52 protein-coding genes and 2 tRNA genes (1 of these 54 running past the window's edge) are annotated in these 57671 nt (G+C 50.1%); 38 read left to right on the forward strand and 16 right to left on the reverse strand.

Features of this window, described 5'->3' with window-relative positions; translation table 11 throughout:
* Positions 1–118: 118 nt before the first annotated feature.
* The 3 genes from AC4GL5_RS01355 to ihfB form a co-directional block, all read right to left on the reverse strand.
* On the reverse strand, positions 119–1297 hold the full coding sequence (locus tag AC4GL5_RS01355) for a tetratricopeptide repeat protein (protein ID WP_490380990.1): 1179 nt from the start codon (positions 1295–1297) through the stop codon (positions 119–121).
* Positions 1290–1601, reverse strand: a complete 312-nt coding sequence (locus tag AC4GL5_RS01360) for a lipopolysaccharide assembly protein LapA domain-containing protein (RefSeq protein ID WP_490380991.1) — start codon at positions 1599–1601, stop codon at positions 1290–1292. Before AC4GL5_RS01360 ends, AC4GL5_RS01355 begins: the two co-directional genes overlap by 8 nt.
* Positions 1602–1720: 119 nt before the next feature.
* Positions 1721–2017, reverse strand: coding sequence for an integration host factor subunit beta (gene ihfB / locus AC4GL5_RS01365; protein WP_490380992.1), 297 nt, complete (start codon positions 2015–2017; stop codon positions 1721–1723).
* Positions 2018–2281: 264 nt separating this feature from the next.
* On the opposite strand from ihfB, the gene AC4GL5_RS01370 reads away from it, so the two are divergent.
* Both AC4GL5_RS01370 and AC4GL5_RS01375 read left to right on the forward strand, forming a co-directional pair.
* Entirely contained in the window at positions 2282–2560 is a 279-nt protein-coding gene (locus AC4GL5_RS01370; protein WP_490380993.1) for an FAD assembly factor SdhE, read from the forward strand.
* Positions 2520–2960, forward strand: coding sequence for a protein YgfX (locus AC4GL5_RS01375; protein ID WP_490380994.1), 441 nt, complete (start codon positions 2520–2522; stop codon positions 2958–2960). Before AC4GL5_RS01370 ends, AC4GL5_RS01375 begins: the two co-directional genes overlap by 41 nt.
* A 56-nt stretch (positions 2961–3016) precedes the next feature.
* Here the strand turns inward: AC4GL5_RS01375 and nadB are convergent, their stop codons facing one another.
* Positions 3017–4618: an L-aspartate oxidase gene (gene nadB, locus AC4GL5_RS01380; RefSeq protein WP_490380995.1), complete on the reverse strand. Its 1602-nt coding sequence runs from the start codon at positions 4616–4618 to the stop codon at positions 3017–3019.
* 429 nt (positions 4619–5047) lie between these two features.
* Between nadB and rpoE the strand changes: the two genes are divergently transcribed.
* The 12 genes from rpoE (at position 5048) to acpS (ending at position 16084) form a co-directional block, all read left to right on the forward strand.
* A complete protein-coding gene (gene rpoE, locus AC4GL5_RS01385) occupies positions 5048–5638 on the forward strand; it encodes an RNA polymerase sigma factor RpoE (RefSeq protein WP_086480615.1) in 591 nt (196 codons plus the stop codon).
* A 43-nt stretch (positions 5639–5681) separates the two neighbouring features.
* Positions 5682–6323, forward strand: a complete 642-nt coding sequence (locus AC4GL5_RS01390) for a sigma-E factor negative regulatory protein (RefSeq protein WP_490380996.1) — start codon at positions 5682–5684, stop codon at positions 6321–6323.
* Positions 6324–6389: 66 nt separating this feature from the next.
* Complete coding sequence (locus AC4GL5_RS01395; RefSeq protein WP_490380997.1) at positions 6390–7304, forward strand: MucB/RseB C-terminal domain-containing protein; 915 nt, start codon at positions 6390–6392, stop codon at positions 7302–7304.
* 97 nt (positions 7305–7401) lie between these two features.
* Positions 7402–7866 carry a SoxR reducing system RseC family protein gene (locus tag AC4GL5_RS01400; RefSeq protein ID WP_490380998.1) on the forward strand — a complete coding sequence of 155 codons (465 nt, stop codon included), beginning with the start codon at positions 7402–7404 and terminating at the stop codon, positions 7864–7866.
* 183 nt (positions 7867–8049) lie between these two features.
* Positions 8050–9435, forward strand: coding sequence for a DegQ family serine endoprotease (locus tag AC4GL5_RS01405; RefSeq protein WP_490380999.1), 1386 nt, complete (start codon positions 8050–8052; stop codon positions 9433–9435).
* A gap of 302 nt (positions 9436–9737) precedes the next feature.
* Positions 9738–11537 (forward strand): translation elongation factor 4, encoded by a 1800-nt coding sequence (lepA, locus tag AC4GL5_RS01410; protein ID WP_490381000.1) that lies wholly within the window; start codon positions 9738–9740, stop codon positions 11535–11537.
* Between the two features lies 1 nt (position 11538).
* Positions 11539–12354, forward strand: a complete 816-nt coding sequence (gene lepB, locus AC4GL5_RS01415) for a signal peptidase I (protein ID WP_490381001.1) — start codon at positions 11539–11541, stop codon at positions 12352–12354.
* 65 nt (positions 12355–12419) lie between these two features.
* On the forward strand, positions 12420–13130 hold the full coding sequence (gene rnc / locus AC4GL5_RS01420) for a ribonuclease III (RefSeq protein ID WP_490381002.1): 711 nt from the start codon (positions 12420–12422) through the stop codon (positions 13128–13130).
* A gap of 8 nt (positions 13131–13138) precedes the next feature.
* The gene (gene era / locus AC4GL5_RS01425) at positions 13139–14047 is read left to right on the forward strand and encodes a GTPase Era (protein ID WP_490381003.1); all 909 of its coding nucleotides are present in this window, start codon (positions 13139–13141) and stop codon (positions 14045–14047) included.
* A gap of 48 nt (positions 14048–14095) precedes the next feature.
* On the forward strand, positions 14096–14842 hold the full coding sequence (gene recO, locus AC4GL5_RS01430) for a DNA repair protein RecO (protein ID WP_490381004.1): 747 nt from the start codon (positions 14096–14098) through the stop codon (positions 14840–14842).
* Between the two features lie 101 nt (positions 14843–14943).
* Positions 14944–15696: a pyridoxine 5'-phosphate synthase gene (gene pdxJ, locus AC4GL5_RS01435; protein ID WP_490381005.1), complete on the forward strand. Its 753-nt coding sequence runs from the start codon at positions 14944–14946 to the stop codon at positions 15694–15696.
* 10 nt (positions 15697–15706) lie between these two features.
* Entirely contained in the window at positions 15707–16084 is a 378-nt protein-coding gene (gene acpS / locus AC4GL5_RS01440; protein WP_490381006.1) for a holo-ACP synthase, read from the forward strand.
* A gap of 57 nt (positions 16085–16141) precedes the next feature.
* Here the strand turns inward: acpS and AC4GL5_RS01445 are convergent, their stop codons facing one another.
* A complete protein-coding gene (locus AC4GL5_RS01445; protein ID WP_490381007.1) occupies positions 16142–19099 on the reverse strand; it encodes a response regulator in 2958 nt (985 codons plus the stop codon).
* 345 nt (positions 19100–19444) lie between these two features.
* Between AC4GL5_RS01445 and cysM the strand changes: the two genes are divergently transcribed.
* The 4 genes from cysM (at position 19445) to mazG (ending at position 25632) form a co-directional block, all read left to right on the forward strand.
* Positions 19445–20389: a cysteine synthase CysM gene (gene cysM / locus AC4GL5_RS01450; protein WP_490381008.1), complete on the forward strand. Its 945-nt coding sequence runs from the start codon at positions 19445–19447 to the stop codon at positions 20387–20389.
* Positions 20390–20695: 306 nt separating this feature from the next.
* Positions 20696–22039 (forward strand): 23S rRNA (uracil(1939)-C(5))-methyltransferase RlmD, encoded by a 1344-nt coding sequence (gene rlmD, locus AC4GL5_RS01455; RefSeq protein ID WP_490381009.1) that lies wholly within the window; start codon positions 20696–20698, stop codon positions 22037–22039.
* A gap of 262 nt (positions 22040–22301) precedes the next feature.
* The gene (relA, locus tag AC4GL5_RS01460; protein ID WP_490381125.1) at positions 22302–24584 is read left to right on the forward strand and encodes a GTP diphosphokinase; all 2283 of its coding nucleotides are present in this window, start codon (positions 22302–22304) and stop codon (positions 24582–24584) included.
* A 133-nt stretch (positions 24585–24717) separates the two neighbouring features.
* Positions 24718–25632 carry a nucleoside triphosphate pyrophosphohydrolase gene (gene mazG / locus AC4GL5_RS01465; RefSeq protein WP_490381010.1) on the forward strand — a complete coding sequence of 305 codons (915 nt, stop codon included), beginning with the start codon at positions 24718–24720 and terminating at the stop codon, positions 25630–25632.
* 222 nt (positions 25633–25854) lie between these two features.
* Here mazG and AC4GL5_RS01470 read toward each other — a convergent pair whose 3' ends face one another.
* Positions 25855–26193, reverse strand: a complete 339-nt coding sequence (locus AC4GL5_RS01470) for a type 1 pili tip component (RefSeq protein ID WP_490381011.1) — start codon at positions 26191–26193, stop codon at positions 25855–25857.
* A 393-nt stretch (positions 26194–26586) separates the two neighbouring features.
* On the opposite strand from AC4GL5_RS01470, the gene ppc reads away from it, so the two are divergent.
* Positions 26587–29226 (forward strand): phosphoenolpyruvate carboxylase, encoded by a 2640-nt coding sequence (ppc, locus tag AC4GL5_RS01475; protein WP_490381012.1) that lies wholly within the window; start codon positions 26587–26589, stop codon positions 29224–29226.
* A 71-nt stretch (positions 29227–29297) separates the two neighbouring features.
* Entirely contained in the window at positions 29298–29972 is a 675-nt protein-coding gene (locus AC4GL5_RS01480; protein ID WP_490381013.1) for an HD domain-containing protein, read from the forward strand.
* Here the strand turns inward: AC4GL5_RS01480 and AC4GL5_RS01485 are convergent.
* Positions 29957–30880 (reverse strand): ketopantoate reductase family protein, encoded by a 924-nt coding sequence (locus AC4GL5_RS01485; RefSeq protein WP_490381014.1) that lies wholly within the window; start codon positions 30878–30880, stop codon positions 29957–29959. The genes AC4GL5_RS01480 and AC4GL5_RS01485 overlap by 16 nt on opposite strands.
* Before the next feature lie 72 nt (positions 30881–30952).
* On the opposite strand from AC4GL5_RS01485, the gene AC4GL5_RS01490 reads away from it, so the two are divergent.
* The 3 genes from AC4GL5_RS01490 (at position 30953) to AC4GL5_RS01500 (ending at position 32493) form a co-directional block, all read left to right on the forward strand.
* Entirely contained in the window at positions 30953–31435 is a 483-nt protein-coding gene (locus tag AC4GL5_RS01490) for a YajQ family cyclic di-GMP-binding protein (RefSeq protein ID WP_490381015.1), read from the forward strand.
* A 224-nt stretch (positions 31436–31659) separates the two neighbouring features.
* A complete protein-coding gene (locus AC4GL5_RS01495) occupies positions 31660–31947 on the forward strand; it encodes a sll1863 family stress response protein (protein ID WP_490381016.1) in 288 nt (95 codons plus the stop codon).
* 72 nt (positions 31948–32019) lie between these two features.
* The gene (locus tag AC4GL5_RS01500; RefSeq protein WP_490381017.1) at positions 32020–32493 is read left to right on the forward strand and encodes a sll1863 family stress response protein; all 474 of its coding nucleotides are present in this window, start codon (positions 32020–32022) and stop codon (positions 32491–32493) included.
* A gap of 87 nt (positions 32494–32580) precedes the next feature.
* On the opposite strand, the gene AC4GL5_RS01505 is transcribed toward AC4GL5_RS01500, so the two are convergent.
* Positions 32581–33474 carry a LysR family transcriptional regulator gene (locus AC4GL5_RS01505; RefSeq protein WP_490381018.1) on the reverse strand — a complete coding sequence of 298 codons (894 nt, stop codon included), beginning with the start codon at positions 33472–33474 and terminating at the stop codon, positions 32581–32583.
* 125 nt (positions 33475–33599) lie between these two features.
* On the opposite strand from AC4GL5_RS01505, the gene AC4GL5_RS01510 reads away from it, so the two are divergent.
* From AC4GL5_RS01510 to AC4GL5_RS01525, 4 genes are all read left to right on the forward strand, one after another.
* Positions 33600–34781 (forward strand): FAD-dependent monooxygenase, encoded by a 1182-nt coding sequence (locus tag AC4GL5_RS01510; protein ID WP_490381019.1) that lies wholly within the window; start codon positions 33600–33602, stop codon positions 34779–34781.
* A gap of 106 nt (positions 34782–34887) precedes the next feature.
* Positions 34888–35409, forward strand: a complete 522-nt coding sequence (locus AC4GL5_RS01515; RefSeq protein ID WP_490381020.1) for a P-loop nucleotide/nucleoside kinase family protein — start codon at positions 34888–34890, stop codon at positions 35407–35409.
* Entirely contained in the window at positions 35406–35810 is a 405-nt protein-coding gene (locus AC4GL5_RS01520; RefSeq protein ID WP_490381021.1) for a DUF1801 domain-containing protein, read from the forward strand. Before AC4GL5_RS01515 ends, AC4GL5_RS01520 begins: the two co-directional genes overlap by 4 nt.
* Positions 35811–35847: 37 nt before the next feature.
* Complete coding sequence (locus AC4GL5_RS01525) at positions 35848–36165, forward strand: antibiotic biosynthesis monooxygenase family protein (protein ID WP_490381022.1); 318 nt, start codon at positions 35848–35850, stop codon at positions 36163–36165.
* 85 nt (positions 36166–36250) lie between these two features.
* On the opposite strand, the gene AC4GL5_RS01530 is transcribed toward AC4GL5_RS01525, so the two are convergent.
* The 5 genes from AC4GL5_RS01530 to AC4GL5_RS01550 form a co-directional block, all read right to left on the reverse strand.
* Positions 36251–36997, reverse strand: a complete 747-nt coding sequence (locus tag AC4GL5_RS01530) for an amino acid ABC transporter ATP-binding protein (RefSeq protein ID WP_490381023.1) — start codon at positions 36995–36997, stop codon at positions 36251–36253.
* A gap of 11 nt (positions 36998–37008) precedes the next feature.
* Positions 37009–37680 (reverse strand): amino acid ABC transporter permease, encoded by a 672-nt coding sequence (locus AC4GL5_RS01535; protein ID WP_490381024.1) that lies wholly within the window; start codon positions 37678–37680, stop codon positions 37009–37011.
* Between the two features lie 114 nt (positions 37681–37794).
* Positions 37795–38553 carry a transporter substrate-binding domain-containing protein gene (locus AC4GL5_RS01540; RefSeq protein ID WP_490381025.1) on the reverse strand — a complete coding sequence of 253 codons (759 nt, stop codon included), beginning with the start codon at positions 38551–38553 and terminating at the stop codon, positions 37795–37797.
* A gap of 378 nt (positions 38554–38931) precedes the next feature.
* Positions 38932–39402, reverse strand: a complete 471-nt coding sequence (locus tag AC4GL5_RS01545) for a transcriptional repressor (protein ID WP_490381026.1) — start codon at positions 39400–39402, stop codon at positions 38932–38934.
* Positions 39399–40829, reverse strand: a complete 1431-nt coding sequence (locus tag AC4GL5_RS01550; RefSeq protein ID WP_490381027.1) for an AmpG family muropeptide MFS transporter — start codon at positions 40827–40829, stop codon at positions 39399–39401. The genes AC4GL5_RS01545 and AC4GL5_RS01550 overlap by 4 nt, the downstream gene beginning before the upstream one ends.
* 215 nt (positions 40830–41044) lie before the next feature.
* On the opposite strand from AC4GL5_RS01550, the gene AC4GL5_RS01555 reads away from it, so the two are divergent.
* The 4 genes from AC4GL5_RS01555 to AC4GL5_RS01570 all read left to right on the forward strand — a co-directional run bounded on the left by AC4GL5_RS01555 (position 41045) and on the right by AC4GL5_RS01570 (position 43847).
* Complete coding sequence (locus AC4GL5_RS01555) at positions 41045–41851, forward strand: carbon-nitrogen hydrolase family protein (protein WP_490381028.1); 807 nt, start codon at positions 41045–41047, stop codon at positions 41849–41851.
* Between the two features lie 168 nt (positions 41852–42019).
* Positions 42020–43504, forward strand: coding sequence for a glutamate--tRNA ligase (gene gltX / locus AC4GL5_RS01560; protein WP_490381029.1), 1485 nt, complete (start codon positions 42020–42022; stop codon positions 43502–43504).
* Between the two features lie 141 nt (positions 43505–43645).
* Positions 43646–43721 (forward strand) — tRNA-Ala (locus tag AC4GL5_RS01565).
* A gap of 50 nt (positions 43722–43771) precedes the next feature.
* Positions 43772–43847: transfer RNA gene (locus AC4GL5_RS01570), tRNA-Glu, on the forward strand.
* A 161-nt stretch (positions 43848–44008) separates the two neighbouring features.
* Here AC4GL5_RS01570 and AC4GL5_RS01575 read toward each other — a convergent pair.
* From AC4GL5_RS01575 to gltA, 3 genes are all read right to left on the reverse strand, one after another.
* A complete protein-coding gene (locus AC4GL5_RS01575; RefSeq protein ID WP_490381030.1) occupies positions 44009–45946 on the reverse strand; it encodes an HD domain-containing phosphohydrolase in 1938 nt (645 codons plus the stop codon).
* Between the two features lie 118 nt (positions 45947–46064).
* Positions 46065–46940, reverse strand: a complete 876-nt coding sequence (locus tag AC4GL5_RS01580) for an NAD(P)-dependent oxidoreductase (protein WP_490381031.1) — start codon at positions 46938–46940, stop codon at positions 46065–46067.
* Positions 46941–47036: 96 nt separating this feature from the next.
* Positions 47037–48323, reverse strand: coding sequence for a citrate synthase (gene gltA, locus AC4GL5_RS01585; protein ID WP_490381032.1), 1287 nt, complete (start codon positions 48321–48323; stop codon positions 47037–47039).
* Between the two features lie 369 nt (positions 48324–48692).
* Here gltA and sdhC point away from each other — a divergent pair, with 369 nt between their 5' ends.
* From sdhC to lpdA, 7 genes are all read left to right on the forward strand, one after another.
* Entirely contained in the window at positions 48693–49070 is a 378-nt protein-coding gene (gene sdhC, locus AC4GL5_RS01590; protein ID WP_490381033.1) for a succinate dehydrogenase, cytochrome b556 subunit, read from the forward strand.
* Positions 49064–49411 (forward strand): succinate dehydrogenase, hydrophobic membrane anchor protein, encoded by a 348-nt coding sequence (gene sdhD / locus AC4GL5_RS01595; RefSeq protein WP_077242786.1) that lies wholly within the window; start codon positions 49064–49066, stop codon positions 49409–49411. Before sdhC ends, sdhD begins: the two co-directional genes overlap by 7 nt.
* Before the next feature lie 3 nt (positions 49412–49414).
* A complete protein-coding gene (gene sdhA / locus AC4GL5_RS01600) occupies positions 49415–51190 on the forward strand; it encodes a succinate dehydrogenase flavoprotein subunit (protein WP_490381034.1) in 1776 nt (591 codons plus the stop codon).
* A gap of 21 nt (positions 51191–51211) precedes the next feature.
* Positions 51212–51913: a succinate dehydrogenase iron-sulfur subunit gene (locus AC4GL5_RS01605; RefSeq protein ID WP_490381126.1), complete on the forward strand. Its 702-nt coding sequence runs from the start codon at positions 51212–51214 to the stop codon at positions 51911–51913.
* A gap of 236 nt (positions 51914–52149) precedes the next feature.
* Positions 52150–54993: a 2-oxoglutarate dehydrogenase E1 component gene (locus tag AC4GL5_RS01610; RefSeq protein WP_490381035.1), complete on the forward strand. Its 2844-nt coding sequence runs from the start codon at positions 52150–52152 to the stop codon at positions 54991–54993.
* A gap of 86 nt (positions 54994–55079) precedes the next feature.
* Complete coding sequence (odhB, locus tag AC4GL5_RS01615) at positions 55080–56300, forward strand: 2-oxoglutarate dehydrogenase complex dihydrolipoyllysine-residue succinyltransferase (protein ID WP_490381036.1); 1221 nt, start codon at positions 55080–55082, stop codon at positions 56298–56300.
* Between the two features lie 42 nt (positions 56301–56342).
* Positions 56343–57671, forward strand: the 5' portion of a protein-coding gene (gene lpdA, locus AC4GL5_RS01620; protein ID WP_490381037.1) for a dihydrolipoyl dehydrogenase. The gene runs 111 nt beyond the window's last position; the window shows 1329 of its 1440 coding nt (coding positions 1–1329); it begins with the start codon at positions 56343–56345; its stop codon lies off the right edge, out of view.

The raw sequence follows: 57671 nt of genomic DNA on the forward strand, positions 1-57671 counted from the left end.
GTTGCTATTATAAAAAGTCCCCGCACGATGGCGAGGACTTTGTCAGCAGTCTGAAGCGCACCTTTGGGTGCGCTTTTTTGTATTTGAGTGTGGTGCATTTCACAGACTGAATAATCGATCAGAGGATATCGTCTGGGCGGACACTCCCCCAGCTTCTGCACTTGGGGCACTGCCAGAGTGGGCTATGCTGGCTTTTGAAGCCGCAGCTGACGCATCGTGATTGATGCTGCTTGCTTTCAAAGCGAGCCAGCTGCTGTTCCAGTTGATGCAATCTTGGTTTTAGTGGAACGCTGTTTTTCTGCTCCAGTATGAGGTTGACCTGAAGGGCTGCAACGAAGGGCGATGAGCTTTTCTGTCGTGCAGAATAGGCTTCAAGGTACTCTAACGCTGAGTGACTGTCATAACGTTGCTGGATCAGTTCTGTCTTTAGGCTAAGTGCTGTTTGTGACGGGAATTGCTCCAGGGCTTCATCCAGAATGGGGCTCAGATCTTTATCGGTCATAATCTGTCGCAGTTCAGGAAGAATCAGAGAGTAATAGCGCTTGTCCTGTTCGGGAATGCGTAGCAGAAGCGAGCGGCCTTTACGGATATTATTGCTTTTGAGTTCCATACTGGCTGTTGACCAGTTTGCCCGGATGCAGTTGGGGTCGTTGTAAAGTGCTTGCTTCAGATATTTTCTGGCTTGCGTGGTTTCTTGCCGGTTAAGCAGGGTTTCTGCCAGTTCACAATAATAGTGAGCAATCGCTTTTCGTTGTTCGGGGAGGTCCCTCAACAGACGGTTATTGCTGATCTCGATGGCTTTCTGCCACTCTTTTTCTTGTTCATAAATACGCAGTAGAAGTTTCAGTACCTGTAGGCGAACTTCATCAGATTGGGCTTCAGTGATTTCAAGCAGAAGGCGCTCAGCGCGGTCAAAGAGCCCTGCGGCAAAAAAATCCCGTGCCAGCTCCAGTTGAACCTGTTGCGTAAGGGATTTGCTGAGGGTTGGACGAGCAAAAAGGTTCTGATGCAGACGAATGGCCTTTTCTGTTTCGCCCTTGCTACGAAACAGGTTGCCCATGGCGATATGCGTATCAACAGTCTCGGGATTGATTTCGAGAACCCGCATAAAAGTTTCGATTGCCTGATCCTGTTGATCGTTTAACAGATAGGTTAGTCCGGTGAAGTAGTCTTTATTCAGGCTGTTTTCTGACAGGGAAGCCGTGGCCCCTCGGTTTTTATTTTTGGCTTTGTAACCAAGAAAAAAACCGATTGCTATCGCTGTAACCAGTGTTACCAGCAACAGCACTTCATTCATTCTGTGTATCCTTAAGGCCGGAAATGCGCAGAGTATCCAGTTCTTTTTGAGCAACCTTAAGAGCTTTCTCACTACGCATCTGCGCTGTTTTCAGACGGACAAAGGTAGAGAGTGACAATAGCCAGCCAGTGATGAGTCCAATAACAAGGCTTCCCAGTATGAGAAGAGAGATGCTGATTTCCGGCAAACGCAGAATAAGCAGATCAATCGCGTAGGGTGTTGTATTTCGGGAAGAAAAAAGCACGCCGGTGATCAGAAGTATTAAGACCACAGCAAAGAGAATACCGCTTTTGAGCCAACGCATCTTAACTCCTGTTATCCGGTTGGGTATGGCTGGATTATGCCAGCATTCGACAGGAATCTCATTAGTGAAACAGAACAGATGTAAAGAACATGGCTTTAAGCTTCGTCGTGTTTCGGGGGCTAGCTACGAAGTCTTTTTGCCTCATCAACCTGTTCACGCAGCTCTTTGCCCGGTTTAAAGTGGGGGACAAATTTACCTGTTAGATCAACGGCTTCGCCCGTTTTGGGATTACGGCCAGTGCGTGGTTCACGGTAGTGCAGCGAGAAGCTGCCAAAGCCCCGAATTTCAACCCGGCCACCTGTAGCAAGAGTATCTGTTATCTGTTCCAGAAGAATCCGCACAGCAGATTCGACTTCCTTAGCTGATAACTCCGGCTGTTTTAATGTGATCTGTTCAATTAGCTCTGATTTCGTCATTGTCTGTTTCCTGCATTTTGGATCGTTATTCTTCTGGAGCATTGTTATTCAGATAAGCGACATTATTATCGGCCACTTATGGAAAAATAAAATAGGGATAATCCTGTATTAAACAAAAGGTTAGTGAAAAATCAATGGGTAAAAGCAGTTTTTTGCTTTTGATCATTGCTCAACGCTATCTGGGGTATGCAGAACAAGCGCGGTATACTGGCGATAATTGCCCTGTTTGCTAAATGGGCTGTCTGATAAGTTTTAGGTGTGACAATGAGTATCGAAGAAGAAGTGAAGCGTTTGCAGTGGCAGAGTCGGCGTGGCATGTGGGAGTTGGATCTTATGCTGGTGCCTTTCGTGCGGGATTGTTTTCGGGATTTGGACGAAGCGGATCGCACGCGCTATGAAAAGCTATTGGAGTGCGAGGATCAGGATCTGTTTGTCTGGCTGATGCAGCGTGATCTTCCGGAAGAATCTGAACATCGTCTGATTTTGCAGAAGATTATCGCTTATGCTGAACACGGCGACCTGTCTAACTTTAAGAGCCTCTAAAGGGCTGCGTGGCTGGCTGATTGCGAGCCACGCCCTTCCTCTGATTTTACTTTGCCTTCATCGCCCTGAGCCTTTGAGCTTTCTTTTTACAATCCCGGCTGTACTACTCTGGTGGCAATCCTCACGAGCCTTGGGCTTATTCAATCGGCCCAACGATATCGTGATAATCTGTTCCGATAGTGAAACATGGCTGTTGACGTTACGTTCCGGTGAACGTTATCCGATGGATTTGTATTATGCTTCCGGTTTTTACAGTTTTTGGCAGTTTCTGATTTTTAAGGATGAGAAAGGCCGGCTATATCGCTTGTTCGTTGCCCGGGATAGCATGGACCGTGAGAGTTTTCGACGACTAAGGGTTTTACTTCGATTCAGAAAGAAAAATGCCGGCTTCAGGTTCTGAAGGCGGCATTTTTTGTTCAGCGAGGCGCCGTCATGGGATGAGGTGGAATAGCGTTGTTACCACTGGTCTGGCGTCAGGAAGGTATTGCGGGGTTCTGTGCTGAGCTTGGGATAATCCAGTGTGTAATGCAGGCCGCGACTCTCTTTTCGCATCAGCGCCGAGCGGATAATCAGATCGGCGACTACTGAAAGGTTACGTAGCTCGATCAGATCTCCGGAGATCTTGTAGTTGGAATAGTACTCAGAGATCTCGTTGTTCAGCATATCGATTCGGTGCTTGGCACGCTGTAGGCGCTTATTGGTCCGCACGATGCCTACGTAATCCCACATAAAGCGGCGTAGCTCATCCCAATTGTGAGCAATAACCACATCTTCATCCGAGTCTGTTACCTGGCTCTCATCCCAGTCGGGGACATAAGGTGGTTCAGGCACGCTATTCAGTTTGCTGAGAATATCCTGTGCCGCTGATTCGGCATAAACCAGACATTCGAGCAGCGAGTTGCTGGCCATGCGGTTGGCGCCATGAAGACCTGTGAAGCTTGCCTCGCCAATGGCGTAAAGATTAGGTGTATCTGTGCGGCCTTTGGTGTCCACAACGATACCGCCACAGGTGTAATGTGCTGCGGGAACAACAGGGATCGGGTCTTTGGTGATATCGATACCGTATTCCAGGCAGCGTTCATATACCGTCGGGAAGTGGCCCTTAATAAAGTCTGCGGGTTTATGGCTGATATCCAGATAGACACAGTCACTGCCCAGTCGCTTCATTTCATGGTCGATCGCTCGGGCGACTACATCCCTTGGGGCCAGTTCCTGACGCTCATCAAAGTGATGCATAAAGCGTTTGCCATCGGGCAGCAGGAGATGAGCCCCCTCACCGCGAAGTGCTTCGGTAATCAGAAAAGACTTCGCCTGAGGGTGGTAAAGACAGGTGGGATGGAACTGATTGAATTCCATATTGGCAACACGACAACCCGCACGCCAGGCCATAGCGATACCATCACCGGAAGAACCGTCCGGATTGCTGGTATAGAGATAAACCTTGCTGGCACCGCCGGTTGCCAGAATCACAAAGCGGGCTTTGAAGACATCCACGTGCTCGGTTTGACAGTTGAGTACATAGGCTCCAACGCAGCCATGCCCCTCGGCATCCAGTTTACGTCGGGTGATCAGGTCCACTGCCATACGGTTGGTATAAATCTGAATGCTCTTGTTTCGCAGTGCCTGAGCAATCAGAGTATCGGAAACCGCAAGGCCGGTAGCATCAGCAGCGTGAATGATTCGGCGATGGCTGTGCCCGCCCTCGCGAGTCAGGTGATAAGGCTGGTCGCTGTCGCTTTCATCGTTGGGGGTAAAGGGAACGCCCTGGCTGATCAGCCAGTCGATACTCTTTTTACTGTTTTCAACCGTAAAGCGAACGGCTTCTTCATCACACAGGTCAGCCCCTGCAATCAGGGTGTCCTGTACATGAGATTCCACACTGTCGTCAGTATCCAGTACCGCAGCGATACCGCCCTGTGCCCACCGGGTTGAGCCGTCATCCAGAGTACCTTTGCTCAGCACGGCCACAGAGCAGTGATCTGCCAGTTGTAAGGCTAAAGACAAACCGGCAGCACCGCTACCGACGATAAGAACATCATGCTGAAAAACCTGGCTCATCAAACTTGTTTCCGATGCACAAAAAAATGAATATTCCTGCAGTGACACGGTGAACCTTTGAACAGGGCGCGGGTCATAATGGCAAGATAACTTGGGCAACTGATGTTAGAGAAATTTCAGTCATCAGACAAACTTACGTTTGGTTTCATTACATTGGAAATCGTCGTTGGTCACGTTGGCTGGGAGATGAAGGTTCCCTGAGAATCTCTGGTTTTTCTTGTGTGCTGTTTATTTCTGGGGCTGATTGCTCTTCGGTTCAGCCGATGATGGAATTACGATAAACAGGAATACCGGCACAGACTAAAGCCTGTTGACGTAGCATAATAATTATCCGATACAACAGGTCATAATGAGTCATAGTGTTCAGAAAGAAACACCTTATTTTGCTTTGCGTACACGATTACTCCTTGTGCGCATTGAGGTTGAGAGATGACGAAGGAAACGGATCAGCAGCTGGTAGCGCGGGTTCAGGCGGGTGATAAGCGGGCATTTGATCTGCTGGTGCGTAAGTATCAGCACAAAATTGCTGCTTTGGTCAGCCGTTATATTAAGGATTCTCATGAAGTGCTGGATGTTACTCAGGAGGCTTTTATTAAAGCGTACCGAGCGATAGGCAACTTCCGTTCAGAGAGTGCTTTTTATACCTGGCTTTACCGTATTGCTATCAATACTGCAAAGAATTATCTGGTATCCCGCGGCCGAAGGCCTCCCGGAACTGATATCGATTATGACGATGCTGAAGTGCTCAATAACGACGGTCGTCTGAACGATAACGCTTCACCGGACAAACGTCTGGAACGGGATGAGCTGGAAGCGACGGTTTACAAAGCGATAAACAACTTACCTGATGAGTTGCGTACCGCTATTACGCTACGGGAAATGGATGGCATGAGCTATGAAGATATTGCTCAGGTTATGCAGTGCCCGGTGGGGACAGTCCGTTCACGTATTTTCCGTGCCCGTGAGGCAGTGGATCGTGAAATTAAGCGACTGTTTGAGCCTGAGCTGGCGGCTCAGTAATTTTCACCCTGTTCTGCAGGGTAAGTAAGAACCGAGGTTAGCTATGAGTGATAATATTCACCAGTCGCTTTCACATCTGATGGACAACGAAGCTGATGAGCTGGAGTTGCGCCGTATTCTAAAAGCCTGCGATGAAACTGATGGCGAACAACTGGCAGATACCTGGCATCGGTATCATCTGGTACGCAGTGTGCTGCACAAAGAGTTTGAGCAGGAACAGTTGGTTGATATTGCCGACCGTATCTCTGTTGCTCTTGAAGCTGAGCCGGAACCGGCCCGACGCAGGAAGCTGTTTGATAACTGGCGCGAACGGGCATCGAAAATGTCCGATACTTGGATGGCTAAGGGCGCGATTGCTGCATCCGTTGCCGCTGCAGTTGTCCTGCTGATGCCGAATCCGCAGCAGGATCTGCCGATTGCCCAACAGGTAGCAACGCAATCTTCTGCGTATCAGCAAACATTACCCGCACGGGGTTTGCAGCAGAGTCCAATTGGAGTACAGCGTGTCAGTGCTGGCGCTGAGTCGGCTCAGGTCCCCTACCGTTTGGTTGATAATCAGAAGCTACGTCAGGAACGCCTGATTCGTGGATATCTGATGCAGCACTCGGAATATGTGGCCACCAATGGTACTCACGGCATGATGCCGATTGTCCGCGTATCGGGTTATCAGGCTGCGGGTCAATAAGCGTTCAGAACCGGAGTGGAAGTGCTACAGCATAACCTGTTATCCGGTTCAGACAGGTAGTGATTCATGATCAGAAAATTTATACCTACAATAAGCCTTCTGGGCGTACTGTTGGTGTCTCAGGCGGCTAAAGCAGCCGAAACGGCAGATCAGTGGTTGCAGCGTTTTACTGATGCTATGCATAACTATGAATACAGTGGTGTGCTTGTTTATTCCAGAGAAGGTCAGTTGGATGCGGTTGAGCTCAGTCATGATGTTAATGAGCAGGGTGAGCAATCACGGCTCAGTTATCTGGATGGCTTGCCACGGGAGTTTCTTCAGCAGGGAGGGCGTATAACGCGCAAGATCTCCGGTGAAGTCGTAGCCAGTGAGCGTATTCAGGGACGCAACCCATTTGGGCGTTTTTCAGGCGCTCTTGAGCGGGTTAAAGAGCATTACCAGTTGCAGTTGAAAGGTCAGGGGCGTGTCGTTGGTCGTCCTGCAGTGATTGTTGAAATTGTTCCCAGGGATAATCAGCGCTTGGGGTATCGACTGTGGCTTGATAAAGAATCGGCTCTTCTGCTGAAATCTGTGACGCTGGACCCTTTGGCTCGTGAGCTTGAAACGTTTCAGTTCACCTCATTTTCCTTCACGGCTAAAGCAGAACAATCTGCTGCCGGGGCTTCGGAAGAGTCGCCTCTGAAGAGTTCGCAGGACGTACTACCTTGGCTACCGGATGGCTTTGAACTCTTTATGCAAAAGCAGGCTGTTGTGGTTTCTGATAACCATCTGGCCAATATGTACTCCTGGTCTGACGGAGTCAGCACTTTCTCTGTCTTTGTTGAACCGTTGCGGGCCGATTCTCTGAAAGAGGGGCATCACCAGTACGGTGCTACTGTGGTTGTGGTGCGTAGCATCCATGAACAGAACCAGGGACGCATGATTACGGTTGTTGGAGAGATTCCTCTGCATACTGCTCAGAAGATCGCCGCAGCCTTCTGATTTTGCTGAATCTCAGTGATGGATTCAGTGGTTTGTTGCCAGGGATGGGTCGTTTAAGCTTGGGCTATTACGGATAACCCATTGAAAAGGTTCAGCCATGCTGGAAGAGCAAGCAGTTGTTGTTGAAGTCGCACCCGGAGAAGTTTGGGTTGAAACCTGCCGCCAGAGTGCTTGTCAAAGTTGTTCTGCCAAAAGTAGTTGTGGCCACTCTCTATTGAGCAAAATAAGTAGCGGCAAAACTCAGCGACTACAGGTGAATACTGACAAAGTGCTTCAGGTTGGTGATCAGGTTGTTCTGGGGCTTGATGAAGGTGCTTTTCTCCGCGGGTCCGCCCTGCTTTATCTGTTGCCTCTTGTGGCATTGATGATTGGAGCGTTGGCGGGTGAAGCTGTGTTTGGTCAGGATTCTCTGATGAGTTTCGTTTTGGCTGCAGCAGGGCTTCTGGCAGGTTTTGGATATGTGCGCTGGTACAGCTGGCGTCACAGGCAGGATGCCCAGTATCAGCCAGTGGTACTGCGTAAGTTGTCCCAAACTGGCGATATTCCCTTGATGAATCAATAGATACACCTTACTTAGAAAACAAAAGCATAGGCATTAGCCTTGTTAGCGTTTTTCCCTGTCTTAATTATCTGTTGGCTGTGTATGTGGATAGTTGAGGTGTTCAGGTCGGAATCTATGTTGATTTCCGTCGCGGACGAGCCAATATTATCCTCATATTCAGACACTTCTGTTCAGGAGAGTTTGATGAAAAATATAGGCAAAGTTCTTGTGTCCCTGACCTGGATGCTGGGCTGGTTGCTTTTTGCCAGTAAAGTACAGGCATACAATCTTCCGGATTTCACTGATCTTGTAGAAGATGCCGCTCCGGCGGTGGTGAATATAAGTACGATCAAAACCCGTTCCGACAACCATCCACCAATTGCTGGTATGGATCAGGAGGATCTGCCGGAGATTTTTCGTCATTTCTTTGGCCGTCGCGGTAACCCCCAGGAACAGCCTCAACAGTCACTGGGTTCCGGTTTTATTATTTCCGATGATGGTTATATTCTGACCAACAATCATGTCGTTGAAGGCGCAGATCAGATTGTTGTCCGGCTGTCAGACCGTCGTGAGATGGAGGCGACGGTGGTTGGTCTGGATAAGCGAACGGATCTGGCGCTTCTTAAAATTGATGGATCTTCATTACCCGTGGTTGAATTGGGCGATTCCTCGACACTGAAGGCCGGTGAGTGGGTGCTGGCCATTGGCTCTCCGTTTGGTTTTGATCACTCCGTAACGGCAGGTATTGTCAGTGCAGTGAACCGCTCTCTGCCGAACGAAAACTATGTGCCTTTCATCCAAACTGACGTCGCGATCAATCCAGGTAATTCTGGTGGCCCGCTGTTCAACCTGGAGGGTGAGGTAATCGGTATTAACTCTCAGATCTATACCCGATCCGGCGGCTTTATGGGACTGTCTTTTGCCATTCCTATTGATGTCGCTATGAATGTAGCCGACCAGTTGAAAGAAAAAGGGCGTGTTGCCCGGGGTTGGTTAGGTGTTGTTATTCAGGAAGTGAATCGTGATCTGGCTGAGTCCTTTGGCCTAAGAAAGCCGATGGGGGCGCTGGTAGTTCAGGTTGCGCCAGATGGTCCGGCAGGCAAGGGGGGGATTCAGGAGGGGGATATCATCCTGGAATTTGAAGGGCAGTCAATTCATCGTTCCGGAGAGTTACCACCACTGGTTGGTCAGGTCCGTCCCGGTGATAAAGCCAAAGTTCAGGTACTGCGCGATGGTTCACGTAAGTTGCTGAATATTACAATTGAGGAGCTGCCGGATCAGCGGGGGCAGCGTCGTACGCAGCAGGAGCAGCCAGCAGACCGTTTGGGTCTGAAGGTTGCAGAGCTGAATTCTGAGATGAAGCAGCGCTGGGGTGTTGATGAAGGTGTGGTGATTATGGATATTGAACCGGGTAGTGCCTCTCGCTCCGGTTTCCGCGAAGGCGATGTCATCACTATGATGGGGAATCGTCAAATCAATAATCTGAAGGATTACCGCAAAGCTGTTGAGCTATTGAAAAAAGGGCAGTCTGTACCTGTGCGCGTTGTTCGTCGCGGAGAGCCCGCTTTTGTTCCTCTTAAGGTTGAATAAGCCTTAGTTCACAATCTTTGGGCAGTCGGGAGATGCTGGTTTCCCGACTGCTTACGTTATGTGATCGTTTCAGGCTTTAATCCCTTTTTTTATGCCGACTCATTTCAGAAATCTGAACGGTCACACCTCTCTGGGCATGGCGTATGCAAAGGGAATCATGTAGACTTCGGTGCTAATTTTTCCGGGGCTTTTTACATTTTTCGGGATTGATGGTCATACCTGTTCAGGCCAACCCCAAGCCCCGACTGAATAGAACCATTCATATTCGTCAGCAGATGACCTTTCTTTGGTGAAAATATACTGTGAGTCGCTTAAGTCACATCCGTAACTTCTCTATTATTGCCCATATCGATCATGGCAAATCCACTCTGGCAGACCGCTTTATTCAGACCTGTGAAGGCCTGACCGAGCGTGAAATGGCTGCTCAGGTTCTGGACTCCATGGATATTGAGCGTGAGCGCGGTATTACTATTAAGGCGCAAAGTGTAACTCTTAACTACACCGCCAAAGACGGTAATACCTACCAGCTGAACTTCATTGATACTCCCGGACACGTGGATTTTTCCTACGAAGTTTCCCGTTCTCTGGCGGCCTGTGAAGGTGCTCTGCTGGTCGTAGATGCGGCACAGGGTGTTGAAGCCCAATCGGTTGCTAACTGCTATACCGCTATCGAACAGGATCTGGAAGTGGTTCCCGTTCTGAACAAAATGGATCTGCCTCAAGCGGAACCTGACCGGGTTGCGCAGGAGATTGAAGATATTATCGGTATTGATGCGACTGAGGCGGTACGTTGCAGTGCCAAGTCCGGTCTGGGTATTGATGATGTTCTGGAAGATCTGGTTGCCCGTATTCCACCGCCGGAAGGTGATCCGGATGGCGATTTGCAGGCACTGATTATCGATTCCTGGTTTGATAACTACCTTGGCGTAGTTTCCCTGATCCGTGTGGTTGAAGGTACGGTTCGCAAGGGCGATAAGATCATCATGAAATCCACCGGTAAAGCCTGGGGCGTTGATGCCGTGGGTATCTTCACGCCGAAGCGTACACCAACCGGTATTCTGAAAGCCGGTGAAGTGGGCTATCTGGTTGCCGGTATTAAAGATATTCACGGTGCGCCGGTCGGTGACACAATCACATCAGCGAAAACCCCTGATGTGGCGATGCTGCCGGGTTTCCAGAAAGTAAAACCTCAGGTTTATGCGGGCCTGTTCCCGGTAAGCTCTGATGATTACGAAGATTTCCGTGATGCACTGGAGAAGCTGACGCTCAACGATGCTTCCTTGTTCTACGAACCGGAAAACAGTGAAGCGTTAGGTTTTGGTTTCCGTTGTGGCTTCCTGGGTATGCTGCACATGGAGATTATCCAGGAGCGTCTGGAGCGTGAATACGACCTGGATCTGATCACTACGGCACCCACGGTAATTTTTGAAGTCCTGTTAAAAAATGGTGACGTGATTCATGTCGACAGTCCGGCTAAACTGCCTGATCCGGCCGGCATTGAAGAGATGCGTGAGCCGATCGCCCGCGTGAATATTCTGGTTCCTCAGGATATGCTGGGTGGCGTGATTTCTCTTTGTGTTGAGAAGCGCGGTGTGCAGATCGATATGCAGTTTATGGGTAAACAGGTTCAGCTGGCGTACGATGTTCCGATGAATGAAGTGGTTCTGGACTTCTTTGATCGCCTGAAATCTGTCAGCCGCGGTTTCGCTTCTCTGGATTACAGTTTTGATCGTTTTCAGGCTGCTGATCTGGCGCGTCTGGATATCCTGATTAATGGTGACAAAGTCGACGCGTTGGCCTGTATTGTCCATAAAGAACATATCCGCAGTCGCGGCATCGCCCTGACTGAGAAGATGAAAGAGATTATTCCGCGTCAGATGTTTGACGTTGCGATTCAGGCTGCAATGGGTAACCAGGTAGTTGCCCGACAGACGGTAAAAGCACTGCGCAAGAACGTAACCGCCAAATGTTATGGTGGTGATGTAAGTCGTAAGAAAAAGCTTCTGCAGAAGCAGAAAGAAGGTAAAAAACGGATGAAGCAGGTGGGTCGTGTGGAAATTCCGCAGGATGCCTTCCTGGCCGTTCTCAAAGTGGATAAGTAATATGGATTTTGATTTTGCATTAGTGCTGGTGATTGCGGTAGCCGTAACGGGTGTCGGCTATGCTGCTGACGTTTTCTTCTTTGCTAAGAAGCGGAAACGAGCCGTCAGTGCTTTTCTGAATCAGCCTCAGCGCTCCGCTATGGATGCAGAGGTGATTAACCAGCTGGAAACAGAACCCCTGTGGGCTGAGTACTCCCGCTCATTTTTTCCGGTACTGTTTCTGGTATTGGTCGTCCGCTCTTTTGTGGTTGAGCCGTTTCAGATCCCCAGCGGATCAATGCTGCCAACACTGAAAATCGGTGACTTTATTCTGGTGAATAAGTTCGCTTACGGTCTGCGCCTGCCGGTGAGCAATGACCGGATTGTAGAGGTCGATGATCCTGAACGTGGCGATGTGATGGTCTTCCGCTATCCTGAGGATGACAAGGTGAATTACATCAAACGGGTTATTGGCCTGCCCGGTGATCGCCTGCGCTACGAGAACAAGGTGCTCTACATCAACGGTGAGCCTGCTACTCAACAGTTTGTTGCAGCGCTGCCTGCCGGAAACCCGAACCGGAAACTGCTGCGTGAATCTCTGGGTGACATCGAGCATGAGATCTACAACAGTCTCCAGCCGGGCCAGAATATGCGTGAAGTGGTTGTACCGGAAGGTAAGTACTTTGTGATGGGGGATAACCGTGATCACAGTAACGACAGCCGCTACTGGGGCTTCGTCCCGGAAGATCATATTGTCGGTAAAGCCTTTGCAGTATGGATGCACTGGGAAGGTTGGTCCAGTATGCCCAGCTTCTCCGATGTTCGGGTAATACAGTAAACATTTAACGACCGGCCAACTGGGCCGGTTTGCCTTTTCTGATGACGGAAAAAGAACGAGTTAGAGTGAAAGCAAATCTGAACGAACTCAGTAAAAAACTGGGCTATACCTTTACCGATATTAACCAGCTCAAGCTGGCGCTTACTCACCGCAGCTTTGGTGGCAGTAACAACGAGCGTCTGGAGTTTCTGGGTGATTCTATCGTTAACTTTGTCATCGCTGAAGCCTTATATCACCGCTTCACAGAGGCCCGGGAAGGGCAGCTGAGTCGCCTGCGTGCGCGTCTGGTGAAAGGTCTGACGCTGGCTGAAGTTGCCCGCGAATTTGACTTGGGTGATTACCTGCAACTGGGCTCCGGTGAGCTGAAAAGCGGTGGTTATCGTCGTGATTCGATTCTGGCTGATGCGATGGAAGCCGTGATTGGCGCAATTTATATTGATGCCGGTATGGATGTGGTCCGTGAACGTATTCTCGACTGGTACAAAGAACGGCTGACCAAACTGAATCTGAACGATACTCAGAAAGACCCTAAGACGTTGTTGCAGGAGTTCCTGCAGTCCCGTCAACAGAGTCTTCCTAAGTATGATGTGATTTCTGTTGAGGGTGAGGCACATGACCAGACGTTTACCGTTGAATGTCATGTTGTACTGCTCAGTGACAAGACCATTGGTATCGGTAGCAGTCGTCGTAATGCGGAACAACAGGCGGCTAAAAACGCGCTGACCGCACTGGAATCCAAAAAGCAGTCTGCCAAAAAGTCGGATAGCAAGAAGTGAGTGCACCCATGAGTGATCAGACCAGCCGTTGTGGCTTTGTAGCCATTGTTGGCCGTCCTAATGTGGGCAAGTCTACCCTGATGAACCATATTCTCGGCCAGAAGCTGAGTATTACCTCCCGTCGTCCTCAGACCACACGCCATCAGGTTGTGGGTATCAAAACCGAGGATGATGTTCAGGTGGTTTATGTGGATACACCGGGGATGCACAAGCTGGAGAAAGATCGTAACAAAGCGATCAACCGCTATATGAATCAGGCGGCCAGCAGCGCACTGAAAGATGTGGATCTGGTTATTTTTATCATCGACCGCATGCGCTGGACCGACGAAGATGATGTGGTACTGCAAAAGCTTGAAGGACTGAAGTGCCCTGTGATTCTGGCGATCAACAAAATGGATCGTCTGGAAGAAAAAGAAGCTCTGCTGCCTTACATCGAAGAAGTTGCCCAGAAGCGTGACTTTGATGCCATTATTCCGATCTCTGCTCAGCACGGCCATAATCTGGAACAGCTGCAGGAGCAGGTGCGGAGCTATATGCCGGAGTCGTTCCATTATTATCCGGAAGATCAGGTAACCGACCGTACCGAGCGTTTCCTTGCCTCTGAACTGGTGCGTGAAAAGATCATGCGTCAGCTGGGTGATGAGCTGCCTTATCAGGCGACGGTCGAGATCGAAGAGTTCAGCGAAGATGACGGCATTCTGTTTATTGGTGCGTTGATTCTGGTGGAGCGTGCCGGTCAGAAACGCATCATCATCGGTGAAAAAGGCTCCCGTATTAAGCAGATTGGTCAGGAAGCCCGTATCGATATGGAGCGTGCTTTCGGTGGCAAAGTGATGCTTAACCTGTGGGTTAAAGTGAAAGGCGGTTGGTCTGATGACGAACGTGCCCTGAAAAGTCTGGGATATTCTGATCTCTGATCCACGACTTTATCCCGGATCTCATCCCTTCCTGATGGAATAACACCTGTGGCTGCCAGTGTTCATTGCCAACCGGCATACGTTCTTCACAGTCGTCCCTACAAGGAGTCCAGTGCGCTGGTCTCTTTATTGACGTTAGATTATGGACGTATTGATGGCGTAGCCCGGGGTGTTCGTCAGAAAAAAAGCCGCAACCGGGCTTTGCTGCAGCCTCTGCAACCACTGCAGCTATCCTGGCGCGGCGATGCGAGTCTGAAAACCCTGTTTGATATTGAACCCTGTGGCCAGCTTCCCCTGTTAGGTGGCCGATCTCTGAGCTGTGTGCTGTACGCTAATGAACTGCTTAACCGTCTTTTATTGCCTCAGGAGGCGGTGCCGGAATTGTTTCGTGAATACGCGTTACTGATCGCCCAGTTACAGCAGGCGGATCAGCTTGAGCCCTCTCTGCGCTGCTTTGAATGGCAGTTACTGGAAACGCTGGGTTATCCACTGATCTTCGCGGATCATAAAGGTGGTGATTTGCAGGCAGATCAGCACTATAGCTATCACTGGGAGTTCGGATTTCATCCGGTTAAGAACGGTTTCCATCCGGCCCAGAATGGTTTTCTGGGGGCGCAACTTTTAGCGCTGAAAGAGCAGGACTGGTCCACTCCCGAGGTCCTGAAAGCCGCCAAAAAACTGAGTCGTATCGCACTCCAGCCGCTATTGGGTGATAAGCCATTGCTGTCACGACAGTTATTCCAGGCCGGTATCTCTAAGCCAGCGAATGCCGGTCAGCGTCAGACCAATCTTTAGTTTTCCCCGTAGGTATAGAACATTCAGTGTCAGCCCTGATAGGCTACACCAAAACTTATTCTGTTATCTCCCTGCTGTGTCAGGTCGTTTGAGGAGTCATCATGGTTAGTGTTTCAGCATCTGTTCCGCGTTTACAACTGGGCGTTAACATCGACCACATTGCTACCCTGCGTCAGGCGCGCGGAACCCGTTATCCCGATCCGGTTCAGGCGGCTATTTTGTCAGAAGAAGCGGGTGCAGATGGTATCACCGTTCACCTGCGGGAAGACCGTCGTCATATTCAGGAGCGTGATGTTCGCCTGATCAAAGAGGTGATGCAGACCCGCATGAACCTTGAGATGGCGGTGACTGACGAGATGATCGCTTTTGCGGAAGAGATCCGTCCGGAGCATATCTGCCTGGTGCCGGAAAAGCGTGAAGAGCTGACCACCGAAGGCGGTTTGGATGTCGTTGGTCAGTTTGATCGCGTCGCCGATGCCTGCAAACGCCTGGCGGCAGTTGGGTGTGAAGTCTCTCTGTTTATCGATGCCGATCCGGCCCAGATAGAAGCGGCAGCCACTATTGCGCCTGTGATTGAGCTGCACACAGGGAGCTATGCTGATGCTGAAACGGCTGAAGAGCAGGCCGCAGAGCTGGATGTGATCAAACAAGGCGTAAAACTGGGTCTTAAACAGGGGCTGATTGTGAATGCCGGTCATGGCTTGCACTATCACAATGTTGAGCCGATTGCCGGTATTCCGGGCATCTATGAGCTGAACATCGGCCATGCCATTATCGCCCGCGCCATGTTTGTTGGCCTGAAAGAAGCGGTTGCCGAGATGAAACGCATCATGCTGGCAGCTCAGCCTAAATAAGGTTGTCGCAATGATTTTGGGAATCGGTACTGATCTGGCCGTGATTGAGCGTGTTGAAAAGGCGATCGACCGTCATGGGGAGCGTTTTGCAAAGCGTATTCTGACGGATGTCGAGTTAGCACGTTATCGTGATCACCCTCAGCCGGCAGCTTATCTGGCGAAGCGTTTTGCGGCGAAAGAAGCTACCGCTAAGGCGCTGGGGACGGGTATCGGCCCGATCAGTTGGCAGGATATGCAGGTGGGACGTACCGAAGCCGGTGCACCTGTGATGCAACTATTAGGCGCTGCAGCTGCTAAAGTGGCTCACCATAATGAGGTGGTCTGCCATCTGTCGATTACCGATGATGGTGGCCTGGCTCAGGCCTTTGTGGTGCTGGAAGCCCGCTGATTTAAGCCGTCTGCTGGTCAGTGTTATTCCTGCCCGATGCCTGTTCAGAAGCCAGTCTTATGACTGGCTTTTTCGTAGTATCTCCTGCTCTTTCTGCCAGGATTCCAGTCTGCCAAGTTCTTTGTAGAGTGTTTTCAGCGTTTCCTGCGCTGCTGTCATCTGGCGCATTTTCAGCTGAGTTTCCAGCGTTTCTGTTGTTAATGCCAGTCTCGGCACGCCACAATAACGTGTTGCTCCGTGCAGGTGGTGTACCGCGTTAATCATCTCTTCAATATCTTCGCCCCGGAAAGCGCTGTCCAAACGGTCACGTGTTGCTGGAATATCCTGCAGCAGCATCGATAGCATCTCTTCTGCCAGAGCCGGTTTGCCTCCGGCAAGGCGGATGCCCATCTCTATATCCACCACACTTTCCATGCTTTCCTCCAGCAGATGTTCATCTTCCGGCAGTGGCGGCTCGGCATCCGCTGGCATTACGCTTGGAGAGAAGCCGGTCCAATGCTGGATCAGCCCTGCCAGCTTCTCTTCGTCGATCGGTTTGGTCAGCAGGTCATTCAGCCCGGCTTCCATAAAGTTCTCTTTCTCTTCCGGAAGCGCATGGGCCGTGAGGGCGATAATGCCCAGATCCTCATAGTAAGGCGAGAGGTTTCGGATTCGGCGGGTGGTTTCCATGCCATCCATATCCGGCATCTGAATATCCATCAGAACCAGATCCGGTTTCTTTCTCAGAACCTCTTCAATTGCTTTTTTACCGCTATTGGCCTGAGTAACATTAAGACCAAATTCTTTCAGAAGTGTTGAAGCCAGCAGCAGATTAGAGGCATTGTCATCAACTACCAGAATTGTCGGGGCGGAGGCCATGTTGCTCTGCAGGTTGAAATCACCCTGATGGTTCATGGCTGGGGTGGCCGGATGAGTTGTCGCTGACCTGTCTGTTATTAACCGGGAATCCTGAGTCCGGTCTGAAACGAGCGATGCTGACTTACCGGCGAAGGCCAGATGACTTGGGTGTGACGTTAGCTGGGTTTGCTGCAGATTAAGCACGGTTTCAATGGCAGACTTCAGATCATCATGGCTGATCGGTTTTGCTTCTACATGGCTGACACCGGCGCTCATGTAGCGGGTGATAAGATCGGCGTCGTTACTGCCCAATAACACCAGAACAGGGATCTGCTCCGCTAGTTTATGGGTTAGTGCCAGGGTTGCCCTGTCATTAGCTTCCTGATGATTAAAGGCCAGAACAGCAATCTGGCTACCGGGTTGCTGTACATTAATGCCATTAAGACTGTTATGACTGGTTACCTGCAGGCCGAACTGAGTCAACTGATGGTTGAGTGCGTTCTGGTTCAGGGGATGGCTTTCCACCAGCAGAGTTTTCAGCCCATCAAAGCAGGCTTCCGGCTCAAGGTCATAGGTGTTGCTCTGAACGGGTGTTCGAATGGTAAACCAGAAGGTTGCTCCTTCGCCCAGGTCACTTTCAAGACCAATCTCACCGCCCATCAGTTCAACCAGCCGTTTACAGATCACCAGTCCCAGACCGGTTCCACCATGCTGACGATTCTGGCTGGAGTCCGCCTGAGTAAAGGGGGTGAACAGGGCCGGCTGTTTTTCCTTTGCAATACCAACACCGTTATCAGTGATCTTGAAGCAGATGACCAGCTCATTGTTTGCTTCCAGTTCGGTCATTACGCGAATGACAACATCACCGCTGTCGGTGAATTTCACGGCATTACCCAGAAGGTTGATCAGTACCTGTTTGATACGAAGGGGGTCGCTGACTAGGGTAGCGGGTACATCGTCATAGACCAGTGCCACCATCTCCAGCTGTTTACGCTGTGCTTCAGGGGCCAGTAGGGCGATCGTTTCATCCACAATCTCCCTGGGATTAAAGGGGATCGATTTGATCTCCATTTTCTGAGCTTCGATTTTAGAGAAGTCCAGAATGTCGTTGATAATTGACAGTAAGCTCTCAGATGCATTGCGGATACTGTTCAGATGAGCGCTTTGATGTGGGGTGAGTGGCGTGCGACGCAACAGGTTGCAGAATCCGACAATGCCATTCATCGGCGTGCGGATTTCGTGACTCATATTGGCGAGAAATTCAGACTTGATCCGGTTGGCCTCTTCGGCACGTTTACGGGCCAGATCCAGTTCAATACTCTGGGTTTCCATGGTAATCATGGTTTCTTCCAGCTCGGAGGTGGTCTGCTCAATGTTATCGTTCAGTTCCTGGCGTTTCTGCTTAATACTGTTGGTCAGTTGGTTAATATCATCGGCTAACCGATGATATTCCGGGCAACCCAAATGTCGGGCTTCAACCGTATAATTTCCGGCGCTCACCTGTCGGATAACATCACGGGCTTCCTGAATCGGAGCCAGAAACTGGCGGCTGATTCTCAGTGCTATAAAGAGGGTCGCAATTAACAGAATCAGTACCACCACCCAGTTCAGGATCACATCGTAGATAATGCTCAGGCGGGTTTGGCTCAGATGAACTTCAAGTTCCAGCCAACCAACGATAGCGTTCGTTTTGATCTCCATGTGCACAAACTGAGGGGCGAACAGATCTTGGGTGTTTTTATTCTGGGCAGCTTCTGTTGCCCGGTTTTTAGGAGGAAAGGGGGATAGCAGCGGCTGAATAACGCGAAGTGTGCTGTCGGAATATCGGATCAGAGGCTGAGGCTGCAGACGGTGACTGGCATTACTGACCGGATACATACTGGGGCCACCGTGAAAGATATTTTCCCGGTCTTTATTGTGTACTGAAACAGCACGGATTTCCGGTTCCTGAGACAGGGCGTCCATAATCCGGCGAACCTGCTCCCTGTCATTACGCTCCAGGGCATAAGCCAGCGGGGTACCCAGCTGACGACTTAACGACTCGGCTTTTTCCATCAGGTTTTTCTCAACCAGAGCGTAGTAGTTCAGAAAAAGGTGAGTACTTAAAACCAGTGCCGTAATAATTGCCGGAAAGGTTGCGATAAAGAGAATTTTGTTACGTAAAGGCCAGTTTTTCATCATGAATCCAGATTGATACCCGCTGCGCTTATGCTGCCGTGCCAGAAAAAACACTTTTACCATAATACCGATAAGGCTGCAGTTATAAGCAAATAGCAAAGCATTATTTTGAAAACAGTAGCGCTTGCCTCATATAAGCTGTTTCCGGCGATTGAGAACTTAGTGCCCGCTCTGTCGGGAAAAGTGGTTTAAAAATCAAACCGTCACAGGTATAAAAGGCGCAGTTGAAACAGTCGCTTTTTAACGGGTCGTTTATGGGCTGAGACAGAAAATAATTCCCTATATAAAGTAAGGGGTTAAAGCAGTAGAGCGACCGGCTTTAAAAGCCTAACTTAGAGAGATTCTATGTCTTCCGAACAAAAATCCACGGAACAGATTGCTGATACAAAGGCTCAGTTTAACGATTTTCCGACCATTGAAGCCTTTGTTGGCCAAACCCCTCTGGTGCGGTTACAGCGTCTTGTTCCGGATAACGGATCAGTGGTTCTCGCCAAATTGGAAGGCAATAACCCGGCCGGCTCGGTTAAAGACCGACCTGCGCTCAGTATGATTAATCTTGCTGAAGCCCGTGGTGATATTAAGCCTGGCGATACTCTGATCGAAGCGACCAGTGGTAATACCGGTATTGCCCTTGCGATGGCGGCAGCTATTAAAGGCTACACCATGGTTCTGATTATGCCGGACAATATGAGCGAGGAGCGAAAAGCTTCTATGGCTGCCTACGGGGCTCAGTTGATCACGGTCAGTAAAGAAGAAGGTATGGAAGCGGCTCGTGATCTGGCGCTGCAGATGCAGAAAGAGGGCAAGGGGATTGTACTGAACCAGTTCGGTAATATGGACAATCCTGAGGCACATTATCGCAGTACCGGCCCCGAGATCTGGGAGCAAACCTTCGGTAAGGTGACTCACTTTGTCAGCTCCATGGGCACCACCGGCACCATTATGGGGGTTTCCCGCTATCTGAAAGAGCAGAACCCGGATGTGCAGATTGTTGGTCTTCAGCCCAGCGAAGGAGCCAGCATTCCTGGTATTCGTCGCTGGCCGAAAGAGTACCTGCCGACCATTTTTGAAGCCGAGCGTGTGGATCAGGTTATCGATATAGATCAGGCATCGGCGGAGAGCACGATGAAAGCACTGGCTAAAGAGGAAGGTATCTTTGCAGGCGTTTCTTCCGGTGGAGCTATTGCGGGAGCGCTTCGTATTGCTGAGCAGAATCCGGGAGCCGTTGTGGTTGCTATTATTTGTGACCGGGGGGACCGCTATCTGTCTACAGGTGTGTTTAATGCCTGATCAATTTTTAATGAATCAGAGATAGAGCTTTAACAGAGAAGGGTTGTCTATACATATAAGACAGCCCTTTTTTAGTCTGTATTGGCGTGAAAGGGCGGTTTTATTTGCGTGGGATTTCGCACTATTTAGCCCTTCGGCTGGACAAGTTGAGATTAGGCGTTATCATCTGCCGCCATCCCTACGGGACTGTTGCTTTATCCAGCATTTGTTGCTGACCTGCCCCTCATCAGGCCACAAACTGTTCCGGTATTACCGTGTTAAAAAACCGCTGATATTGTGCGGAATTTTCGATTACAAGGGGGCTACGTGCCTGAGTTAGTGTCTGATCTCCTCATTGAACGCCAGGGCCATGATGGTCGGGGTATTGGCCATCACAATGGAAAAATCGTTTTTGTAGAGGGAGCACTGGCCGGGGAAAGCGTCAGCATTCGTATCGTCAAAACCCATCGTCGTTTCGATGAAGCGGTGTGTGAGACCATTCATACTCCATCTCCGGATCGTATTGAGCCTGCCTGCGAGTATTACGATAAGTGCGGTGGCTGTGGTATGCAGCATCTTTCTCTGGAGCGTCAGCGCGAGGTGAAACAGTCTGCGCTGGTGGATCAGCTGGAGCGTTTCGGTAAGCTTTCTGATATTCCGTTGCAGAGTGCTTTGGTCGATGAGCCCTGGGGCTATCGTCGCAAAGCCCGTCTGGGTGTGAAATGGAACCGTCACGGTGATCTGATTATCGGTTTCCGCGAAAAAGGTTCGTCTCATCTGGTGGCGATTCAGCACTGTGCGGTGTTGCATCCTGAACTCTCCGCGTTAATCCCCTCTCTGTATGATCGGATTCCTGAGCTGGAATCCCGAAAAACGATTGGGCACCTTGAACTGGCATACAGTGACCAGGGCTGCGCCCTTGTGGTGCGCCACCTGAAAGGTTTGTCCCATAAAGATCAGCTGATTTGGCTGAACTGGGCTGAAGAGCACAAGGTTCAGCTTTACTGGCAGAAAGATCAGGCCGATAGCTTGGTGAACGCCCGCCTTGAAAAAGGCAAGGTGATCACACTGAGTGGTGATCAGTTGCCTGTGCTCAGTTATCAATATGATGAGGTTACTTTAGCCTTTCAGCCCAATGATTTTGTGCAGGTGAATCCTGCGATCAACCGTCAGATGGTTGATCAGGCACTGGAGTGGCTACAACCAAAGGCGGATGACGTGGTGCTGGACCTGTTTGCCGGTTTTGGTAATTTCAGTTTGCCACTGGCGACAAAAGTAGCTTCTGTCACGGGTATTGAAGGTGCGTCGAATCTGGTCCAACGTGCACGGGCTAATGCTGAATTAAATGGCATAGAAAATGCTATTTTTGAAGCGGCTGACCTGAGTCAGTCATTCAAAGGCCTTTCCTGGGCCAAGACCCGTTATAATGTCGTGCTGCTGGATCCACCCCGTACTGGCGCACAGGTTATTTGTGAGCAGATGAAAGCGTTGGGGGCAAAGCGGGTACTTTATGTGTCCTGTAACCCTTCAACTCTTGCCAGAGACAGCGCTATTTTGACAGAACAGGGTTATAAACTGGTTCGGGCCGGAATTATGGATATGTTTCCGCAAACGGCTCATGTGGAATCCATGGCACTGTTTGAGCGCGGTGGTAAAAAGAAAAAGTCCTGATTTTTGCGGCATCATGCTGTATTGGCGATCATTCGTGATACAGGTTTGATACCGCTGTTTATTACGCTCTCTGTTTGTTCCCCTCTTGTTTGGATCAGGGGGATCGGGCTGGCAGAGAAGAAGAGGCTGAATCAGCAATTTTATTGTCGGGGCAACGGCAAGCCTGTTGATTCTTACAAGGCCGCCATTAATAAAGGGTGCAGCCGGGCGGATGTCTGAGCGAACACCTTATAATAAGAAACTGAAACTGACAGGCGAAGACATGGTAAAAGTACGTGAAGATCAACCGTTAAACCCTGATGGCACGGTAAATATCCCCAACTGGCTGCAACGCCTGCAGGAGGATGTCACGCTCACTTCACCGGAGCGTGTTCAGTCTGCCTGCGAGATGGCACGTGACGCCCAGCGCAATGCTCGCAAAGAGGACAATTACTGGATTGTTAAAGGGTCCCGCTGCTTCCGTACCGGCCTTGAAATGGCCGATATTCTCGGTGAACTGCAGATGGATGAAGACTCCCTGATCGCGGCGATTCTGTATCGTGCCGTGCGTGAAGGTCATATCTCCATCGCTCAGGTCGAAGAGTCCTTTGGTGAAACCGTTTCCAAACTGGTCAATGGTGTCACTGAGATGGCGGCCATCAGCCAGATTCAGCTTCCGACAGAAGGCATCGTCTTTGGTCAGGAGAACAAAAGCCAGCTGGAAAACCTGCGTAAAATGTTGGTGGCGATGATCGATGATGTTCGTGTCGCGCTGATTAAACTGGCAGAACGTACCTGCGCCATCCGAGATGCTAAAAATGCCCCTCGGGATAAACGTCTGCGTGTTGCCCGTGAAGTTTTTGAAATCTATGCCCCGCTGGCGCACCGTTTGGGTATTGGTTACATCAAGTGGGAGCTGGAAGATCTCTCCTTCCGTTATCTGGAAGAGGAGCAGTATAAGAGTATCGCCCGTCTGTTGTCTGAGAAGCGCCTCGACCGTACTGAATATATCGAAAAAGTGATCGCCCTGCTGAAAGATAAGCTGGAAGGTGAAGGTATTCACGGTGCCCAGGTGAATGGCCGTGCGAAACATATTTACAGCATCTGGCGCAAAATGAAGCGCAAAAACATCGACTTCTCTGAAGTATACGATGTGCGTGCCGTGCGTATTCTGGTTCCGGATGTGAAAGACTGCTATACCGCATTGGGGATTATTCACGGTCTCTGGCACCACATTCCCCATGAGTTTGATGATTACATCGCAACCCCAAAAGAGAACGGCTACCGTTCCCTACATACGGCGGTTGTCGGACCGGAAGGCAAGGTACTGGAAGTTCAGATCCGTACTATCTCCATGCATGAAGAAGCCGAACTGGGTGTTTGCGCCCATTGGTTGTACAAGGGCACTGACACCAAGAAAACCAGCGACAGTTACGAAGAAAAGATCGCCTGGTTACGTCAGGTTCTGGAGTGGCATGAAGAAGTCGGTGATGCTAACGGCCTTCGGGAAGAGCTGCAAAATGATGTTGCGCCAGATCGTATCTACATCTTCACACCGGACGGCCATGTGGTGGATCTGCCCCATGATGCAACACCGGTGGATTTTGCCTATCGTGTGCATACTGAAGTGGGTCACCGCTGTCGTGGCGCTAAGGTGAATGGCCGTATTGTGCCACTGACTTATCATCTGAAAACCGGTGATCAGGTTGAGATTCTCACCTCAGAAAACACCCGCCCCAGCCGAGACTGGCTGAACCCGGCTCTGGGTTACGCCCTGACATCCCGTACCCGGGCCAAGATCCAGAGCTGGTTTAAACTGCAGGATCGAGATCAGAATATAGTGGAAGGGCGTCAGCTGCTTGAGAAGGAGTTCAAACAGCTCGGTCTGAGTGGTCTTGACCTGCCGAAGCTGGCAAAGGCCGTTAACTACAACACTGAAGATGATATGTACGCCGCGCTGGGCGCCGGTGATCTGCGGACCGGTCAGGTGCTGAGTGTCGCCCAGAACCTGTTTGGTGAAACCGATGATGAAGAGCAGCTGGAGAAATTCCTGCTGCACCGTCGTTATCCCGGTGGTCAGAAATCCGGTAGCAATGCCCCAGATGACATTACGATTCACGGTGTGGGTAACCTGATGACGCAGATCGCCAAATGCTGCCATCCGGTGCCGGGTGATGACATCGTCGGTTACATTACGGTGGGTCGTGGCGTGTCGATTCACCGTCAGGATTGTGCCAACGCCCTGCAGCTGAAAGCGGAAGACCCGCATCGTATGATCAATGTGGAGTGGGGCGAACGTACTCAGCATATGTACTCGGTGGATGTTCGCATCCGCGCCTGGGATCGTTCCGGTCTGTTGCGGGATATTATGTCCGTATTGGCCAACGACAAAGTCAATGTCCTGTCGGTGAATACACTGACCGACAAAAAAGAGAACCAGGCCAATATTCTGGTGACGCTGGAAGTGGATGGTATTCAGGTGCTGGGCCGTATCCTTAACCGGATTGAGCAGCTGCCGAATATTCTTGATGTTCAGCGTTTTCAGGAAAAGAAAAAATCAGCCTGATCCGCTGCTGAGGTACTCAAACCAACGATTGTACTCAGGTCGCGATCCTACTGATTGCCTAAAACGCCCGCTTTTGCGGGCGTTTTGCGTTAGAGTGTTTTGCTTGTTTATTTTTCTCCAAGAGCCATCTGTTATGAGTCAAAAGCCAACTGTGAATGTACAACCCGAACTATCTGAGCATGAGTCCACTGAACAATCCAACCGATACAGCATAAGAGATCTGACCTACCTGATGGCGCGCCTGCGGGACCCTGAAACGGGTTGCCCCTGGGATAAAGAGCAAACCTTCGCCACCATCGTGCCGCACACACTGGAAGAAGCTTACGAAGTGGCGGATACCATTGAGCGCGAAGACTGGGATCACCTGAAGGAAGAGCTGGGTGATCTGTTGTTCCAGGTGATCTATTACAGCCAGATGGCGGATGAGAAAGGCTGGTTCAATCTGGATGATGTAGCGGATGAGTTGGTTAATAAAATGGTTCGCCGTCATCCCCATGTGTTTGCCGAAGGGGAGTTGTACCCTGCAGAGAATGAATCCATCACGGCAACCGAGGTGGATGAAGCTCAGGTGAAACAGCGCTGGGATGAGATTAAGGCGGAAGAGAAGGCGAAAAAAGCGGCATCAGAAACCAGCGATCATCAACAGACAAAGCCTTCGGTTCTGGGAGATATTCCGGTTGGGCTACCGGCTTTAACCCGTGCTGCCAAGATTCAGAAGAAAGCCTCCAAGGTGGGCTTTGACTGGCCGGATATTCAGGGTGTGCTGGACAAGGTACGTGAGGAGCTGGAAGAGGTGGAAGAAGCGGTCGCCGCAGATAATCTGCCAGAAGCGCAGAAGGAATTTGGTGACCTGTTATTTGCTGCAACCAATCTCAGCCGCTATCTGAAAAAAGACCCGGAAAGCGCCCTGCGGGGAACCAACCGTAAGTTCGAGTTCCGTTTCGCTTATATTGAACAGCAGCTGCAGAATGCAGGACTGAGTTTTGATGATGTGGATCTGGCACAGATGGATCAGTGGTGGGATGAAGCTAAGCAATTGGAGCGATAAACGCCCCCTTTCCTGCAGACAAAAAAATAGACCGCCTGAACTCCCGGTTCCGGAGAACCAGGCAGGCGGCCCCACATGGCAAGTCCCGCAGTAGTCCCGCGGGAAGCTGCCGCCCAAGGGAGAAAGGCGGCGGTAAAACCGTATGATCAATCAGCACTCATCCGAGATTCGCTGTGCTGAATTAACGTTGTTTCTGGTAAATAACAGAGTAAAAAAGTCTGATCAGCCCGCAGCCTTCAGCTTAGTGTATTCTTTCAGGTAGTGACGGCTTAATTCCAGAAAGCGGGGTGTTAAGCCCTCATCTTCATAGATGGGATCACCTTCCTCATCGTGAGCCACTACCTTAGTCCCCTTCTCATAAGGGAAGCGGCCTTCCACTTCATCCAGCGCTACCTTGATCAGGTCTGCCAACAGAAGCTCTGCGGGTCGTCGTGGAAAAAGTTCTGCCAGTGCCTGTAATCGTGCCGCATCCTCCACCGGCAGGCGAATGCTGTACAGCTCTTCTGTCATCGCACCGGTGTCTTTGCTTTTCCAGTTGTGTACCAGTTCATTAAATCGCATAAATAAACGCCTTATGCAGGAGTCCGCAGTAATTGGCCGATGTACGCCATCGTGTTACTGCAGACTTTCGTGAATGTTAAGCCTTACTCATACTGTAGCAACAAAGCGAAGAATTATTGCCGCACAAGAGTGATTTCTTTACCTGATCAACCGGATAAGCTCATACTGACACTGATGAGATTCACCGGAATGTGTTATCCGTTATAAGGATCCGTTACGCCAAATGTTGTCCGGTAACTACACCTTAAAGATGGCGCAGACTGGTCTGATAGACCAGTGACATTTGGTTTTCAAACGTAGTAAATAGTGTGTAAACGTAGTAAAAAATATTTATGGGACAGCTTATAAGCTATTCCCGTAACACGAATTTTCCAGACATCATGGAGGTAACCCGTGAATCAGTTACATGAGTCGTTACGTGACAATGTGCGTGAGCTGGGTGACTATCTGGGACAAACCATCAGCCATCATATGGGTGATGATTTTTTAGAAAAGATTGAAACGATCCGTCATCTGGCGAAAGCAGATCGGGTGGGGGATCATTCCGATAACAGCCTGCAGGATTATCTCAGCAACCTGTCTGATGATGAGCTGCTGCCGGTGGCACGGGCTTTTAACCAGTTTCTGAATCTGGCCAATATTGCAGAACAGCACTATCGTGCCCGCTACCGAAAAACTGAAAACTATGAGGCGATTGAGCAACAGTCCATTGTGACCTTATTTAATCATCTGGTAGCGCAGAACATCTCGCCGGAAGAGATCTGGCGAACCATCACTGAGATGCGGATCGATCTGGTGATGACCGCACACCCTACCGAAGTGAATCGTCGTACCCTGATCCAGAAATATGATGGCATTGCCGATAACCTGAATCAGTTGGAAAACGAAAGCCTCTATTTGGATCAGCGGGAAAAAATTCAGGATCGCATCCGACAGCTTGTGGAGCAGGCCTGGCATACGGATGAGATTCGTCATCAGCGCCCTACGCCTGTTGATGAAGCCAAGTGGGGCTTTGTGGTGATCGAGAATTCACTCTGGCAGGCTGTGCCAGAGTTCTACCGCTATCTGAATCAGGGGCTTAAAGCCGCAACCGGACGTTCATTACCACTGGATTGTTCTCCGATCCGTTTTGCCTCCTGGATGGGGGGCGACCGTGACGGCAACCCCAATGTGACCGCTGCGGTCACCCGGGAAGTGTTGCTGCTGGCGCGCTGGATGGCCGCCGACCTGTACCTGCGGGATATCGATCAGCTGCTGAATGAACTCTCCATGTGGCAGTGCAATGATCAGTTGCGCGCCGAAGTCGGTTCAGAGACCAAAGAGCCGTATCGCGTCTTGTTGCGCGGCTTACGCCGCCGACTTCAGGTGACTCAGGAGTGGATTGAGGACCAGCTGGATGGTCATACCCGCGACGAGATGCCGGATACCGTTCTGATCGATACCGCTGAGCTTAAGGCACCGCTGAAGCTTTGTTATGACAGTCTGATTGATTGCGGTATGGGGCGTATTGCCAAGGGGCCGCTGTTGGATACCCTGCGTCGTGCCAGCTGTTTTGGTCTTAACCTGCTGAAGCTGGATATCCGTCAGGATTCCGCCCGTCATGCTGATGTTATGTCAGAGATCTGTCAGGCCTTGGATCTGGGGGATTATCATGAGTGGAGCGAGACCGATAAACAGCACTTTCTGCTGAGTGAGCTGCGTTCCTGTCGACCTCTGATTCCTCATAATTGGCAGCCTTCCGCAGAAGTGCAGGAGGTGATTGATACCTGTCGTGTCGTGGCTCAGCAATCTCAGGAAGCACTGGGCAGTTATGTGATCTCCATGGCGCACTATGCCTCGGATGTACTGGCGGTTCATTTGCTGCTGAAAGAGTGCGGTTGTCCTTTCCCGATGAAGGTTGTCCCTCTGTTTGAAACGCTGGATGATCTGGATCGTTCCTCAGATGTGATCGGCAGCCTGATGCGGATCGAGTGGTATCAGGATCGGATTCAGGGCGAGCAGGAGGTGATGATCGGCTATTCGGATTCCTCCAAAGATGCCGGTCAGCTGGCCGCCGCCTGGGGACAGTATCGTGCTCAGGAAGAGCTGGTAAAAGTCTGTAAACGCCATGGCGTGCATCTGACCTTGTTCCATGGTCGTGGGGGGACTGTTGGTCGTGGTGGCGGGCCGGCTCGTGCCGCAATTCTTGCTCAGCCACCGGGGTCGGTTAGCGGCAGCCTGCGAGTGACCGAGCAGGGAGAGATGATCCGCTTCAAGTTCGGCCTGCCGGATATTGCTCAGCGTAGTATGGAGATTTATGTCTCTGCTGTGCTGGAGGCCACTCTTCAGCCACCGCCATCGGTAAAATCCCAGTGGCGGCAGGAGATGAATATTCTGGCTGAACGTGCCCTGCACAGCTATCGCCATCAGGTCAGGGATGTGCCGGATTTTGTGCCCTATTTCCGCGCCATTACCCCGGAGCAGGAGCTGGCAAAACTACCTTTGGGCAGTCGTCCCGCCAAGCGTCGTGCTGATGGGGGTGTCGAAAGCCTGCGGGCGATCCCCTGGATTTTTGCCTGGACTCAGATTCGGCTGATGTTGCCAGCCTGGCTGGGCAGTGATATCGCGCTGTCTGATGCCGTGCAGGAAGGTGAGCTACCCTTAATCCGAGAGATGATGGAACAGTGGCCGTTTTTCACGACCTACATGGACATGCTGGAGATGGTGCTGACCAAGTCAGATGCTAATGTCGCCCGCTACTATGAGAAGAAACTGGTGCCGGAGTCGTTACATTCTTTAGGTGATGTTCTGTGCCACCGTCTGAACGATCTCAAACAGACGGTCATGCAGATCCGTGACCGTAAAGAGCTGCAGGAACATATGCCGTTGATTGCTGAAGCGGTACGGGTACGAAACCCCTATATCGACCCGCTGCATGTACTGCAGGCGGAGTTGTTGCAAAGGGACCGAACTCAGCCAGGTAATGCTCAGGTTGAGCAGGCGCTTATGGTGACCATGGCCGGTATTGCCGCAGGTTTGCGCAATACGGGCTGATCAATGTCACTCACATTGAGCGACGCTTACCCCGGTAGCCAGAGCTGCCGGGGTAGTAAGGAGGCAGAATAATGGGATCCGATAAGTCATCCAAATCTTCAGCGAATGTGCTGAATCATGTTGACCGAAAAAGTGGTCAGTCTGCAGAAGCAACCGGTCGAACTGAAAATGAACGAGACGGGGCTATGCAGCACCCTCTGGTGGAGAGAGCCCGCCGTTTCGCCTCGGATGCTCATGGTCGTCTTGAGCAGGTTCGCCGCTACACCAATGAGGACTATATAGTTCATCCGCAGGCGGTAGCCGAGCGGGTTGCCCAATATCTGACCCAGCCAGAGGTTCTTGCCGCCGCCTGGTTACATGATGTGGTAGAAGATACCGATGTGGATCTGGAGGAGATCAGAACTCTGTTTGGCGATGAAGTGGCGCTTCTGGTGGATCAGCTAACCTCTGGGCCTCACAGCAAAGAGCTTGAGCGTGCAGAACGCAAGCTGATCGACCGGCTGCAGTTGGAAAAAGCTGATATTCGGGCTAAGACCATCAAGCTGGCAGATATCATCGATAATACCTGCACGATTGCAGAACGGGATCCGGAATTTGCCGCTCTCTATCTGCCGGAAAAGTATGCCATGCTTCAGGTTTTGAAGCAGGGTAATCCGGAGTTGTTCGATCTGGCTCAACAGATTATTGAAGAGGGTTTGCAGCAGCTTGAGCAGCTGAGTCAGAAGCCACCCTATGAGGACGGCTGATTAAAGCGTTGCTTAACATCGCGATAGATACTCAGGCTCTCCGGCACTTCAATATTCAGGCGTTCTGCCTGCTGTACCAGATAACCGTTGATGTAGTCGATCTCGGTGATTTTACCCCGTAGAGTATCCTGCAGCATGGAGGAGCGGTTTTTTGCTGTACCTTCAATCACATCCGTTGCTAGTTGCAGCAACCCTTGCTCCGGCAGTTGCAGCTTCAGCCCTTTCATCACCGCCTCAGTTTCCTGACAGAGCAGGCTGACCCGCTGATAGCGCTCAGGCTGCATCAGCTCACCGTTCAGGCACTGATCCAGCGCTGTCAGGCCGTTAATGGCGATATTGATCGCGAGTTTATTCCACAGGGCCTGATTAATATCTTCACAGGCTTCGATGATCAGATCGGTTTGCTCCAGATCTTCAACCACCTGCCGCCAGACGTTTTGCCCCAGGGGATTTAATGCCCCCACGCGGCTGATGCCCTGACCGGCATGGATCACATGACCCGGTTCTGTACGGTATGCGCCATCGGTAATACAAACGGCAACAATGGCGTACTCCGGATAGGCTTCGGCTACCGCCTGCTGAGAGCCCATGCCGTTTTGCAGCAGGACAATACAGGCATCGTCGGTTAATGCGTGTTTAATCCCTGTCACTGCAGCGACCGCATCGTGAGCTTTTGTCGCGACAACCAACCGGCTAATCGATTTCTCAGGGCAGGCGGAAGCTGTGGTCAGCTCTGCCTCAAATGCTGTGGCCTGATCCGCCTGAAACCGTGTCAGGCTCAGGGATTCAGGTGCAGCGACCCCTTCTCTGTGCAGTAGGGTAACGGGGAATCCAGCCTGATTCAGGTAGCCCGCCCAAAGGCAACCTAACGAACCCGCACCCAATACCGTCCAGTGTGTTTGACTCATGCAATTTATCCAGTTGGCAGAAACAGGGGCGCAAGTATAATGCCTGCAGACAGAATTATTAAGGAGACAAACATGCCATCTTTTGATGTGGTGTCCGAACTGGACATGCACCAGGTGACTAATGCGGTGGATCAGTCCAATCGTGTGGTGAAAAATCGCTTCGATTTTAAAGGTGTCGATGCCAAATTCGTGCGTAAGGAAAACGTGGTTGAAGTGGTCTCTGAATCTGAATTTCAGGTGCGCCAGATGGTCGACATGCTGCAGGCAGAGTTGATCAGTCGTAAAGTCGATACAAAATGTATGGAAGTCGGTGATGTGATCGAAAGCGGTAAAACCGCTAAGGCGATCGTCACACTACAGGAAGGTATCGACACGGATACAGCGCGAAAAATCGTCAAAATGATCAAGCAGGAAAAACTGAAAGTACAGGCTGCCATTCAGGGGGATCAGGTGCGTGTGACGGGTAAGAAGCGTGATGACCTGCAGCAGGTTATCGCTTTTCTGCGTCAGGCTGAGCTGGATATTCCTCTGCAGTACCAGAACTTTCGAGATTAATTATAGTATTATATGAAACTAAATAATTAATCATTTATTTGTTTTATCTTTATTTCATACGGGGCTCTGATTTGACAGAGCCCCGTTTTTTTATGTTATGGTTATTACAAGCTTCTTATCATATTTCGATCCTTGATAAGGTAAATCCTCAGTTAGCCAGTTCACTTTTATATCAATAGTTTAAATATTTCTATTGTTAAAAGTGACTAAGGAGTTAATTGAACATGAGTAAGAAAGAAGCCTATCAACAAAAGGTTGAAGCCCAGCTTGATGAGTGGAAAGCTGATATCGATAAGCTCAAATCTAAAGCAGATCAGGCCAATGCTTCTGCTCAGGTTGAGTACTATGAGCAGATTGAACAGCTGAAAGCCAAGCGCGAAGCCGTATCCACCAAGTTTGAAGAGCTTCGTAATTCCAGCGATGATGCCTGGGAAGATGTTAAATCAGGACTGGATCAAGCTAAAGAGTCTCTCTCCGAGGCCATGGACTCCGCATCAAAACGTTTTAAGTGATGTATTAAGTTATATGTATTGAATTATATTGATTAACTTTAAGTTGCTTACTGAATGATGGGGTGTTGTTACATGGTAGTTAAAAACAATATTGTTAATTTTGTTGCTTCTGTTTTGTTAGTGTCTGTGGCGTCTTCTTTGGCTGCCAATAAAAAAGATGCTGACGTTACTGTTCAGGATATCAAACAGGAAACAGCAGATGTTGTTGAAACTCTGCAGGCTTATACTCAGGACCAGCAGCAGGAAGCGGTTCAAATGGCCAAGCAAGCGATGCAACGGGCTGATGAGCGTATCAATCGATTGGAAACCAAAATCGATAACCGCTGGGATGAGTTAAGCAAACCTGCTCGTAAAGAAGCGCGAGCGGCTCTTCGGGAACTTCGCCAAGAGCGAGCCCAGCTGTCTGAGTGGTATGGCAGCATGAAGGAGAGCAGTAAAGGTGCTTGGGCTGAGATGAGAAATGGCTTTAACAAAGCTTACCAGTCCATGTCTAATGCGTGGCAGGACGCCCAGAAAGAGTATGATCGGGGTCAGAAGGGCTCCTGATTAACAAGTCTTCGGGAGTATCTGTTTTCCTGAGGCTCTTAAGCCGGAGTGATACCACTCCGGCTTTTGTCGTTTTATTGGCCGGATTTAAGTAGCGGGATGTTGGCGCACCTTCTCTTTCAGAAAATCCAAAAAAACTTTTACCTTTTCCAATGGGTACTTTCTGCCGGAATAGATGGCATAAAGCACCAGATCTTCCGGCTCTTTCTCTAAATCTACCTTTATCAGTAAGTTTTCATAAATTTCCTGCTTGCAGGCATCAAGTGGCAACAGAGCAAACCCCAGTCCTTTGATAGCTGCTGCCTTAGCCATTTGGCCGCTGTTAACTTTGTAGGAGGATTTTACTGACAGGGTGTCATTGTCTTTGAAGCGCCATGGCATACCCTGAAGAACGGACAAGGTAGTAATGCAGGGAACCGTTGCCAGTGCTGCGAGAGATTCCGGTTTACCCGTTTCTTTCAGCAGAGAGGGGGCCACCACAATGGCACTTGGCCAGCGGATAATCTCTTTGGCAACCCAGCCGGAGTCTTCCAATGCCCCTCGGGCAAACCTCAGTACCAGATCATAGCCTTCCAGCAAAGCATCTCCCGGGTTGATCTGGGTATCACTGCTGAGTTCGAGCTGAGGATGCAGGCAGCAAAAGTCCGCGACGGCCTCAGCCAGAAATGGCAGATCAGGCGTAATGATTTTCAGGTGACCGCTCAGGGACTCTGTGTGGTGCGTAACCTCTTCCAGTGTGTCATCCATCGCTTGTAGGAGTGGTGTCAGAGACTGGTAAATCTGCTCGCCCGCTGTCGTCGGAGTCATGCGGCGGGTGGTGCGTTCCAGCAGGCGAAGGTTCAGCTGTTGCTCCAGCAGCGCAACATGGCGGCTGACATTCGAACTGGGGATCTGTAACTGTTCAGCGGCTGACTTAAAGCTCCGCTGTTGATAAGCCGCCTGAAAGCTGAGCAGCCACTGCAGCTCTATTTTATCTAACATGGGATCAGTGTGACCTGTGTCTTAATAACTCAAAAAATGGGCTTAATAAGCCAATTATCCAATATTTATCCTTAATTATGCCTTGGTGATAATCCCCTGTATCTATTCATTTTCAGGAGGGTGGTATGAGACCGGTGCAAAGAATTGCGATTATTGGCGCGGGTGTTGCCGGAATGTCGCTGGCGATTCTAGCCGCTGAGAGAGGGTTTCAGGTTGAGCTATACGAACGGCAAACCGAAACAGCCACTATGGGCGCTGGAGTGACCCTATGGCCCAATGCGATCTGGGTGCTCGATAAAATGGGGCTGAAAGAACAGGTGACTGCAGCAGGTGGGCAGCCCTGCGTTATGCGTCAGTTTGATCTAACTGGCAGGCAACAATCTGAATTGGATATTGAGGCGGTCAATCGGATCAGTGGTTTAACCAGCGTCACTATTTTGCGCCGGGATCTGATGGCTTTGCTGGCGCATCGGCTTGCCGAGCAGAATGTCAGGATACATTTTGGTGCTGATATTGAGGCTGATGATATCTACAGGTTAAAGCAGGAATATGATCTGGTGGTTGCTGCTGACGGGCGTATGAACTCTGTCGCCCGTCGTCTGCTTTTTGCGGATAAAGCTATGCCTGAGTATCAGGGCTTTATCAATTTGATCGGTATCTGCTCGTTAGATGTCGGGCACATGAATAACAGTATTCAGGAATATCGGGGCGATAACGAGCGCTTTGGGATTGTGCCCGTATCCCACAAGCAGTGTTATTGGGCTGCCGCCTGGTGTGATGAGGGCGCACACCCAGAGCAGATGCGCGAGCGCAGTAAAGATACTGAGCAGTGGCGACATGAGCTGCACCGGCGTTTTGAGCATTGGGCTGATCCTGTTCGTCAGGTTCTGAGCCAGTATGATTCCGGTTCACTGAAAGCGATTTTTGTTCATGACCTTAATCCGTTACCTCTCTGGCATCAGGATAATCTGTTGCTGATGGGGGATGCTGCCCATGCGCCTTTGCCGACATCCGGACAAGGAGCCTGTCAGGCGCTGGAAGATGCCTGGCATCTGGTGAGGATACTGGCTGAAGAAGGGGATACCGATGCTGACAATAGATCGCTGGATGAGTGTTTATCGAGGTTCTATCAGCAAAGGATCGGAAAAGTGACATTGTGCCAAAATATCGGTCGACAGGTTGCTCAGGGTATTTTCAAAACAGCGAAAAAGGGGGGAGCAAAGACTGCCCCCTTAACCGAGACAGGTCCTGCAGCAATTGGTCCCCAGCAGTTGAATGCCCTATGGATGCAGGGATTGGAATATTAGTCTGTGCTTGTTGGTCAGGCGTCCAGAACCAAGTATTGTGTAATTCAGGTATCTGACTTTAAGTCGGGACAGGTTTTATTTTCAGCGTATAGCTAATGGGGGGACTATGAATCAACAGGGACGACTCTATTTTTTCTGCGGCAAAATGGGCGCAGGCAAATCAACCCGTTCAAAGCAACTAGCGGCTGACAAACAGGCGGTGCTGTTGTCCGAGGATGAATGGTTGGCAAGCCATTACCCCGACCAGATTAAGAGCTTTGATGATTACCTGAAATTTTCGGCGCTGATCCGCCCTTTTATCAAACAGCTTGTGCAGAATATTCTGGCAACAGGGGCGGATGTGGTGATGGATTTTCCGGCGAATACCGTGCGTCAGCGAAGCTGGTTTCTTAACCTTTGCCGTGAAGCAGACTGCGAGCATCAGATGATCTGGCTGGATCTGAACGATGAGCAGTGTCTGAAACAGATCGCCCAACGCCGCCTTGAGCAACCGGAGCGGGCAGCCTTTGATACCGAAGCGGTATTTCATCAGGTGACCGCGTTTTTTGAGCCGCCAACGGCTGATGAGCACCTGAATATTGTGACATCAGAGTTTGCCGGTGACGCAGGGGGTGGAGTAAAGGAATGAGTGATGTTGTCAGCCTGCATCTTGATCAATACCCGGATCAGGTCCGGGTAAGACTTTTGGAGCTTCGTGATCTGATCATCAAGAGCGCTTCAGCGTTAGAGGTAGGTGAGGTTGAGCAGACTCTGAAGTGGGGTGAGCCCAGTTTCAGTGTGAAGTCCGGCAGCCCGGTCCGTATAGATTGGAAGGAAAAAACACCGGATCAGTATTATCTGTTCTTCAACTGTAAGACCCGTTTAGTTGAGACTTTTAAAGAATTATATAGCGACTGTCTTGTTTTTGAAGGTAATCGGGCGATTGTATTGCCGCTATCTGAGCCCCTGCCCGAAGAGACTATTACGCACTGCCTTCGGTTGGCTCTGACGTATCACAAGGTTAAGCATTTACCTCTGCTCGGCGCTTAGGCTTCGAGCGGTTTTAAAACTATTTGGGAAAAGGAAGATGACTGGTATTGCTCAAACACCGGAACCACCCTATTACGCGGTGATTTTTACCAATCACAGAACCGAAGGTGACGAAGGTTACGGCGCTATGGCGGATCGCATGGTGGAGCTGGCGGCTGAACAGCCGGGATTTCTGGGTGTGGAGTCAGTGCGGGATGGTTTGGGTATCACCGTCTCCTACTGGGAGAGTCTGGCAGTGATTAAACACTGGAAACAGAACGCGGAACACAAAGCAGCGCAACGGCTGGGGCATGAAAAATGGTACGCCTCCTTTAAGTTGAGAATCGCCAAAGTAGAGCGGGATTATGGTATCTGACCGGGTTTAATGGACTGTTTTACCGATAGAAAAAGGCCTCAAGTGAGGCCTTTTTCTGTTTTTGGGTATCTTTTCAGGTGAGGAATCAGTGCGATAAAACCCGTGACAGGAAGGCTTGGGTCCGTTCGTTCTGCGGATTGTCGAACACCTGCTCTGGTGAACCCTCTTCCACAATGCGGCCTTCATGGATATAGATCACGCGATCCGCCACTTCCCGGGCAAAACCCATCTCGTGGGTGACCACCAGCATGGTCATGCCCTCTTTGGCCAGTTCACGCATTACGTCGAGTACCTCGCCCACCATTTCAGGGTCAAGCGCTGATGTCGGCTCATCAAACAGCATGAGCCGGGGTTCCATTGCCAGAGCACGGGCGATAGCAACCCGCTGCTGCTGGCCGCCGGAGAGTTGGCTAGGGTATTTTTTTGCCTGGTTAGCAATACCAACCCGATCCAGCAGGCGTTTTGCGTTACTTGCAGCTTCGTCTGTGGTCTGGTTTTTGACCTTCATCGGGGCCAGCATTACATTACGCTGCACACTCAGATGGGGGAAAAGGTTGAACTGCTGAAATACCATGCCCACTTCTTTGCGGATCGCATTCAGCGCTTGCTGACTTTTGCCGTGAGCTGTAAGACCATGGCCATCTACCACCAACTCCCCGGAATTGTATTCTTCTAGGCCGTTGATGCAGCGAATCAGAGTCGACTTACCGGAACCACTGGCTCCGATAATCACGACAACCTCACCAGCTTCCACCTGCAGGTCGATATCTTTCAGAACATGGTGCTGACCAAAGTATTTATTCAGCTGCTGGATATTAACGATATGAGACATAACAGGTTTCCTCAGGCTGCTGAATTGCCGCGGTGTTCATAGATACGCAGCAGAAGAGAAAGTGACAGGGTAATTGCGAGATAGAGCAGAGCAACCGCAAAATAGACTTCAAAGGCGGTGAAGGTATTAGCAATATACACCTGCCCCTGACGAACGAGCTCACCGACACCGATTACCGAGAACAGGGAGGTATCTTTAATGCTGACAATAGCCTGATTACCCAGAGGGGGGATCATACGGCGAAATGCCTGTGGCCAGGTAACATACCAGAAGGTTTGTACGCGGGATAATCCTAACGATACACCGGCCTCCTGTTGCCCTTTAGCGATAGATTGAACACCACCCCGAACGACTTCAGAAATATAAGCACCGGAGTTAAACGCGATAGCTGCAATAGCCGCTGTCACCGGATCGATAGGTGAACCCACAAGGTCCGGCAGACCATAGAAGATAAAGAGAACCTGCACAAGAATTGGCGTGCCGCGAAAGATTTCAATATAGGCCGTTGCGGGCCAGCGAAAAAACCATTTCTTGTTCAGGCTCAGGAGTCCAAACAGGATACCCAGCAGGAAGCCAATAATCAGACCTCCAAAAGAGATCATCAGAGTATAAGGAAGACCTTTAAGCAGAAAGGGAACCGAGTTAATTGCTGCCTGCCAGTCGAATTGAAACTGGAATTCCACGTGAGAATGCTCCGGTTGTTTAGCAGAGGAATGGGCAGGAGAAATGCGCCTCCTGCCTGAAGTGCATGACTTCGATATTATGCGTGCTTATCGGTGGCATGCGAGTTCTGAGTATTATTTACTCTTTGGCATTGCACCGAACCATTTTTCGTAAATGGCTTTGTAGGTACCATCGGCTTTGATCTCAGCCAGGGCTTCGTTCACTTTGCCAACCCATGGGCTGCCTTCAACCAGAGCGATGCCGTACTGCTGACCTTCATACAGCGGACCTACCGTTTTGGTACGTCCCTGACCCTTAGTACTGGAGAAATAGCCAACGTTCGGGGCGTCATAAAAAACAGCGTCCACAGCACCGGACATCAGAGCCATATACATATCGGCACTGCCAGGGTAAGGCGTGATGGTGTCGTCATTGTCCAGTTGGCTTACCAGGAAGTCATAGCTGGTACTGCCGATTTTTGTACCGATTTTCAGGCCATCCAGGTCTTTAATGGTTTTAACTTGATTGTTGTTAGCACGAACCAGAATACGCAGACCTGAATCGTAATAAGGGTCTGAGAAATCAACGATCTTTTCGCGGGCTTCAGTAATGGTGATGCCAGCCAGAGCCACGTCTACATTGCCGGTTTGCAGGGCAGGGATGATGCCATTGAAATCCATCGTTTTCAGGTCGTACTCAAAACCGGCACGCTTGGCGACTTCCGCCAGAATATCCATATCAAAGCCGATCATTTCACCGCTGGCCGGATCCATCATCTCAAAAGGAACAAAGCTGGGGTCGGTAACCGCTTTCAGCGTATCAGCGCTAGCCAGGGTAGTAACTGAGCTTAGTGCGATACCTAAGCCAACGGCTTTAAACCATTTCATAGACATATTAACTCCTTGTGTCCGGCCGGGTGCAATCAGGCCTATCTGTGCGTGTTTTTCTTGATTTTATTCGCCTTGCGGGCGTTATGAGTGAATTACCATACTACGAAATAATTAGTGCGCGAAAGGTTTTGTTGTTTTTCTTAGGCTAATTGATAGGCTATATATTCAGTTTATTGGTTTATAAGTCTTTGTTTTGTTGCTGTTTTACGTTTTTCTTGGTTGATTTATCTTTTTATGATTAATTTTATGTTCTGATATCTTGATGATCTCTAATGATATTAAGTCTGTTGCCATTGGTGGCGTTTACGACAAAGCGGGTGTTTTAAGCATAAAAAAGGCCTCAGTTGAGGCCTTAATTGCATTGATGTCGACTCAGAAAGGTTAAATCTTGGTGTCTTTTTGGCACTGATCACACAGACCGTGCAGCTCCAGCTGTTTTCTTACCAGAGTAAAGCCTGCTTCTTCGATACCGCGGTTTAGTTCACTCAGCGTCTCCTGGTTGATACTCAGCTCCTTGACGGTGTTGCACTGATCGCAGATAAGAAACTTAGGCGGCTGGTGGGGATGATCACAGCGAATATGGTTGCAGGTGAGAAACTGGTTGGTGGTTTCCAGCTTATGGACAAAGCCATTATCCAAAAGAAAAGTGAGTATGCGATAGGCGCTCATCGCAGGTAGGTTCTCTGAATAATTAACGCGAAACTGCTCCACAACATCATATGCGGATAGTGGGCAGTTGGCTTCCAGCAGAACTCTCAGCACTTTTTCTCTTTTGGGTGTCAGGCGGACACCGGAATCCTGACAGGATTTCAGGGCATGGCTGATGGTCTGATCAACATCTCTTTTTATCATGCCTGTGGCTCCTTGATGTTTGCTGAGGCTGTTTTGCTGAAGCTGGGGTTGGTCCTTGTGATCTGTTTCAACTCTTCCAATGTGATTGATCGTTCATTTCCTGAGCGGTAGGGCGGCTTAGGTTGATTCTTTGAATCGTTTTGTGGCTCAGGCTCTCTTTGATCTGCTTCTTTCTGGTCTGTATGGCTGTGCCAATCAGAAAAATGACGCAGTAACCATAATCCAGGCAGGGCGATCAGGGTGCAGAGAATAAAGAATTCTGTCCAACCGACGGCTTCGGCAAGAAAGCCGCTTGGAGCTGAGATCAGCGTGCGGGGCACGCCCATCAGGCTGGTGAGCAGGGCGTACTGAGTTGCGGTAAAGCGTTTGTCGGTCAGGGAGGCCATAAAGGCCATGTAGGCCGCAGTGCCCATTCCGGCAGTGAGGTTTTCAAAACCGATCACCGCAGCCAGCATATTCAGGTTGTAACCCACCTCTGTCAACAGAGCAAAACCTGCTGTACTGGCCATCTGTAGAATGCCAAACAGCCAGAGTGCGCGATAAATACCCAGCCTGATGATCAGGGCTCCGCCGAGAAATGCACCGATCAGCGTTGCCCAGAAACCAAAAAATTTAACGGTATAGCCGATCTCTTCTGAGCTAAACCCCAAGTCAACATAGAAGGGGCTGGTCATGGCGCTGGCGAGTGTATCACCCAGTTTATACAGCAGAATAAATAGCAGGATGGTCCAGGCACTGTCTCGGGTGAAGTATTCTTTGAACGGTTCAACAACAGCAGCTTTAAGACTGGAGGGCGGTGCGACAGCAACCTGCGGCTCCGGTGCCATCAGCGTGGTGACCATGCCGATACCCATGCAGAGCCCCATCAGCATATAAACCGCGGCAAAGCCGATGCTGTCGGCTAATACAAGTCCACCACCGGAGGCCAGTAACATACCGGTGCGGTAGCCGTAAACATAGAGGCTGGAACCCATACCCAGCTCATTTTCATGCAGGTGCTCACGACGGTAGGCGTCAATCACAATATCCTGGCTGGCGCTGAAGAAGGTCACTAGTAAGGCCAGAAAAGCGATCAGCCAGGGTGATGAAGCAGGATCTGATAAACCAAGACTGGCAATAGAGAGAGCCAGCAACAACTGGATCAGCAGCAGCCAGCCTCGGCGACGTCCCAAAAAAGGTAGAGTGAAGCTATCCAGAAAAGGAGCCCAGACGAATTTCAACGTATAGGGCAAGCCAACTAATGCCATCAAGCCGATGGTGGAAAGATCAACACCTTCCTGACGCATCCAAATCTGAAGAACGGAAATCGTCAGCAGCAGAGGCATGCCGCTGGAGAAGCCCATCACAAAGGTCACCAGCATGCGGCGGTTGAAGCAGGCTGCCATTAGATCTTTAAAATTGAGCCGTGGGTTTTGCTGTGTGGTCAAATTTACATCCAATTTCTGTCGGGCCAGCGTTTATGGATAAGGTTGTTCGGCTGGCCGATCACGCTAAAACCATCCATTGTACGCAAGAAGCCCTGCTGTGCCGAGGGGCAAAGCTGTTGTTATACTGCGTCTTATTAAATGACTTCATATTCGGGGCCTATTTCCTGATCATGTGCTCCGAATGAAATAGCTGCAAAGTGAATAGGTAATCAATAATGCTGGCAGATTTAAAAGTAGCAGCAGTGCAGATGGTGTCCGGTGAAGATCTGGAACAGAATCTGGTTCGTGCGGAATATTGGGTGGCTCAGGCAGCAGAGCAGGGAGCACAGCTGGTGGCTTTGCCGGAGTATTTCACGTTGTTGCACCATGATGAGCGGGCGAAGTTTGAGATTGCTGAAGCCTTTGGCGATGGTCCGATTCAGCAGCGTTTATCCACACTGGCCCGTAAGCTGAACATCTGGTTGGTGGCAGGCTCTTTACCTTTGAAAGGTAAGCAGGCGGATCATGTGACTAATACCACGCTGGTTTTTGATCCTGAAGGTATTTGTGTCGCACGTTATGACAAGATCCACCTATTCAGTTTCCAGAAAGGTGAAGAGAGCTATAACGAATCCGCCAGTATCGAAGCGGGTGCGCAACCGGTGTGCTTTGATACTCCGTGGGGGCGTGTGGGACTGGGGATCTGCTATGACCTGCGTTTCCCTGAGCTTTTCCGGGCGTTGGATAATGTGGACCTTCTGGTAGTGCCTTCCGCCTTTACCGTTCCGACCGGTCGCTCTCATTGGGAGCTGTTGCTGAAAGCCCGGGCAGTTGAAAACCAGTGTTATCTGTTGGCACCGGCTCAGGGTGGTGATCATGATAGTGGTCGCAAAACCTGGGGGCGGACTATGGCGCTTGATCCCTGGGGCGAGAAGTTGGCTGAGCTGGAGACCGGCGAAGGTGTTATCGTCGCAGCGCTTAAAGTCAGCCGGTTTGAAGAGATTCGTCAGCAGCTGCCCAGTTGGTTGCATAGACGCCTATAGAAAAAGTATCGCTCATACCTTTTGCGCTTGGGCGTTCTGAATAAACGTAAAGTTTTATCGGCAGCCGCCTGATAACTTAGTCGAGGGGCTGTTGGTCTGACAGCCCCTCGACTATAATTGGCCGCAATTATTTCTCCCATTCATCATCACAGGATAGAACGGAATATCATGACTGTTCGCACCCGTATTGCTCCATCACCAACCGGTGATCCCCACGTTGGTACCGCTTATATTGCTCTGTTTAACCTGGCGTTTGCCCGTAAGCATGGCGGTAAATTTATTCTGCGCATTGAAGATACCGATCAGACACGTAGTAGTGCTGAATCGGAACAGATGATTTTTGATTCCCTGCGCTGGTTAGGTCTGAACTGGGATGAAGGGCCGGATGTGGGTGGTGAGTACGGTCCTTACCGTCAGTCTGAGCGTAAGGATATGTACGCCGATTACGCGTACCGTCTGGAAAATGAAGGTAAAGCATTCCGCTGTTATCGTACCAGCGCAGAGCTGGATGAGCTGCGTGAAGCCCGTAAGGCTGAGGGCAAGCATACGGCTCTGAAACAGAGTGATCTGGCACTGCCTGCGGAAGAGGTCGCAGCCCGTGAAGCCGCTGGCGCGCCATATGTGATCCGTATGTGTGTTCCTGAAGAAGGTGTTTGTCAGGTTGAAGATATGCTGCGTGGCACGATCGAGATCGATTGGGGCCAAATCGATTGTCAGATTCTGCTGAAAGCCGATGGCATGCCGACCTATCACCTGGCGAACGTGGTGGATGATCATCTGATGAAGATCACCCATGTGCTTCGTGGTGAAGAATGGATCAACTCAGCACCTAAGCATAAGCTGCTGTATGAATACTTCGGTTGGGATATGCCGGTTCTGTGTCACTTCCCGCTGCTGCGTAATGCCGATAAGTCCAAACTGTCCAAGCGTAAGAACCCAACCTCGATCAACTTCTATCGTCGCATGGGCTTTATGCCGCAGGCGGTTGTGAACTATCTGGGTCGTATGGGCTGGTCGATGCCGGATGAGCGTGAGCGTTTCACTCTGGATGAGATGATCGAAAACTTCGATATTCAGCGTGTGTCTTTGGGTGGTCCGGTATTTGATGTTGAGAAACTGTCCTGGCTGAATGGCCTGTATATCCGCGAAACCCTGGATGATCAGCAGTTTATGCAGGAAGTGATGAAGTGGGCCTTTAATCCTGAGTATGTCAGTCAGATCATTCCTCAGATCAAAGGCCGTGTGGAAACTTTCAGCGATATTGCACCGCTGGCGGGCTTCTTCTTCTCCGGTATGCTGCCGATCACCGAGGAGAGCTTTGCCCATATCAAGGCGGAAACAGCGGATGTTGTGAAACAGCTACAGTTCACCCTTTGGCAGATGGAAGCGCTGCGTGAATGGAACAAAGACAATATCTTTGCTGATGTGAAGATGCTGGCGGATCACTTTGAGGTAAAAATCAAAGACTTCCTGCAGCCGATCTTTGTGGCTATCGCGGGTTCTGCAACCTCTTCTTCCGTGCTGGATTCTATGGCGATTATCGGTCCGGATATGACCCGTGCCCGTCTGCGTCATGCGGTTGACGTTTTGGGTGGTGTTTCCAAGAAGCAAACCAAGAAGCTGGAAAAAGAGTTTGCTGCGTTAAACCAGTAAGGGGAAGTCCCTTGCGGGATAAGCCTTTCCGGCTAACCGGTTGATTTGTCTGCATAAGTTTTCTTAATAAATGAAATTTTTTTGAAAAAAAGTGTTGACCCGTACGGGGTGGATCAGTATTATTCGTCCCGTACTTGAGACGGGGCCTTAGCTCAGCTGGGAGAGCGCAACACTGGCAGTGTTGAGGTCAGCGGTTCGATCCCGCTAGGCTCCACCAATATCTTGTATGATTTGAGGTTAGATCTATCAATAACTTCAGTCCTATGCGTCCCATTCGTCTAGTGGCCTAGGACACCGCCCTTTCACGGCGGTAACAGGGGTTCGAACCCCCTATGGGACGCCATCTTTTCTTCTGAAGATTGAGTCGAAAAGAGATAAAAATACCGCCAGATGGGCGGTTTTTTTATGTCTGAAATTTGCCTCAAGCTACAAAAAAAGCCCTTCCTTCATCTCTGAAAAAAGAGCCTCTTGAGTTCTTGTCGCCTTCTATGGGGTTTTCAGGAACTAGTCCATCATCAGTAAGCGGTTTACGAAGTATTTGCTAGGGTCTTCCGGGCGCACAATGGTGCCTACACTGGCGGAGCTTACCGGGTCGGTTAGATCAAAATCATCCGGCGTAATCAATTGCTTATTATCGGCGTCGTAAATCACGCGAACCATGGCAGGTTTTGCTGTTTCCGTGTCCAGTGTCAGAACAAAGCCGAGTTTGTTGGATGAAAGACGAACAAAGGAGCCAACAGGCATCAGGCCAACGCATTTAATAAAACGTTGCACCATTAGCCGGTCAAACTGCTTGTCACTGTTCATCAGGGTCTTGAAGGCCAGTGCCGGTAGCATGCCTTTTGCGTAGTTGCGGTCTGTTGTCATGGCGTCGTAGGCATCAACAATCGCTGCCATTCGGGCAAGGCCAGATATTTTCTCTGCCTTAAGCTTTCGTGGGTAGCCACTACCATCCAGTCGTTCTGTGTTGCCTAAAACAACAGCCATGACTTCTTTTGGAAGATCATCACTGGCTTCTGTTAGTGCCTTGTGGGTTGTGATCACATGACGTTGCATGGTTTTTAGTTCCTGCTGTGTCAGGCGATCTGGTTTGAACATGATCATGCTTGGCAGGGTGTTCTTGCCCAGGTCATGTACAAGGCCGGCTAAAACAAGATCTGATAGATTGCCGGTGTAGCCCATGCTCTTGGCGAAATAGGCCAGATGTATACCAAAGCTGACGCTGTGCTGAGGGATATAATCCTGTGCATCCCGAAGCGTTGTTAATGCGAGAAGAACATGAGGATTCTGCTCAAGAGCGCTGGCCAGCTGTTCTGAGACATCATAGGCTGGCTGAAGTTTGAGCGTCTGCTTCTGCTTGAGTTGAGCCAGTAAGCCTTTGACGCAAGCGATGGCATTGGTGTGGTAGATGCGAAACTCTTTGAACAGCTCCTGCAGTTTGGCTTTTTCTTTCTGCTGCTTCAGCTCGTTAATGCCGGACTGAATAGAGTTATCTTCAACCGTTTCTTCCGTCGTGTCTTCTGTGTTGTCGTTATCAGTGGTGTCTGTGCCGCCGGTGCTCGCTTTAGCCTGTTTGGCTGCTTTTTTGCGGCGAGGCTTGTCACTGGCTTCAGAAGGAGCTGTCTCTCCGCCTTCGCCTTCTTCCATGGGTTTGGGCTCATAAAGGGGAGATATGTAGCGTGAGCTGCCGTCACTTGTGCGTCGGGCAACTTCTCTCTGAATCTCCGCTACCGCGTATGAAACCTTCCGTTCTTCCATGGGGGGGAGGTCGACGAACAGGCAGCCGCAGCTGGACCGATCGTTTTTGTCATCATACCCGACGTGGCGAACCTGGATTGCGGTGCTGATTGATAGTTGATTGGGGAATGTAATGGAGCAGTTGTCAAGTACGGCCTGGCTGCCCAATGTTTCACGGTAATCACCGTCAATTTCGATTTGGCAGCCTTGGGCAGAGATATCTTTCAGTTCACCAATAATGGCTTTTGCAAAGTCTCTGGAATCCAGAACGGCATCGATAATAACACCGCGACGAATTTGTGCGCGATAAAATTGGCGACGCTGGAAATAATCCAGCTCGTCGGGGAACGGGATCTTATAGATTGTCTGGCCATCCTGAACACCCTTGCCCACAGCTTTCAGGATGGATGAGGCGATTCGACAACCGTCGTAATAGGCCTCAAACATGAAGGCGCCACTTTTAGCCATGACGCGATCTCCCCAGTTCGGGGTAACCTGGTCGACGATAAAGTGACGATCCTTAAGGTCAACCTTGAGAATAATGGTGCTGTAAACGCCTTCAACGGTATTGAAGTGTAGCTTAAGTGGAATGTGGTTATCCTTTAGGCGGTTGAGAAGCCCGTAGATGCTCTCAGGTTTGGTCAAGAGCTGGCCTTGTGGCTCAGATTGATTGTCCCGTTGTGCGTTGGGTGTCTCGGTCGCCAAGGTACCAAATCCTCTTTGTCAGAATGGCTGGAATGTTTCAGAAAAAAGAAAACATCTTATAAAATCAAATGCCTGAATTGTACACTTAAAATTGTATCCGGCTATTACAAAAATGTATTTAGTCTGTTGCTTTCAGGCGTTTGAGTAAGCTGGATGTATCCCAGCGACCGCCACCCATCGCCTGTACCTCTCCGTAGAATTGGTCGACAAGTGCCGTGACCGGTAGTTTAGCCTTAATCTTGCGTCCTTGGTTTAGACAGATGTCAAGGTCTTTGCGCATCCAGTCAACTGCAAAGCCGTGTTCATACTCGTCATTGATCATCGTCTGGTGTCGATTGACCATCTGCCAGGAGCCTGCGGCACCTTTTGAAATAACGTCAATAACCCTGTTCTGATCCAGTCCGGCTTTTTCTGCAAAATAAAGTCCCTCAGATAGGCCTTGTACCAAGCCTGCAATGCAGATCTGGTTGACCATTTTGGTGAGCTGTCCGGCGCCTGCCGGGCCCATCAGGGTTACAGCTTGGGCATAAAGGGTCATGACGTTCTGGGTTTTTGCGAAAACATCCTCTTCGCCACCGCACATAATGGTCAGCTTGCCGTTCTCTGCGCCTTGCTGGCCACCGGAAACCGGAGCGTCGATAAAGTGTAGGTTAGTTTTGCGACAGGCGGTATCGAGTTCAGTGGCCAGTTCTGCAGAAGCTGTGGTGTGATCCACCAGGATGCTGCCGCTTTTCATGCCGGAGATGACGCCGTTTTCGCCTGTTGTGACGCTTCTGACGTCGTCGTCATTGCCGACGCAGCAGAATACAATATCGGCTCCTTTGGCTGCTTCGGCTGGTGTCGCTCCAAAGCTGCCGCCATAGGTTTCAGCCCACTTTACCGCTTTGTCGGTCGTTCGGTTGTAGACGCAAACCTTATGGCCGGCGTTCGCCAGGTGACCTGCCATTGGGTAGCCCATGACGCCAAGGCCTATAAATGCGAGGTTGAGTGACATTGTTATTATTTCCTCTTGTTTTGTGAATGTGTTACTAGCGTTTTTGATAAGAAAAAAGGGCTGCAAAGCAGCCCTTTAAATGGAACGCATTTGCGCTTATTTTGCAGGAAAATCACGCGCATCGGAACCTTTGTACAGCTGACGAGGGCGCCCGATTTTGTTTTCACCGCTGACCATCTCTTTCCAGTGAGAGATCCAGCCAACAGTGCGCGACAGTGCAAAGATTACTGTAAACATGTTGGTTGGAATGCCAATCGCTTTCAGGATGATGCCGGAGTAGAAGTCTACATTCGGATACAGTTTGCGCTGTACGAAGTACTCGTCTTCCAGTGCGATCTCTTCCAGTCGTTTGGCGATGTGGAGCTGAGGGTCGTTTTCCAGGCCCAGCTCTTTCAGAACTTCGTCGCAGGTTTCTTTCATAACTTTCGCGCGCGGGTCGAAGTTACGGTAAACACGGTGACCAAAGCCCATCAGACGGAATGGGTCTTCTTTGTCTTTTGCCTTGGCGATAAAGCGCTGAATGTTTTCTTCGGAGTCTTCACCGATTTCATCCAGCATCTCCAGTACGGCTTCGTTGGCTCCGCCGTGAGACGGCCCCCATAGAGCAGCGATACCGGCTGCAATACAGGCAAATGGGTTGGCACCTGTTGAGCCGGTCAGGCGGACTGTTGAGGTAGAGGCGTTTTGCTCGTGATCAGCATGCAGCATAAAGATGCGATCCATAGCCTTGGCCAATACCGGATTTGGTTTGTACTCTTCGCAAGGCGTGCTGAACATCATGTACAGGAAGTTTTCAGCGTAGTTAAAGTCGTTGCGAGGGAATACAAAAGGTTGGCCCACTGAATATTTGTGACACATTGCTGCGATAGTCGGCATTTTCGCGATCAGGCGGAATGCTGAAACTTCACGGTCACGTGGGTTATTGATATCCAGGGAGTCGTGGTAGAACGCAGAGAGTGCACCAACAACGCCACACAAAATTGCCATAGGGTGTGCGTCACGACGGAAGCCTTTGTAGAATTGAGTCAGTTGCTCATGCACCATGGTGTGATAGGTGATAGTTGACTCAAATTGTTTTTTTTCTTCTGGGCTTGGCAGTTCGCCATTCAGCAGAAGGTAGCACAGTTCAATGTAATCTGACTGCTTTGCCAGTTGCTCGATTGGGTAGCCGCGGTGCAGCAGTACGCCTTTCGCGCCATCAATGTAAGTGATTGATGACTCACAGGATGCAGTAGAGACAAAGCCTGGGTCGTAAGTGAACATTCCCTTGGAGGTCAAGCCGCGTACGTCGATAACGTCAGGGCCAACTGTGCCGCTATAGATCGGCAGTTCAATTGGTTCGTCAAGCCCTGGTACCGTCAGGATCGCTTTCTTGTCAGCCATTATGGCCTCCTTTCTAATTGTTAATTCATACTTGCCATGCCCAAAATCGCGGACTGCACAAATATAGAAGGATAAGCAGGATTGTCAATTACCCAAAAAGGTAGCAGCAATGCAGCTACTGCTTGTTAGAATCGGATAGGAATCAAATGTGCGGTAAGTTAAGGGATTTATGCTTCGGCTATGCCTTTGGTTTTATTGTAATCAGAATAGCGAGTCACTATAATTCCTGCCGCACGATTGGCGGTGGTGCAGCCTTATATAAATAGGTAAGTGAAATGGTTTATTAACCGGCTCCTGCTTCTATATATAAGGACGCAACCACCAGAAACCATAAGCCCTAAGAAAGGGCATAGAGAGTGTGTAAGAGCCGTGAATAGCAAAAGACCTGTAAACTTAGATCTAGCAACTATCAAGCTCCCTCTCCCTGCGTATACTTCGATTCTGCACCGTATCACGGGCGTTATTCTGTTTGTTGGACTGGCGTTCATGTTCTGGGCTTTTGATGCTTCTCTGGAATCAGAAGAAAGCTTCAATGCAGTTAAAGAGACTCTGCAGGAGGGTGCATTCGCCAAGTTTGTACTCTGGGGACTTCTTTCCGCACTGGCCTACCACGTGGTAGCGGGTATTAAGCACCTGTTTATGGATGCTGGTATCGGTGAAACCCTGGAAGGTGGCCGTCTGGGCGCCAAGCTGACGCTGGTGATTTCTGTAATTCTGATTGTACTGGCAGGGGTGTGGGTATGGTAACCAACGTAACGAATTTCGGTCGTAGCGGCCTGTCAGACTGGTTGTTACAGCGTTTTAGTGCGGTTGTTCTGGCTCTGTACAGCGTTTTTATCGTTGGTTATTTCCTGACGACTTCTGATCTGGATTACGCACAGTGGTCTGGTTTCTTTCAGCAGACCTGGGTTCGTATCTTTACGTTCCTGACGATTCTGTCTATTGCTGCCCATGCCTGGATCGGTCTGTGGACGATTTCCACAGACTATATCAAGCCAACGGGGATCCGTTTTGTCTTCCAGGCAGTATGTAACCTAGCCCTGTTTACCTATGTGGTATGGGGTGTTCAAGTTCTTTGGGGAGCGTAAGGAATGACTGCAAATCTACGTACACTGAATTTTGATGCCATCATCGTTGGTGGTGGTGGTTCCGGTATGCGTGCTGCCCTGCAGCTGTCGCAATCCGGTAAGAAAACTGCTCTGATTACAAAAGTTTTCCCAACCCGTTCTCACACCGTATCGGCTCAGGGTGGTATTACCTGTGCGATCGCTAGTGCGGATCCGAACGACGATTGGCGCTGGCACATGTACGACACCGTAAAAGGGTCGGACTACATTGGTGACCAGGATGCAATTGAGTACATGTGTTCTGAAGGCCCGAAAGCGGTTTTCGAACTGGAGCACATGGGGCTGCCTTTCTCCCGTTTTGACAATGGTCGTATCTACCAGCGTCCTTTCGGTGGTCAGTCCAAGAACTTCGGTGAGGGCGGTCAGGCTGCTCGTACCTGTGCTGCTGCTGACCGTACCGGTCACGCTCTGCTGCACACTCTGTATCAGGCTAACCTGAAAAATAACACTGTATTCCTGAACGAATGGTATGCAGTGGATCTGGTTCGCAACGATTCCGGTGATATCTGCGGTGTAATCGCCCTGTGCATCGAAACTGGCGAAACTGTATTTGTTAAAGCGGCGGCAACGGTTCTGGCGACAGGCGGTGCAGGTCGTATCTATGCTTCTACCACCAACGCTCTGATCAACACAGGTGACGGTGTTGGTATGGCACTGCGTGCCGGTATTCCTGTTCAGGATATCGAAATGTGGCAGTTCCACCCAACCGGTATTGCGGGTGCAGGTGTACTGGTAACAGAAGGTTGCCGTGGTGAAGGTGGCTATCTGGTCAACAAAGATGGCGAGCGCTTCATGGAGCGTTATGCACCAAACGCAAAAGACCTTGCAGGTCGTGACGTTGTTGCACGTTCTATGGTTATGGAGATCCTGGAAGGCCGCGGTTGTGGCGAAAAAGGCGATCACGTATTCCTGAAGCTGGATCACCTGGGTGAAGAAGTTCTGAACAAACGTCTGCCAGGTATCTGTGAACTGTCTAAGACATTTGCTCACGCTGATCCGACTAAAGAGCCTGTGCCGGTTGTTCCAACCTGTCACTACATGATGGGCGGTGTACCGACTAACGTTCACGGTCAGTGTTTGACTCAGGATGAAGACGGTAACGATCACATCATCAACGGTCTGTACGCGGTAGGTGAAGTGGCTTGCGTATCGGTACACGGTGCTAACCGTCTGGGTGGTAACTCACTGCTGGATCTGGTTGTATTCGGCCGTGCTGCGGGTATCCATATCGAGAAAGCGCTGAGCGAAGGTCTGACTGACGCTGATGTGAATGAAGCGGATATCGAACGTGCTATGGCACGCCTGAACCGCTGGAATGGTTCTACTGATGGTGAAAGTGTTGCTGATCTGCGCGCTGAACTGCAGCAGACCATGCAGAATTACTTCGGTGTATTCCGTACTGAAGAGTACATGCTGAAAGGTATTAAAGAACTGGAAGCTCTGCGCGAACGTATTGCTAATGCGAAGCTGGACGATAAGTCTCAGACGTTTAACACCGCGCGCATCGAAGCTCTGGAACTGGATAACCTGCTGGAAGTAGCGGAAGCAACTGCTATCACAGCTGAATACCGTAAAGAGAGCCGTGGTGCACACGCCCGTGACGATTATCAGGATCGTGATGACGAGAACTGGCTGAAGCACTCAATGTACTTCCCTGGTGAGAAGCGTGTTGGTAAGCGTGATGTAAACTTTGCGCCTAAGACCGTGCCTGCGTTTGAACCGAAAGTACGTACTTACTAATTTACGGGAGTTAGCCTAATGCTGGTTGTTAGTGTATACCGCTATAATCCGGAAAAAGATTCTGCTCCGTACATGCAGGAATTTAACATCGACACTAAAGGCGCTGACGTCATGGTGTTGGATGTTCTGAGCATGATTAAAGAGCAGGACAATACTTTTGCTTACCGTCGCTCTTGCCGTGAAGGTGTTTGCGGTTCTGACGGTATGAATATGAACGGTAAGAATGGCCTGGCTTGTATCACACCTTTGTCAGAAGTTGTGACAGGTGGCAAGCTGGTTATCCGTCCTCTGCCTGGTCTGCCGGTTATCCGTGACCTGGTGGTTGATATGTCTCTGTTCTATAAGCAATACGAGCGTATCAAGCCGTACCTGCTGAATGATACTCCGGCCCCGGCCATTGAGCGTCTGCAGGCACCTGAGGAACGTGATAAGCTTGACGGCCTGTACGAGTGTATTCTTTGTGCATGTTGTTCAACGGCTTGCCCGTCGTTCTGGTGGAACCCTGATAAGTTTGTAGGCCCATCCGGTCTGCTGCAGGCCTATCGTTTCCTGATCGACAGCCGTGATACTCAAACCCGTGAACGACTGGCAGAACTGGATGATCCGTTCAGTGTGTTCCGTTGCCGCGGTATTATGAACTGCGTAAGTGTATGTCCTAAAGGCTTGAACCCAACAAAAGCCATTGGTCATATTCGTGACATGCTGTTGCGTAACGCAACCTAGTCAAACCGCAGATCATCTATACAATAATAAAGCTATTGTGTCTGCCAACAGGCAGACACCTGTGGTCGCTAAAGCCGGCGCTCAAAAAGTGCCGGCTTTAGCAAATGTAAAAACGACTTGGGGAACGGGGCTGGTCCCTAATCTGCAGAAAGGTAAGGCACGCTACCTTTTTTTTGACCTGAAAAAGACTCAGGGGTCATTGTGGATTTCAAGTTCCTCGTGCAGGGTGACTAAGAATGCAAGAAGGCATAATGGAGTTGATGTGGAGCTCTTCCCACGTCTACGGAGGAAATGTTTCCTACGTTGAAGGGCTTTATGAGCAATATTTGCTTGATCCGAATGCAATTCCTGAAGAGTGGAGGAACTACTTCGACAAGCTTCCAAGAACCGAAGGCACAGGTTCTCGTGATATCCCCCTTACGCCCATCCGCGAACATTTTGATCTGCTTGCTAAAAACAAGCACAAAGCTGCTCCCGCCAGTGCTGGCTCAGTAAGCACCGAACATGAAAAGAAACAGGTTCGTGTTCTGCAGCTGATCAATGGATACCGTTTCCGTGGTCATCAGAAGGCCAACATTGATCCTCTTAACCTGCTTCAACGTGAGCCGGTTGCTGATCTTGATCTGGCGTACCACCAATTATCGGCTGCAGATCTTGACACCGTTTTCCAGACAGGCTCTCTGTTTATCGGTAAAGATGAGGCACCGCTGCGTGAAATTATCGAGGCGCTGGAGAAAACGTATTGCTCCACCACCGGCGCTGAGTTCATGCATATCGTGAACACAGAAGAGAAACGCTGGTTGCAACAGCGTTTTGAAAGCGTGCGCTCAGCTCCTGCATTCGGAGTTGAAGCGAAAAAACATATCCTTGAGCGTCTGACCGCTGCTGAGGGTATGGAGAATTACCTTGCATCCCGCTACCCGGGCACCAAGCGTTTTGGTCTTGAAGGTGGCGAATCTTTCATCCCTATGGTTGACGAGCTGATTCAGCGCTCGGGATCCTTTGGTGTTAAAGAAGTCGTGATTGGTATGGCTCACCGTGGCCGTCTGAACCTGCTGGTTAATATTCTGGGTAAAAACCCGGCGGAATTGTTTGATGAGTTTGAAGGCAAGAAGCTCATGCACGATGGTTCCGGTGACGTTAAGTATCACCAGGGTTTCTCATCCAACGTGATGACTTCCGGTGGAGAAGTTCACCTGGCTCTGGCCTTTAACCCATCGCACCTTGAAATTGTTTCTCCGGTTGTTGAGGGGTCGGTTCGCGCCCGTCAGGATCGTCGCAAAGATAAGACCGGTGACGCTGTAATGCCAATCGTGGTTCACGGTGATTCTGCCTTTGCCGGTCAGGGTGTGGTGATGGAGACATTCCAGATGTCTCAGACCCGTGCTTACAAAACCGGTGGCACCATCCATATTGTGATCAACAACCAGGTTGGTTTTACGACCAGTAAGCCGGAAGATACCCGTTCGACGGAATACTGTACTGATATCGCAAAAATGGTTCAGGCACCGATCATCCATGTTAATGGTGATGATCCGGAAGCTGTGATCCATGCGGCACAGGTCGCGGCTGACTATCGCCAGCAATTCAAGCGCGATGTGGTAATTGATCTGGTTTGCTATCGCCGTCGTGGTCACAACGAAGCTGATGAACCATCGGGTACTCAGCCACTGATGTACCAGAAGATCGCTAAGCAGCCGACCACTCGCAGTCTTTATGCGAAACGCTTAATTGCTGAAGGCGTTCTGACCGAGGCTGAAGATAAAGATCAGATGGAGGACTATCGTTCTGCGCTGGTCGATGGTCGACATGTTGCTAACAGTCTGGTTAAAGAACCGAATAAAGAGCTGTTTGTTGACTGGACGCCGTATCTGGGACATGAGTGGACTTCTGAAGCCGACACTTCTGTTGAACTGACCCATCTGCAGGCTTTGGCTAACAAGCTGGGTGAAATACCGGATGGTGTTAAGATCCAGCGTCAGGTTAATAAGATTTATGAAGACCGTCGCAAGATGGCTGCAGGCGCTATGCCTGTAAACTGGGGTTTTGCAGAAGTACTGGCTTACGCCACAATTCTGGATCAGCATCACCCGGTTCGTATTACTGGTCAGGATGTGGGTCGTGGTACCTTCTCGCACCGCCATGCTGTTATTCACAACCAGACGGATGGTGAGGTTTATGTACCTCTGCAGAATCTGTCTGAGTCTCAACCTGCTATGACCATTCATGATTCTTATCTTTCAGAAGAAGCTGTTCTGGCATTCGAATATGGTTATGCAACAACAAAGCCTGATGCACTGGTTATCTGGGAAGCCCAGTTTGGTGACTTCGCTAACGGTGCGCAGGTTGTAATTGATCAGTTCATCACTAGTGGTGAACACAAGTGGGGACGTTTGTGTGGTCTGACCATGCTGCTGCCTCATGGTTATGAGGGCCAGGGCCCTGAGCACTCTTCAGCGCGACTGGAGCGTTACCTGCAGTCTTGTGCGGAACAGAACATTCAGGTTGTTGTTCCGACCACCCCGGCTCAGGTTTTCCATATGCTGCGTCGTCAGGTTATTCGTCCGCTGCGTAAGCCGCTGATTGTTATGTCTCCGAAGAGTCTGCTGCGCCATAAAGATGCAACATCGACTCTTGAAGAGCTGGCTAACGGCAGCTTCCAGACCATTATCAATGAAGTAGACAGCACCATTGATAAGAGCCAGGTAAAACGTCTGGTTCTGACCAGCGGTAAGGTCTATTACGATCTGGCCAACTATCGTCGTGAGAATGAGCGTCAAGATACAGCGATTATCCGTATCGAGCAGCTCTATCCGTTCCCACAGGAAGCTCTGGCTCAAATCGTTTCGGAATACCCTGCTTTGGAAGATGTTGTTTGGTGTCAGGATGAGCCGATGAACCAGGGTGCCTGGTACAGCAGTCAGCATCATATGCGTGGTGTGCTAAACGATTACCGTAAAGGCTTTGGTTATGAACTGAAGTTTGCGGGACGTGCTGCATCGGCTGCTCCGGCTTGCGGTTATACCTCTGTACATGCTGAACAGCAGGCACAGTTGGTATCTGACGCTTTTAACGCTTAATTGATCAATTACGTGCCCTGCCTTCTGGCGGGGCACCTCAGATTTTTTGTTTGTGCAAACAAAGAACAATCCAGAAAGGACCGAACATGGCTACTGAAATTAAAGCTCCCGTCTTCCCTGAATCTGTTGCAGACGGAACCATCGTAAACTGGGCAAAACAACCTGGCGAAGCTGTTTCTCGTGATGAGCTGCTGGTTGAAATCGAAACTGATAAAGTGGTTCTGGAAGTTGTAGCTCCTGCTGACGGTGTTATTAAAGAGATCAAAAAGGACCTGGACTCTACCGTATTGAGTGATGAGGTTATTGGGATTTTTGAAGAGGGCGCTGCGGGCACTACAGCTGCCCCTGCTGCCGAAGAAACTCCTGAGGCCGCAACTGCTCCAGCTGCTGCTGAAGAAGAAACGGTTCAGGTTGGTGATAAAATCCTGAGTCCTGCTGCCCGTAAGATGGCTGACGAAAATGGTCTGGACGTTGCCAAGCTGACAGGTACCGGTAAAGGTGGTCGCGTAACTAAAGAAGACGTACAGAAAGCAGTACAGTCCGGCGCTGCTAAAGCGGCACCTGCTGCAGCTCCTGCGGTTGAAGTGAATGTTGCTGCCGGTGAGCGTGTTGAGAAGCGCGTTCCAATGAGCCGTATGCGTCAGACCATCGCTAAGCGTCTGGTTGATGCTCAGCAAACCGCTGCTATGCTGACCACTTATAACGAAGTGGACATGAAGCCGGTTATGGAGCTGCGTAAGAAATACAAAGACATGTTCGAGAAGAAGCACAACGGCACACGTCTGGGCTTTATGTCTTTCTTTGTTAAAGCAGCCGCTGAAGCACTGAAACGCTTCCCGGATGTAAACGCGTCTATCGACGGTACTGATATCGTTTACCACGGCTACTACGACATTGGTGTCGCAGTTTCTACTGATCGTGGTCTGGTTGTTCCTATTCTGCGTGATACCGACACTATGAGCCTGGCAGATGTTGAATCCACTATTGGCGAATTCGCTAAGCGTGGCCGCGAAGGCAAACTGGGCATTGCCGATATGACTGGTGGTACATTTACCATCACTAACGGTGGTGTGTTCGGTTCCCTGATGTCCACTCCAATCCTGAACGCGCCTCAGACTGCTATTCTGGGTATGCATAAAATTCAGGAGCGTCCTATGGCAGTTAATGGACAAGTTGAGATTCGTCCGATGATGTATCTTGCGCTGTCTTATGACCACCGTATGATCGATGGTAAAGATGCTGTACAGTTCCTTGTTACCATCAAGGAGCTTCTTGAAGATCCGGCTCGTATCCTGCTGGAAGTTTAAGTACAGTTTGATCACTCATGACACGAAAGACAGGAAAAAATAATGTCTGATAAATTTGATGTAGTTGTCATCGGTGCAGGTCCTGGCGGTTATGTTGCAGCTATCCGTGCAGCACAACTTGGCCTGAAAACAGCTTGCGTTGAAAAATGGCTGAATAAAGAAGGTAAGCCTTCTTATGGTGGTACCTGCCTGAATGTGGGTTGTATCCCATCTAAAGCACTGCTGGAAGCGTCTCACAAGTTTGCTGAAACCCAGCATGACTTTGCGGATCTGGGCATTGAAGTTTCTGACGTCAAAATGGACGTTAAGAAAATGATCGCCCGTAAGAACAAGATCGTTGGTAACCTGACTCAGGGTATCGGTGGCTTGTTCAAGGCGAACGGTGTTACTGCTCTGCACGGTACCGGTAAGGTCCTGAGCGGTAAAAAAGTTGAAGTTACCGCGCATGATGGTTCCACACAGGTTGTTGAAGCGGAAAATATCATTATCGCTTCCGGTTCTGTACCTGTTGAAATTCCACCAACACCTATGACTGAAGGTCTGATTGTTGATTCTACCGGTGCACTGGACTTCGAAGAAGTTCCGGGTCGTCTGGGTGTGATCGGTGGTGGTGTAATCGGTCTTGAGCTGGGCTCTGTATGGCAGCGTCTGGGTTCTGAGGTAACTGTTCTTGAAGCTCAGGATGCATTCCTGGCCTCTACAGACCAGCAGATCGCGAAAGAAGCTAAGAAGATCCTGACTAAACAGGGTCTGGATATCAAAATTGGTGCTCGTGTAACCGGTTCTGAAATCAATGGCAACGAAGTTGTTGTAACCTATGCTGATGCTAAAGGTGAGCAACAGCAGACTTTCGACAAGCTGATCGTTTGTGTTGGTCGTCGTCCTTATACTGAAGCCCTGTTGTCCAGTGATGCAGGTGTTTCTCTGGATGAACGTGGTTTTATCTACGTTGATGACCAGTGCCGTACTTCTGTTCCTGGCATTTTTGCAGTTGGTGATGTTGTGCGTGGTCCTATGCTGGCACACAAAGCATCTGAAGAAGGTGTGATGGTTGCTGACATCATCGCTGGGCACAAAGCCCAGATGAACTATGATGTGATCCCTGGTGTTATCTACACCTTCCCGGAGATCGCTTCTGTAGGTAAGACGGAAGAAGAAGTTAAAGCGGAAGGCACCGAATACGAAACTGGTGTATTCCCATTCAGTGCAATTGGTCGCGCAATGACCAATGGCTGCACTGACGGCATGGTGAAGATTATTACTCAGAAAGATACTGACCGTATCCTGGGTATGCACATCATCGGTCAGAACGCTGGTGAGATGATTCATCAGGGTGTGATCGCGATGGAATTTGGTTCCAGTGCTGAAGAT

This window comes from Oceanospirillum sp. (assembly GCF_982874595.1).

Bases quoted from the DNA above. Each gene is read 5' to 3' on its own strand.
- AC4GL5_RS01355 (WP_490380990.1), bottom strand. From the start codon at position 1,297: ATGAATGAAGTGCTGTTGCTGGTAACACTGGTTACAGCGATAGCAATC.
- AC4GL5_RS01360 (WP_490380991.1), bottom strand. From the start codon at position 1,601: ATGCGTTGGCTCAAAAGCGGTATTCTCTTTGCTGTGGTCTTAATACTT.
- ihfB (WP_490380992.1), bottom strand. From the start codon at position 2,017: ATGACGAAATCAGAGCTAATTGAACAGATCACATTAAAACAGCCGGAG.
- AC4GL5_RS01370 (WP_490380993.1), top strand. From the start codon at position 2,282: ATGAGTATCGAAGAAGAAGTGAAGCGTTTGCAGTGGCAGAGTCGGCGT.
- AC4GL5_RS01375 (WP_490380994.1), top strand. From the start codon at position 2,520: ATGCTGAACACGGCGACCTGTCTAACTTTAAGAGCCTCTAAAGGGCTG.
- nadB (WP_490380995.1), bottom strand. From the start codon at position 4,618: ATGAGCCAGGTTTTTCAGCATGATGTTCTTATCGTCGGTAGCGGTGCT.
- rpoE (WP_086480615.1), top strand. From the start codon at position 5,048: ATGACGAAGGAAACGGATCAGCAGCTGGTAGCGCGGGTTCAGGCGGGT.
- AC4GL5_RS01390 (WP_490380996.1), top strand. From the start codon at position 5,682: ATGAGTGATAATATTCACCAGTCGCTTTCACATCTGATGGACAACGAA.
- AC4GL5_RS01395 (WP_490380997.1), top strand. From the start codon at position 6,390: ATGATCAGAAAATTTATACCTACAATAAGCCTTCTGGGCGTACTGTTG.
- AC4GL5_RS01400 (WP_490380998.1), top strand. From the start codon at position 7,402: ATGCTGGAAGAGCAAGCAGTTGTTGTTGAAGTCGCACCCGGAGAAGTT.
- AC4GL5_RS01405 (WP_490380999.1), top strand. From the start codon at position 8,050: ATGAAAAATATAGGCAAAGTTCTTGTGTCCCTGACCTGGATGCTGGGC.
- lepB (WP_490381001.1), top strand. From the start codon at position 11,539: ATGGATTTTGATTTTGCATTAGTGCTGGTGATTGCGGTAGCCGTAACG.
- era (WP_490381003.1), top strand. From the start codon at position 13,139: ATGAGTGATCAGACCAGCCGTTGTGGCTTTGTAGCCATTGTTGGCCGT.
- pdxJ (WP_490381005.1), top strand. From the start codon at position 14,944: ATGGTTAGTGTTTCAGCATCTGTTCCGCGTTTACAACTGGGCGTTAAC.
- acpS (WP_490381006.1), top strand. From the start codon at position 15,707: ATGATTTTGGGAATCGGTACTGATCTGGCCGTGATTGAGCGTGTTGAA.
- AC4GL5_RS01445 (WP_490381007.1), bottom strand. From the start codon at position 19,099: ATGAAAAACTGGCCTTTACGTAACAAAATTCTCTTTATCGCAACCTTT.
- cysM (WP_490381008.1), top strand. From the start codon at position 19,445: ATGTCTTCCGAACAAAAATCCACGGAACAGATTGCTGATACAAAGGCT.
- relA (WP_490381125.1), top strand. From the start codon at position 22,302: ATGGTAAAAGTACGTGAAGATCAACCGTTAAACCCTGATGGCACGGTA.
- mazG (WP_490381010.1), top strand. From the start codon at position 24,718: ATGAGTCAAAAGCCAACTGTGAATGTACAACCCGAACTATCTGAGCAT.
- AC4GL5_RS01470 (WP_490381011.1), bottom strand. From the start codon at position 26,193: ATGCGATTTAATGAACTGGTACACAACTGGAAAAGCAAAGACACCGGT.
- AC4GL5_RS01480 (WP_490381013.1), top strand. From the start codon at position 29,298: ATGGGATCCGATAAGTCATCCAAATCTTCAGCGAATGTGCTGAATCAT.
- AC4GL5_RS01485 (WP_490381014.1), bottom strand. From the start codon at position 30,880: ATGAGTCAAACACACTGGACGGTATTGGGTGCGGGTTCGTTAGGTTGC.
- AC4GL5_RS01490 (WP_490381015.1), top strand. From the start codon at position 30,953: ATGCCATCTTTTGATGTGGTGTCCGAACTGGACATGCACCAGGTGACT.
- AC4GL5_RS01495 (WP_490381016.1), top strand. From the start codon at position 31,660: ATGAGTAAGAAAGAAGCCTATCAACAAAAGGTTGAAGCCCAGCTTGAT.
- AC4GL5_RS01500 (WP_490381017.1), top strand. From the start codon at position 32,020: ATGGTAGTTAAAAACAATATTGTTAATTTTGTTGCTTCTGTTTTGTTA.
- AC4GL5_RS01505 (WP_490381018.1), bottom strand. From the start codon at position 33,474: ATGTTAGATAAAATAGAGCTGCAGTGGCTGCTCAGCTTTCAGGCGGCT.
- AC4GL5_RS01510 (WP_490381019.1), top strand. From the start codon at position 33,600: ATGAGACCGGTGCAAAGAATTGCGATTATTGGCGCGGGTGTTGCCGGA.
- AC4GL5_RS01515 (WP_490381020.1), top strand. From the start codon at position 34,888: ATGAATCAACAGGGACGACTCTATTTTTTCTGCGGCAAAATGGGCGCA.
- AC4GL5_RS01520 (WP_490381021.1), top strand. From the start codon at position 35,406: ATGAGTGATGTTGTCAGCCTGCATCTTGATCAATACCCGGATCAGGTC.
- AC4GL5_RS01525 (WP_490381022.1), top strand. From the start codon at position 35,848: ATGACTGGTATTGCTCAAACACCGGAACCACCCTATTACGCGGTGATT.
- AC4GL5_RS01530 (WP_490381023.1), bottom strand. From the start codon at position 36,997: ATGTCTCATATCGTTAATATCCAGCAGCTGAATAAATACTTTGGTCAG.
- AC4GL5_RS01540 (WP_490381025.1), bottom strand. From the start codon at position 38,553: ATGTCTATGAAATGGTTTAAAGCCGTTGGCTTAGGTATCGCACTAAGC.
- AC4GL5_RS01545 (WP_490381026.1), bottom strand. From the start codon at position 39,402: ATGATAAAAAGAGATGTTGATCAGACCATCAGCCATGCCCTGAAATCC.
- AC4GL5_RS01555 (WP_490381028.1), top strand. From the start codon at position 41,045: ATGCTGGCAGATTTAAAAGTAGCAGCAGTGCAGATGGTGTCCGGTGAA.
- gltX (WP_490381029.1), top strand. From the start codon at position 42,020: ATGACTGTTCGCACCCGTATTGCTCCATCACCAACCGGTGATCCCCAC.
- AC4GL5_RS01580 (WP_490381031.1), bottom strand. From the start codon at position 46,940: ATGTCACTCAACCTCGCATTTATAGGCCTTGGCGTCATGGGCTACCCA.
- gltA (WP_490381032.1), bottom strand. From the start codon at position 48,323: ATGGCTGACAAGAAAGCGATCCTGACGGTACCAGGGCTTGACGAACCA.
- sdhD (WP_077242786.1), top strand. From the start codon at position 49,064: ATGGTAACCAACGTAACGAATTTCGGTCGTAGCGGCCTGTCAGACTGG.
- sdhA (WP_490381034.1), top strand. From the start codon at position 49,415: ATGACTGCAAATCTACGTACACTGAATTTTGATGCCATCATCGTTGGT.
- AC4GL5_RS01610 (WP_490381035.1), top strand. From the start codon at position 52,150: ATGCAAGAAGGCATAATGGAGTTGATGTGGAGCTCTTCCCACGTCTAC.
- odhB (WP_490381036.1), top strand. From the start codon at position 55,080: ATGGCTACTGAAATTAAAGCTCCCGTCTTCCCTGAATCTGTTGCAGAC.